At 69.4% G+C, this 55,223-nt stretch carries 57 protein-coding genes, 1 tRNA gene and 3 pseudogenes (1 of these 61 running past the window's edge); 30 read left to right on the forward strand and 31 right to left on the reverse strand.

What is annotated here, in order from left to right; translation table 11 throughout:
• Positions 1-39: 39 nt before the first annotated feature.
• Positions 40-162 (forward strand): WD40 repeat domain-containing protein, encoded by a 123-nt coding sequence (locus LO762_RS32960; protein ID WP_308104782.1) that lies wholly within the window; start codon positions 40-42, stop codon positions 160-162.
• A 186-nt stretch (positions 163-348) separates the two neighbouring features.
• Here the strand turns inward: LO762_RS32960 and LO762_RS29060 are convergent, their stop codons facing one another.
• From LO762_RS29060 to LO762_RS29075, 4 genes are all read right to left on the reverse strand, one after another.
• On the reverse strand, positions 349-2,091 hold the full coding sequence (locus LO762_RS29060) for an ABC transporter ATP-binding protein (RefSeq protein ID WP_230619331.1): 1,743 nt from the start codon (positions 2,089-2,091) through the stop codon (positions 349-351).
• Positions 2,088-5,111, reverse strand: a complete 3,024-nt coding sequence (locus tag LO762_RS29065) for an ABC transporter ATP-binding protein/permease (protein WP_230619332.1) — start codon at positions 5,109-5,111, stop codon at positions 2,088-2,090. Before LO762_RS29065 ends, LO762_RS29060 begins: the two co-directional genes overlap by 4 nt.
• The gene (locus LO762_RS29070; RefSeq protein ID WP_230619333.1) at positions 5,111-5,827 is read right to left on the reverse strand and encodes a TetR/AcrR family transcriptional regulator; all 717 of its coding nucleotides are present in this window, start codon (positions 5,825-5,827) and stop codon (positions 5,111-5,113) included. Before LO762_RS29070 ends, LO762_RS29065 begins: the two co-directional genes overlap by 1 nt.
• Before the next feature lie 71 nt (positions 5,828-5,898).
• Positions 5,899-7,167: an adenosylmethionine--8-amino-7-oxononanoate transaminase gene (locus LO762_RS29075; RefSeq protein WP_230619334.1), complete on the reverse strand. Its 1,269-nt coding sequence runs from the start codon at positions 7,165-7,167 to the stop codon at positions 5,899-5,901.
• A 180-nt stretch (positions 7,168-7,347) separates the two neighbouring features.
• Here LO762_RS29075 and LO762_RS29080 point away from each other — a divergent pair, with 180 nt between their 5' ends.
• Positions 7,348-7,995 carry a hypothetical protein gene (locus LO762_RS29080; protein WP_230619335.1) on the forward strand — a complete coding sequence of 216 codons (648 nt, stop codon included), beginning with the start codon at positions 7,348-7,350 and terminating at the stop codon, positions 7,993-7,995.
• Between the two features lie 154 nt (positions 7,996-8,149).
• Here the strand turns inward: LO762_RS29080 and LO762_RS29085 are convergent, their stop codons facing one another.
• A complete protein-coding gene (locus LO762_RS29085; protein WP_230619336.1) occupies positions 8,150-9,379 on the reverse strand; it encodes an MFS transporter in 1,230 nt (409 codons plus the stop codon).
• A gap of 26 nt (positions 9,380-9,405) precedes the next feature.
• Complete coding sequence (locus LO762_RS29090) at positions 9,406-10,239, reverse strand: helix-turn-helix transcriptional regulator (RefSeq protein WP_230619337.1); 834 nt, start codon at positions 10,237-10,239, stop codon at positions 9,406-9,408.
• Between the two features lie 102 nt (positions 10,240-10,341).
• Here LO762_RS29090 and LO762_RS29095 point away from each other — a divergent pair, with 102 nt between their 5' ends.
• A complete protein-coding gene (locus LO762_RS29095) occupies positions 10,342-11,733 on the forward strand; it encodes an MFS transporter (protein ID WP_230619338.1) in 1,392 nt (463 codons plus the stop codon).
• 72 nt (positions 11,734-11,805) lie between these two features.
• On the opposite strand, the gene LO762_RS29100 is transcribed toward LO762_RS29095, so the two are convergent.
• Entirely contained in the window at positions 11,806-12,885 is a 1,080-nt protein-coding gene (locus LO762_RS29100; protein ID WP_230619339.1) for an inositol-3-phosphate synthase, read from the reverse strand.
• A 52-nt stretch (positions 12,886-12,937) separates the two neighbouring features.
• Complete coding sequence (locus LO762_RS29105; RefSeq protein WP_230619340.1) at positions 12,938-13,573, reverse strand: PadR family transcriptional regulator; 636 nt, start codon at positions 13,571-13,573, stop codon at positions 12,938-12,940.
• A gap of 275 nt (positions 13,574-13,848) precedes the next feature.
• Here LO762_RS29105 and LO762_RS29110 point away from each other — a divergent pair, with 275 nt between their 5' ends.
• From LO762_RS29110 to LO762_RS29135, 6 genes are all read left to right on the forward strand, one after another.
• Positions 13,849-16,779 (forward strand): transglycosylase domain-containing protein, encoded by a 2,931-nt coding sequence (locus tag LO762_RS29110; protein ID WP_230619341.1) that lies wholly within the window; start codon positions 13,849-13,851, stop codon positions 16,777-16,779.
• 123 nt (positions 16,780-16,902) lie between these two features.
• Positions 16,903-18,879: a hypothetical protein gene (locus LO762_RS29115; RefSeq protein ID WP_230619342.1), complete on the forward strand. Its 1,977-nt coding sequence runs from the start codon at positions 16,903-16,905 to the stop codon at positions 18,877-18,879.
• 186 nt (positions 18,880-19,065) lie between these two features.
• Positions 19,066-19,209: a hypothetical protein gene (locus LO762_RS29120; RefSeq protein ID WP_230619343.1), complete on the forward strand. Its 144-nt coding sequence runs from the start codon at positions 19,066-19,068 to the stop codon at positions 19,207-19,209.
• Between the two features lie 696 nt (positions 19,210-19,905).
• Complete coding sequence (locus LO762_RS29125) at positions 19,906-20,739, forward strand: D-alanyl-D-alanine carboxypeptidase family protein (RefSeq protein WP_230619344.1); 834 nt, start codon at positions 19,906-19,908, stop codon at positions 20,737-20,739.
• A gap of 28 nt (positions 20,740-20,767) precedes the next feature.
• Complete coding sequence (locus tag LO762_RS29130) at positions 20,768-21,142, forward strand: ribonuclease domain-containing protein (protein ID WP_230619345.1); 375 nt, start codon at positions 20,768-20,770, stop codon at positions 21,140-21,142.
• 7 nt (positions 21,143-21,149) lie between these two features.
• On the forward strand, positions 21,150-21,716 hold the full coding sequence (locus LO762_RS29135) for a barstar family protein (RefSeq protein ID WP_230619346.1): 567 nt from the start codon (positions 21,150-21,152) through the stop codon (positions 21,714-21,716).
• Positions 21,717-21,729: 13 nt separating this feature from the next.
• Here the strand turns inward: LO762_RS29135 and LO762_RS29140 are convergent, their stop codons facing one another.
• Positions 21,730-22,500, reverse strand: a complete 771-nt coding sequence (locus LO762_RS29140) for a deoxyribonuclease IV (RefSeq protein ID WP_230619347.1) — start codon at positions 22,498-22,500, stop codon at positions 21,730-21,732.
• A 95-nt stretch (positions 22,501-22,595) separates the two neighbouring features.
• On the opposite strand from LO762_RS29140, the gene LO762_RS29145 reads away from it, so the two are divergent.
• The 6 genes from LO762_RS29145 to LO762_RS29170 all read left to right on the forward strand — a co-directional run bounded on the left by LO762_RS29145 (position 22,596) and on the right by LO762_RS29170 (position 24,801).
• On the forward strand, positions 22,596-22,733 hold the full coding sequence (locus LO762_RS29145; protein ID WP_230619348.1) for a hypothetical protein: 138 nt from the start codon (positions 22,596-22,598) through the stop codon (positions 22,731-22,733).
• A 125-nt stretch (positions 22,734-22,858) separates the two neighbouring features.
• A complete protein-coding gene (gene rpsF / locus LO762_RS29150) occupies positions 22,859-23,149 on the forward strand; it encodes a 30S ribosomal protein S6 (protein ID WP_230619349.1) in 291 nt (96 codons plus the stop codon).
• Positions 23,150-23,189: 40 nt separating this feature from the next.
• Entirely contained in the window at positions 23,190-23,699 is a 510-nt protein-coding gene (locus LO762_RS29155; RefSeq protein WP_230619350.1) for a single-stranded DNA-binding protein, read from the forward strand.
• A 66-nt stretch (positions 23,700-23,765) separates the two neighbouring features.
• Positions 23,766-24,002, forward strand: a complete 237-nt coding sequence (rpsR, locus tag LO762_RS29160) for a 30S ribosomal protein S18 (protein ID WP_106396786.1) — start codon at positions 23,766-23,768, stop codon at positions 24,000-24,002.
• 16 nt (positions 24,003-24,018) lie between these two features.
• Positions 24,019-24,459: a 50S ribosomal protein L9 gene (rplI, locus tag LO762_RS29165; RefSeq protein WP_230619351.1), complete on the forward strand. Its 441-nt coding sequence runs from the start codon at positions 24,019-24,021 to the stop codon at positions 24,457-24,459.
• A 105-nt stretch (positions 24,460-24,564) separates the two neighbouring features.
• Entirely contained in the window at positions 24,565-24,801 is a 237-nt protein-coding gene (locus LO762_RS29170; RefSeq protein WP_230619352.1) for a DUF4190 domain-containing protein, read from the forward strand.
• A gap of 14 nt (positions 24,802-24,815) precedes the next feature.
• Here the strand turns inward: LO762_RS29170 and LO762_RS29175 are convergent, their stop codons facing one another.
• Positions 24,816-25,004, reverse strand: coding sequence for a hypothetical protein (locus LO762_RS29175; RefSeq protein ID WP_230619353.1), 189 nt, complete (start codon positions 25,002-25,004; stop codon positions 24,816-24,818).
• 71 nt (positions 25,005-25,075) lie between these two features.
• On the reverse strand, positions 25,076-26,380 hold the full coding sequence (locus LO762_RS29180; protein WP_230619354.1) for an MATE family efflux transporter: 1,305 nt from the start codon (positions 26,378-26,380) through the stop codon (positions 25,076-25,078).
• A 239-nt stretch (positions 26,381-26,619) separates the two neighbouring features.
• On the opposite strand from LO762_RS29180, the gene dnaB reads away from it, so the two are divergent.
• The 3 genes from dnaB to LO762_RS29195 all read left to right on the forward strand — a co-directional run bounded on the left by dnaB (position 26,620) and on the right by LO762_RS29195 (position 32,126).
• Positions 26,620-30,444: a replicative DNA helicase gene (gene dnaB / locus LO762_RS29185; RefSeq protein WP_230619355.1), complete on the forward strand. Its 3,825-nt coding sequence runs from the start codon at positions 26,620-26,622 to the stop codon at positions 30,442-30,444.
• Between the two features lie 386 nt (positions 30,445-30,830).
• Positions 30,831-31,667, forward strand: a complete 837-nt coding sequence (locus LO762_RS29190; RefSeq protein WP_230619356.1) for an aldo/keto reductase — start codon at positions 30,831-30,833, stop codon at positions 31,665-31,667.
• Positions 31,668-31,940: 273 nt separating this feature from the next.
• Positions 31,941-32,126, forward strand: coding sequence for a hypothetical protein (locus LO762_RS29195; protein WP_230619357.1), 186 nt, complete (start codon positions 31,941-31,943; stop codon positions 32,124-32,126).
• 146 nt (positions 32,127-32,272) lie between these two features.
• On the opposite strand, the gene LO762_RS29200 is transcribed toward LO762_RS29195, so the two are convergent.
• From LO762_RS29200 to upp, 5 genes and pseudogenes are all read right to left on the reverse strand, one after another.
• Positions 32,273-33,565 carry a helix-turn-helix domain-containing protein gene (locus tag LO762_RS29200; RefSeq protein WP_255688027.1) on the reverse strand — a complete coding sequence of 431 codons (1,293 nt, stop codon included), beginning with the start codon at positions 33,563-33,565 and terminating at the stop codon, positions 32,273-32,275.
• A 509-nt stretch (positions 33,566-34,074) separates the two neighbouring features.
• A pseudogene (locus LO762_RS29205) lies at positions 34,075-34,581 on the reverse strand (PH domain-containing protein); the annotation flags it as partial.
• Positions 34,578-34,787: a hypothetical protein gene (locus LO762_RS29210; protein ID WP_230619359.1), complete on the reverse strand. Its 210-nt coding sequence runs from the start codon at positions 34,785-34,787 to the stop codon at positions 34,578-34,580. The gene LO762_RS29210 and the pseudogene LO762_RS29205, both read right to left, overlap by 4 nt.
• Before the next feature lie 41 nt (positions 34,788-34,828).
• Positions 34,829-35,056: a hypothetical protein gene (locus tag LO762_RS29215; RefSeq protein ID WP_230619360.1), complete on the reverse strand. Its 228-nt coding sequence runs from the start codon at positions 35,054-35,056 to the stop codon at positions 34,829-34,831.
• 124 nt (positions 35,057-35,180) lie between these two features.
• A complete protein-coding gene (gene upp, locus LO762_RS29220) occupies positions 35,181-35,816 on the reverse strand; it encodes a uracil phosphoribosyltransferase (RefSeq protein WP_230619361.1) in 636 nt (211 codons plus the stop codon).
• A 52-nt stretch (positions 35,817-35,868) separates the two neighbouring features.
• Here upp and LO762_RS29225 point away from each other — a divergent pair, with 52 nt between their 5' ends.
• The 11 genes from LO762_RS29225 to LO762_RS29275 all read left to right on the forward strand — a co-directional run bounded on the left by LO762_RS29225 (position 35,869) and on the right by LO762_RS29275 (position 41,983).
• Positions 35,869-36,042: a hypothetical protein gene (locus LO762_RS29225; RefSeq protein ID WP_230619362.1), complete on the forward strand. Its 174-nt coding sequence runs from the start codon at positions 35,869-35,871 to the stop codon at positions 36,040-36,042.
• Between the two features lie 90 nt (positions 36,043-36,132).
• Positions 36,133-36,621, forward strand: coding sequence for a tRNA adenosine deaminase-associated protein (locus tag LO762_RS29230; protein WP_230619363.1), 489 nt, complete (start codon positions 36,133-36,135; stop codon positions 36,619-36,621).
• Between the two features lie 20 nt (positions 36,622-36,641).
• Positions 36,642-37,112: a hypothetical protein gene (locus LO762_RS29235; RefSeq protein WP_230619364.1), complete on the forward strand. Its 471-nt coding sequence runs from the start codon at positions 36,642-36,644 to the stop codon at positions 37,110-37,112.
• Between the two features lie 52 nt (positions 37,113-37,164).
• Positions 37,165-37,596 (forward strand): nucleoside deaminase, encoded by a 432-nt coding sequence (locus LO762_RS29240; RefSeq protein ID WP_230619489.1) that lies wholly within the window; start codon positions 37,165-37,167, stop codon positions 37,594-37,596.
• Between the two features lie 10 nt (positions 37,597-37,606).
• Positions 37,607-37,696: transfer RNA gene (locus LO762_RS29245), tRNA-Ser, on the forward strand.
• Positions 37,697-37,924: 228 nt separating this feature from the next.
• Positions 37,925-38,203 carry a hypothetical protein gene (locus LO762_RS29250; protein WP_230619365.1) on the forward strand — a complete coding sequence of 93 codons (279 nt, stop codon included), beginning with the start codon at positions 37,925-37,927 and terminating at the stop codon, positions 38,201-38,203.
• Positions 38,166-38,702 carry a DUF6879 family protein gene (locus LO762_RS29255; protein WP_230619366.1) on the forward strand — a complete coding sequence of 179 codons (537 nt, stop codon included), beginning with the start codon at positions 38,166-38,168 and terminating at the stop codon, positions 38,700-38,702. The genes LO762_RS29250 and LO762_RS29255 overlap by 38 nt, the downstream gene beginning before the upstream one ends.
• Positions 38,703-38,724: 22 nt before the next feature.
• Positions 38,725-39,612 carry a helix-turn-helix domain-containing protein gene (locus tag LO762_RS29260; RefSeq protein WP_374201604.1) on the forward strand — a complete coding sequence of 296 codons (888 nt, stop codon included), beginning with the start codon at positions 38,725-38,727 and terminating at the stop codon, positions 39,610-39,612.
• A 142-nt stretch (positions 39,613-39,754) separates the two neighbouring features.
• Positions 39,755-40,870 carry a radical SAM protein gene (locus LO762_RS29265; protein WP_230619368.1) on the forward strand — a complete coding sequence of 372 codons (1,116 nt, stop codon included), beginning with the start codon at positions 39,755-39,757 and terminating at the stop codon, positions 40,868-40,870.
• Positions 40,867-41,022 (forward strand): hypothetical protein, encoded by a 156-nt coding sequence (locus tag LO762_RS29270; RefSeq protein ID WP_230619369.1) that lies wholly within the window; start codon positions 40,867-40,869, stop codon positions 41,020-41,022. Before LO762_RS29265 ends, LO762_RS29270 begins: the two co-directional genes overlap by 4 nt.
• 109 nt (positions 41,023-41,131) lie before the next feature.
• Positions 41,132-41,983: a GNAT family N-acetyltransferase gene (locus LO762_RS29275; RefSeq protein ID WP_230619370.1), complete on the forward strand. Its 852-nt coding sequence runs from the start codon at positions 41,132-41,134 to the stop codon at positions 41,981-41,983.
• 164 nt (positions 41,984-42,147) lie between these two features.
• On the opposite strand, the gene LO762_RS29280 is transcribed toward LO762_RS29275, so the two are convergent.
• The 15 genes and pseudogenes from LO762_RS29280 to LO762_RS29345 all read right to left on the reverse strand — a co-directional run bounded on the left by LO762_RS29280 (position 42,148) and on the right by LO762_RS29345 (position 54,794).
• Positions 42,148-42,576, reverse strand: coding sequence for a winged helix-turn-helix domain-containing protein (locus tag LO762_RS29280; protein ID WP_230619371.1), 429 nt, complete (start codon positions 42,574-42,576; stop codon positions 42,148-42,150).
• A gap of 196 nt (positions 42,577-42,772) precedes the next feature.
• Complete coding sequence (locus LO762_RS29285; RefSeq protein ID WP_230619372.1) at positions 42,773-43,996, reverse strand: ATP phosphoribosyltransferase regulatory subunit; 1,224 nt, start codon at positions 43,994-43,996, stop codon at positions 42,773-42,775.
• A gap of 119 nt (positions 43,997-44,115) precedes the next feature.
• Complete coding sequence (gene hisS, locus LO762_RS29290; protein ID WP_230619373.1) at positions 44,116-45,444, reverse strand: histidine--tRNA ligase; 1,329 nt, start codon at positions 45,442-45,444, stop codon at positions 44,116-44,118.
• A 91-nt stretch (positions 45,445-45,535) separates the two neighbouring features.
• Positions 45,536-46,678 (reverse strand): hypothetical protein, encoded by a 1,143-nt coding sequence (locus LO762_RS29295; protein WP_230619374.1) that lies wholly within the window; start codon positions 46,676-46,678, stop codon positions 45,536-45,538.
• Entirely contained in the window at positions 46,675-47,580 is a 906-nt protein-coding gene (locus tag LO762_RS29300) for a pantoate--beta-alanine ligase (RefSeq protein ID WP_230619375.1), read from the reverse strand. Before LO762_RS29300 ends, LO762_RS29295 begins: the two co-directional genes overlap by 4 nt.
• 36 nt (positions 47,581-47,616) lie before the next feature.
• Positions 47,617-49,479 carry a B12-binding domain-containing radical SAM protein gene (locus LO762_RS29305; RefSeq protein ID WP_230619376.1) on the reverse strand — a complete coding sequence of 621 codons (1,863 nt, stop codon included), beginning with the start codon at positions 49,477-49,479 and terminating at the stop codon, positions 47,617-47,619.
• Positions 49,476-50,678 carry a pentapeptide repeat-containing protein gene (locus LO762_RS29310; RefSeq protein ID WP_230619377.1) on the reverse strand — a complete coding sequence of 401 codons (1,203 nt, stop codon included), beginning with the start codon at positions 50,676-50,678 and terminating at the stop codon, positions 49,476-49,478. The genes LO762_RS29305 and LO762_RS29310 overlap by 4 nt, the downstream gene beginning before the upstream one ends.
• A 12-nt stretch (positions 50,679-50,690) precedes the next feature.
• Positions 50,691-50,777: pseudogene (locus LO762_RS33995) on the reverse strand (pentapeptide repeat-containing protein); the annotation flags it as partial.
• Between the two features lie 396 nt (positions 50,778-51,173).
• The gene (locus tag LO762_RS29315; RefSeq protein ID WP_230619378.1) at positions 51,174-51,833 is read right to left on the reverse strand and encodes a YdcF family protein; all 660 of its coding nucleotides are present in this window, start codon (positions 51,831-51,833) and stop codon (positions 51,174-51,176) included.
• 8 nt (positions 51,834-51,841) lie between these two features.
• Positions 51,842-52,015: pseudogene (locus LO762_RS29320) on the reverse strand (UTRA domain-containing protein); the annotation flags it as partial.
• A 19-nt stretch (positions 52,016-52,034) separates the two neighbouring features.
• A complete protein-coding gene (locus tag LO762_RS29325; protein WP_230619380.1) occupies positions 52,035-52,781 on the reverse strand; it encodes a GntR family transcriptional regulator in 747 nt (248 codons plus the stop codon).
• Positions 52,782-53,268: 487 nt separating this feature from the next.
• Positions 53,269-53,526 (reverse strand): DUF397 domain-containing protein, encoded by a 258-nt coding sequence (locus LO762_RS29330; RefSeq protein WP_230619381.1) that lies wholly within the window; start codon positions 53,524-53,526, stop codon positions 53,269-53,271.
• A 12-nt stretch (positions 53,527-53,538) separates the two neighbouring features.
• On the reverse strand, positions 53,539-53,733 hold the full coding sequence (locus LO762_RS29335; protein ID WP_230619382.1) for a DUF397 domain-containing protein: 195 nt from the start codon (positions 53,731-53,733) through the stop codon (positions 53,539-53,541).
• Positions 53,734-53,745: 12 nt separating this feature from the next.
• On the reverse strand, positions 53,746-53,937 hold the full coding sequence (locus LO762_RS29340) for a DUF397 domain-containing protein (RefSeq protein ID WP_230619383.1): 192 nt from the start codon (positions 53,935-53,937) through the stop codon (positions 53,746-53,748).
• An 11-nt stretch (positions 53,938-53,948) separates the two neighbouring features.
• Entirely contained in the window at positions 53,949-54,794 is an 846-nt protein-coding gene (locus tag LO762_RS29345) for a helix-turn-helix transcriptional regulator (protein ID WP_230619384.1), read from the reverse strand.
• A 142-nt stretch (positions 54,795-54,936) separates the two neighbouring features.
• Here LO762_RS29345 and LO762_RS29350 point away from each other — a divergent pair, with 142 nt between their 5' ends.
• Positions 54,937-55,223: the 5' portion of an ATP-binding protein gene (locus tag LO762_RS29350; protein WP_230619385.1), read on the forward strand. It continues 136 nt past the right edge of the window; only the first 287 of its 423 coding nucleotides appear in the window; its start codon is at positions 54,937-54,939; the stop codon falls past the right edge of the window.

The following is a 55,223-nucleotide window of genomic DNA, read 5'->3' on the forward strand; positions in this document are numbered from 1 at the left end:
GCCGATGGGTTGGTGCGGTTGTGGGATGTGGCTGGTCGTGTGCTGATCGGTGATCCTCTCACCGGCCACACCGACTGGGTCTGGTCGGTGGTGTTCAGTCCGGATGGGAAGGTCCTGGCCTCCGGCAGCCACGACAAGTCGGTGCGGTTGTGGGTGTTTTGATCGGGTGAAGGTGGTGGTCTGGCTTGGTGGCGCCTCGGCGGGGTCGTTACGGGACACGAGCTGTTTGTCGCTGGAGGCTGCGGGGTGGTTGTTTGGTTGATGTGGTGATGTTGGTGGAGGGGTTGTGGGGTGGGGTTGGCTGGGGGAGAGGGGCCGGGCGTTGGGGGGCTCGGCCCCTCGTGGGGGTTAGGTGGGGGTTAGGCGCCAGTGGGGGGTGGTGGACTGGTGGTGCCAGAAGGTGGTGAAGCGGCCGTTTTGGGCTAGGAGGGTGTGGGCGGGGCCGTCTTCGGTGATTTTGCCGTCTTCTAGGAAGATGACGCGGTGGGCGTGGCGGATGCTGGTGAGGCGGTGGGCGACGACGACTCGGGTGCGGGGGTGGGGGTCGGAGGTGAGGGTTTCGGCGATGAGGGACTCGTTTTCGGTGTCCAGGGCGCTGGTGGCCTCGTCGACGAGGAGGATGGGGGCGGGTTTGAGGAGGGCGCGGGCGATGGCGACGCGTTGGCGTTCGCCGCCGGAAAGTGTGGTTCCGGCTTCGCCGACCTTGGTGTTTAGGGCTTCGGGGAAGCGGGAAGTGAGATCGTCGACGCGGGAAAGATGTGTGGCTTGGGCAAGAGCGGGTTCGGTGGCTTCGGGGTGGGCGGTGCGGATGTTGTCGCGGAGGGTTCCGGTGAACAGGTACGGGTGTTGGAAGACGACGCTGGTCAGGGCGCGGCGGGCTTCCGGGGTGAGCGTGGCGGGGTCGGTCCCGTTGATGAGGACGCGGCCGCTGTCCGGCTCGTGTAGGCCCGCGATCAGCGCCAGGATCGTGCTCTTACCCGAGCCCGAGGGGCCGACGATGGCGGTGGTGGTGCCGGGCTCCAGCGTGAAGCTCAGCCCGTCCAGGACGGGCTTCTCGTGGGGCGCGTAGCGGAAGGTGACGTTCTCGAACTCGATCCGGGGCGTGGCACCGGGGATGCCGGAAGGGAGGTCGGTGCCGTGGGGCACAACGGGGGCGGTCAGCACGGCGTTGACGCGGCGCAGCGTCGTCTGCACCGATTCGACGGCGGGGGAGAGCTCGCCGAGCGCCGTGAACGGTTCGAGGTAGCGCGCGACGACGACGATCAGCGCGACGGTCTCGGGCACCCCGAGGTCGCCGCGCACCGCGAGCGCCGTCGCGGTGCCCGCGAGCAGCACCAGCGCGAGCTGGCTGGCGAGGCTGAACAGGAGTTGGCCGGGGATCTGCATGAGCAGCAGCCGCATGGTCGCGCCGTGCTGGGCGGCCAGCGCGGCCCCGGCGTGGCTGCGGGCCGGCTCGACCCGGCGGGCCGCGCGCAGCGCCTGCTGGGTGCGGGCGAACTCCAGGATCCGCTCGGTGAACGCGCTGTTCGTCTCGGCCGCCACGGTGTCGGCGCGGCGGCTGATGCCGGTCGAGGCCCAGAACGCGCCGAGCAGCACCGGCACCCCGGCCAGCGCGGCCAGCCCGAGCGGCGCCGAGACGGGCAGCAGCGCCAGCGCGATCCCGATCGGCAGCAGCGTCGCGCCGATCAGCGGGGTCAGCAGGTTGACGACGAGCCCGACGATCTCGGGCCCGGTCGCCGCGATCGCCTGCCGGGCCGTCGCGGTGTTCTCGGCGGTGAACCAGGTGAGCCGCACCCTTGTGAGCCGCTCAGCGACGTCCCGCTGGGTGCTGTCGAGCAGCCCAAAACCGAGGTCGAAGCCGAGCCGCGCGGTCACCGCGTCCACCGCCCAGCCCGCCGCGGTGACGGCGGTGAGCGCGCCGACCCACGGCCACGCGCCGCCCGGGTCGTCCCCGAACAGCGCCGAGACCAGCGGCACGAGCAGCACCACGCCGACGGCGCGCAGCACCACGCCGACGACGGCGAGCACCGTGTAGCGGACGACGTCGCCGCGCCGGTCGTGGGGGAAGAGACGGAGCAGGGTACGGATCATCGGACGGCCTCCTCGGCCCTTGACACGCCGGAGCTCCCCGCGTCCCACAGCCGGCGGTACCGGCCGTCAGCGGCGAGCAGGTCTTCGTGGGTGCCGGTCTCGGCGATCCGGCCGTGGTCGAGCACGACGATCCGGTCGGCGCCCGCCACGGTGCGGAGCCGGTGCGCGATGACGAGCACGGTCCGGCCCGCCGCGAGCCGGGTCAGCGCCTGCTGGACGAGGTACTCCGACTCGGGGTCGGCGAACGCCGTCGCCTCGTCGAGGACGAGTACCGGGGTGTCGGCGAGGATCGCGCGGGCGATGGTGAGGCGCTGGCGCTCCCCGCCGGAGAGCTGCGCGTTCGGGCCGAGCACGGTGTTGTAACCGTCCGGCAGCCGTGTGACGCGCTCGTGGATCTGCGCCTCCCTGGCCGCCTCCTCGACCCGCTCGATCGGCGCGTCCGGGACGGCGAGCGCGATGTTCTCCCGGATCGTCCCGTGCACGAGCTGGGCGTCCTGGAGCACAAACCCGACACGGGCGTACAGCTCGTCGAAGGTGAGGTCGCGCAGGTCCCGGCCGTCCACCCGGATCGCGCCGGAGTCCACGTCATGGAACCGGGCGAGCAGCGCCGCCAATGTCGACTTGCCCGACCCGGACGGCCCGACCAACGCCGTCACGGTCCCCGGCGCAAGCCGCAACGACACGTCCTGGATGACGGGCACCCCAGGCCGGTACCCGAACCCGACCCCCACGAACTCCACCTCACCGACGGCCCCCGATCCACCGGAAGCCGCCCAGGAGCCCGAGGCCGCGTCGTGGGCGTCGGTCGCGACCGCACGGCTCAGCGTCGGCCCGTCCGGGACGGTGAGGTGGGGTTCGTCGAGGGTTACCTGGATGCGGCGGGCGGCGAGGAGGCCGTCGCGGAGGCCGCTGAGGCCGTAGCCGATGCCGAGGAGGCGGGCGCCGAAGGCGGTGCCCAGGAGGAGGAACGGGAGGAGGTCGACCGGGTCCATCCGGCCGGAGGCGACGAGGGGGGTGCCGAGCACGGCGATCAGCCACAGGAACGTCGCGGGCCGGGTGGCCAGGTCCATGACGGTCTTCTTGCCGATGAACGGGCGCTGCCAGCCGTTGAGGAAGGCCAGGTACTCCGTGAGGCTGCGCCGGAACGCAGACGCGGCCGCCCCGCCGAACACGCGGATGACGGGCTGGCCCTCCAGGTAGGCGGCGGCCTCGCCGTTCATCCGCTCGGCCCAACGCTGGGCCTGTGCCGTCTTTGTCCCAGATTGGATGATCATGATGTACATCGTGATGATGTAGACGAGGACGGGGACGAGCAGCGCCAGCGCCAGCCGCCAGTCCACCCAGAACAGGTAGACCAGCACCGCGATCGGCGCGACGACGGCCGCCGCCGCGTCCGGCACGGCGTGCGTGACGAGGTAGTGCAGCGACAGCGTGTCGTCCTGCACGAGCTGTTTGACCGAGCCGGAGCCGCGCGCGGTGAACCAGCCGAGCGGCAGCCGCGCCAACTTCGCCAGCAGCCGCTCCCGCAGCGCCCGCGCGAACCTCGCGTCCACCGAGTGCAGCCACAACAGCAGCAGCGAGCCGAGCAGCGTCCCCGCCCCGAGCAGCCCGAGCGCCGCGATGCCGACCGGCCACACCTCGTCGCGGCCCGCCCCGTCCAGCAGCCGCCGCGCCAACTCCACAAGCAACAGGAACGGCGCGAGCTGCAACAACGTCACCAGCGCCTGCAACCCCGCAGCCACCATCAACGTTCGCCGCAACGGCCCGAGCAACCGCCCCGCCGCCTGCACCCGCCACGTCCCCACCGTGGCCCCTGCCCCCGAGCCCCCGGCCCGAGCCGCCCGGTCCCGTGACGGCACAGCCGCCCCGCCCAAGGACGCCTCCGCGCCATGGCCCGCTCCGCCCGACGCCGCCTCGGCGGCGTCCGAGCCCCCGGCCCGAGGCGACGCGTCAAGTGCCCCGTCCGCCCCCTCGACGGCCCCGGCTGGCGCCGTCCGGTCCTGTGACGGCACGGCAGCCCCGCCCGACACCGCCCCCGCGCCACGGGCGGTGGCGCCTGACGACGCCTCCGCGTCGTCGGCGGCTCCGGCCTGTCGTGGTTCGGCTGCCGTGTTCGGTGCCGACGCGGTCTCGTCGGGTGCCTCGGGGGTCGTCGTCGATGTGGCGCCTGAGGGTGCCTTTGTGGGTTCGGTATCGGGGTGTGCGGCGTCTGGTGCTGGTGGTGGCGCGGTGGTGGGGGGCGCCTCTGTGGGTTGCTCGGCGTCGGGTGGGGTGGGGGTTCGGGTGGTGCCCATGGATTTGGACTGGTTCCAGTAGGCGCGGCCGTAGATTTCGGACTTGGGGAAGCCGAACTCCTTGCGTAGGCGGGTTCGGAGCAGTTTGAAGGTTTCGGCTTCGGTGGCGGCCCAGGCGAACCAGTCCGACCAGTCGCGGGGCTCGACGGCGTCGGGGAGGGAGGCGGCGGTCCGGCGCGGGACGCGGTGCAGGTGGAGGCGCGGGTGGGTGGCGAGCGGGATCTCCAGCTCGGACGGGTGCTGGTGTTCGAGGTACAGCTCGACCGGGACGTCCGAGGGAAGCGCCCCCAGCAGCCCGTTGAGCGCCGGGATCGAGGCGGCGTCGCCGAACAGGAGGAAACCGGCGGGCAGCTCCTCGGGCACCGCGAACGGCGTCGAGCCGAACGACATCACCCCGACCTTCGCGCCCGGCGCGACGTCCTTCGCCCACCGGGTCGCCGGGCCGGGCGGGTCGTGCAGCGCGAAGTCCACCGCGAACCGGCCGCTCTCCGGGTCGGCCTCGGTGAGGGTGTAGCCGCGTTGGAACTCGGCGTCCGAGCCGTCCGGGTCGGGGAACCACATGCGGATCCACGCGGTCGGGCCTACGTCGGCGTCCTCAAAAAGCGTGGGCGAGGCCATCCTGACGCGCAGGAAGTGCGGCGCGCGCAGCTCCGTCTCCAGCACCGTCGCCTCGTGGTCGCGCGCGCCGAAGCCGCGCATGACCGCGCCCTGGAATCCTCGGGCCATCACCATCTCCCTTCGTAGGCGGAGAGGTCCGCCACGATCTCGTTCACGGGCCGTCCGGGTGGCGCCGCCGACACCAGGCCCCGGATCGAGGCCGCCAGGAGCAGCCGTACGTAGTCCTCCGTCGAGACCTGAGGCAGCCCGAGGTGGGCGGGGCCGAGACGGGTGTCGGCGAGGAGGCTCTCGACGGCGGAGTCGCGTTCCCGCGCGAACCCGTCGCCGCTTCTGGCCTCGGTGTCGTTCTCCTCGGACGCGGCGAGGCTGATGGTCAGTGTCGCGACCGAGCCGGCGAGCACGACGGCTACTTCCGGCGCGTACCCGCGGCGTTCCAGCGCGTCCACCTCGGCCGTCAGAAGCCGCCGACCGTGCTCTCCCCGTGGGAAGAGCACCTGGAAGTAGCGGGCGAGCCCTGGCCGGGCGAGAGCGAACGCGCGTAGCCGCAGCGCGAACGACAGCAGGTGCCGTTCGGTGTCCTCGGTGGGGTCGTCGGGCAGCGCCAGTTCGGCGAGCAGGCTTTCGCCGACGAGCCGTTCCAGCTCCCACCGGCCCTCGACGTGCCGGTACAGCGCCGCCGTGGAGACGCCCAGGCCCGTCGCGACGGCTTTGACGCTGAGCCGCCGCATGCCGAGTTCGCGGCCGACCCGGACGATCTCCTGGACCGTCACGATGCGCGCCCTGCCGCCGCGCCGCGCGGCGGCGTTCTTCTGTTCACGGTCCATCAGACCCCCAAAGTTGCACCCTATAACTTAGGGTCGCCTAACCCCGGGGGTCAAGATCTACGCACGGCGCCTCAGCGAAGGGTGTGCACGGCGGCCGTCATCGCGTCGGTGATCCGGCTTACGTCGTCCTCGGTGCAGATGTAGGGCGGCATCGTGTAGATGAGGTCGCGGAAGGGTCGTAGCCAGACGCCCCTACGCAAGGCAGCCTCCTGGACGCGCTGCTGGTCGATCGGCACCGACGTCTCGATGACGCCGATCGCGCCCTTCACCCGGACGTCGGCCACTCCGGGCAGGCCCCGGACGGGCGCGAGGCCGTCGGAGAGCACCTTCTCGATCGTCCGGACCTCGGTGCGCCAGTCGCGCTCCGCGAGCAGGTCCAGGGACGCGCAGGCGACGGCCGCGGCCAGCGGGTTGGCCATGAAGGTCGGGCCGTGCATGAGCGGCGCCTCGCCGGACGCGCTGATGCCCGCCGCGACCCGGTCCGTGCACAGGGTCGCGGCCATCGTCAGGTAGCCGCCGGTGAGGGCCTTGCCGACGCACATGATGTCGGGGGAGACGTCGGCGTGGTCGGCGCCCCAGAACTCGCCGGAGCGGCCGAAGCCGGTGGCGATCTCGTCCAGGATGAGGAGTAGGCCGTGGGCGTCAGCCAACTCGCGTAGGGCGCGCAGATGGGACGGGTCGTAGAACCGCATCCCCCCGGCGCCCTGGACGACGGGTTCCACGATGATCCCCGCCAACTCGTGCGCGTGCGCCGCGACGAGACGGCCGAGTTCGTCAACGTAAGCAGGGTCGGGCCCTACGGGCGGAGCGGGCGCGAACACGTGCACGGGAAGCACGTCGCTGAACAGATGGTGCATGCCGTTCACCGGGTCGCAGACAGCCATGTCGCCGAAGGTGTCGCCGTGGTAGCCGCCGCGCACGGTGAGCAGCCGAGGCCGGTTGACGCCTTGCGCCCGCCAGAACTGGAGCGCCATCTTGATGGCCACCTCGACGGCGACGGACCCGGAGTCGGCGAAGAACACCTTGGTGATCCCGGCCGGGGACAGCTCGACGAGGCGGCGGGCCAGTTCGACGGCGGGCCGGTGGGTGAGCCCGCCGAACATGACGTGCGCCATCCGGCCGAGCTGGTCGGTGAGCGCCGCGTTCAGCCGGGGGTGCCCGTACCCGTGGATGGCGGCCCACCACGACGACATGCCGTCGATGAGCTCGCGGCCGTCCTCCAGGACCAGCCGGACGCCGTGCGCGGCGGCGACGGGGTGAAGGGGGACGGTCGAAGGCATCGGCGCGTAGGGGTGCCAGACGTGCTCGCGGTCGTAGGCGAGGAGTTCCTCGGGGCTCATGGACGTTCACGGTACTCGGGTGATTTGCGTTACTCGCCGGTAGCTGAGCTGGGTCAGCAAGCGCTTATTTTCTGCACGTGAGCTGTCTCACCAGGGCAGGGGTGCTAAGTAGACACATTGTCAGCACTAACTTGATCGAGAAAGCTCTCCCGATCCTCCTCCGGAGTGACCATGCGCACCGTGTCGACCGCACTCGCCGGGCTGACCTCCGCGGCACTCGTCATCGGGCTCGCCCAGCCCGTCTCGGCGGCCCCCGTCGTCCTCGACACCAACCGCAGCACCGTCGTCGTCGGCGACGGCGGAAGCGGCGTCTGGACCACCTTCACCGCGCGCGGCGGGGCCGTCGCCACCGCCCGCGCCGTCGACCTCTGGCTCACCGCCCCCGACGGCGAACGCGTCCTGGTCGACCTCGTCGTCAAGGGCGCCCCCGGCATCTGGACCGGCGTCGCCGCCTTCAACCGCTTCGACGCCCCCGGCCAGTGGCGCGCGACCCTCAACGTCCGTGACGGCTCGGGCAAGCAGTCCACCGCCGGACGGCTCGTGTTTCACGTGAAACGCAAGACCACGCTCTCGGCCGCGAACCCGAAGGGGCGCGGCGGCTCGGTCGGCGGCGTGCTGCGCAGGCTCGCCCCGGCGGGCGGCTACCAGCCGTACGGCGGCCAGAAGATCCACCTGTACCGCTGGACGGACGGCGCCTGGCGGCACGTCGCCACCACAACGACCGGCAAGCAGGGCAGGTACTCCTTCGCCGCCCGCCCCGGCAAGCTCCAACTCCGCTACGCGGGCACCGCCGTCAACGCCCCGGCCAGCCAGACCACCCAGCGCTGACGCCGTCGCCCCAGCCCGGAGGTCGGCCGCTCCCGACGAAGTCGGGCTCGTGAAGCGGCCGATCTCCGGGCCATTGAGCACAGCCCGGAGGTCGGCCGCTCCCGACGAAGTCGGGCTCGTGAAGCGGCCGGTCTCCGGGCCATTGAGCACCGCTTCAGGGAGTTGGTGCGGGGTGGCGGCGTGCCAGCGCGCGGTACGTGATCGCGGCGGCCGCGTAAGCGACGACGAGGAAGGCGAGGACGGGCTCTGATCTGCCGTCCGGCGGCAGGGTGAACGCGCCGACACAGGCGGCGGCGACAAAGGTCGCGTTGAAGAACATGTCGTACGCGGCGAAGACCCGGCCCCGGAACGCGTCCTCGACGCTCTCCTGCAGGATCGTGTCCACGCACACCTTGATGCCCTGCGCGGCGACGCCCAGCGCGAACCCGCCCGCGACGTACAGCGGCTCGCGCAGCGGCACGGCGAGCCCCAGGAGCGCGACAGAGGCCGCGAGCAGCATCGCCGAGATCCACGCCTCCTTGCCGAACCGCCGGGCCGCCCACGGCGTGATCACGGCCCCCAGCAGGTATCCGGCGCCGGACACGAGGGTGATCACCGCGATCCCGTCAAAACCGGACGGGAAGTGGTGCCGGTACAGCAGCAGCGTCATGAGCAGCCAGATGCCGTAGAGGAACCGGTACGTCGCGATCGCCCCGAGCGCCAGCGCGGCCGGTTTGCGCCGCGCCAGGTGCCGCGCGCCCTCGACCATCCCGGTGACGACGTTCCTGACCGTCTCGCGCTGCCGTCCGTCCGGATCAGGGCCGAGCCCGTCCTTGGGCAGCGCCCGCGCGACAAAGGAGGCGACGACGTAAAGGACGGCCGCCATAAGGAAGGGCCCCGTGGTCCCGGCCTTCTGGACGGCGAACCCCGCGCCCGCTCCGACGAACGCCGCCACCGTCCCGGAGGTCACCGAAACCGTGTTGGCCAGAAGCAGATCCCTCGCCTGGACGACGTGGGGCAGCGACGCCGAGAGCGCCGACAGGAAGAACCGGTTCACGCCCAGCACGACGAGCGCCGCCACCAGGTACACGTCACTGTCGTCCAGCGCGCTGATGAGCCAGGCCATCCCGAGCACGCACACCGCCCGCACCAGCGGCGTGTAGACAAGGATCTGCCTACGCCGCCACCTGTCGATCAGCACCCCGGCGAACGGCCCGAGCACCGAGTACGGCAGCAGCATGACGGCGAACGCCACGGCCACCTTGCCCGCCGTCGCCTCGTTCTCCGGCGCCAGCACGTAGGCGGCCAACCCGACCTGCATCAGCCCGTCCGCGAACTGCGACGTCAGCCGGGTCCCGTACAGCCACCGAAACCCCCGCCCGCCCCACACGTCACCCCAGCTCACCCGCCCACCCTACGCACCCGTCCGGGTCAGCGGTGGGTGAGGAGGGTAAGGGCGGCGGCGGAGGGCGAGTCGGCGGGGGCGGTGTGGGTGAGGAGGCGTTGGGTCGGGGCGGACGGAAGGTGGAGGAGGGTGAAGTCGAGATCGAGCGGGCCGACCTCGGGGTGGTGGAGGTGTTTGGTGCCGTGGGCGCAGAGGCGGACGGCGTGGGCGGCCCACAGGGCGGCGAACTCGGCGGAGCGGACGGACAGGTCGCCCACCAGGGCGGCGAGGCCGGGGTCGTCAGGATGGCCCGCCGCGACGTAGCGCAGGGACGCGACGGCCAACGCCGCCTCGGCGCGCCAGTCGCGGTGCAGGTCCCTGGTGTGCGCGTCGAGGAAGAGGAGGCGGACGAGGTTAGGCCGATCATCCGGACGCCCAGGAGAGTCGAAGTCCAGATGCCCCGCAAGGAGACGGTGTCCAAGCCGGTTCCAGGCGAGCACGTCGTTACGGAGCCCGACAAGCAGCGCGGGAACCTCCGGCATGGACTCCAGCAGCCGCACCGCCGCAGGGTCGGCGACCTCCGCGACGGGCGGCGCGGCCCGTCCCGCCGGACGCGCCCTGGCCAGCGTGAACAGGTGCGCCCGCTCGTCGTCGGCGAGGCGCAGCGCGCGGGCCAGCGCGTCGATCACCGCGTCCGACGCGTTCGCCGACTGGCCCTGCTCCAGCCGCGTGTAGTACGCGGCGGACACCCCGGCGAGCCGCGCCAGCTCCTCGCGGCGCAGCCCCGGCACCCGCCGCACGCCGTAGCTGCGCACGCCCGCGCTCTCCGGGGTGATCGCCGCCCGGCGCGCCTTGAGGAATCGGCCCAGTTCCGTCGTCACACGCCAATGATGTCCGTTTTACCCGAGCGCTGCCTGACCCTGCGGAGGTCAGGCGGCACAGGGGGATGGCTGTTAGGCCAGGGCGCGCCCACGGTTGACGCCATGACCACGCAAGACACCCTCCCCGCACGGATGACAGCCCGGGAGCGCGCTGTCGTCGCCGTCCTCCTGACGGCCGGGTTCACCCTCGCCGTCGACTTCTCGATCCTCAACGTCGCGCTGCCCGTCATCGGCGCCGATGTCGGCTTCTCGACCGGGAGCCTCCAGTGGATCGCCACGTCCTTCGCGCTCGCGGCGGCGGGCTGCACCCTGTTCTTCGGCAGGGTCGCCGACCTCGCCGGACGCCGCCGCCTCTTCCTGCTCGGCATGGCGCTCCTCGGCGCCTCGTCGCTCGCGGGCGGCCTCGCGCAGGGCCCCGGCGTCCTGCTGGCCGCGCGCGTCGCCCAGGGCCTCGCGACGGCCATGGTGACGCCCTCCGCGCTCGCCCTCCTCACCACGGGCTTCCCGGCCGGGCCCGCGCGCGACAGGGTCCTCGGCCTCAACGGGGCGCTGATGGCCGCCGGGTTCACCACGGGCGCGCTGCTGGGCGGCCTGCTCACCGGCACCCTGAACTGGCGTTGGGCGTTCTTCCTCAACGTCGTCGTGGCGGCCGCCGTCCTGGCCGTCGCGCCCCTGGTGTTGGGCGAGAGCCGGGCGGAGCGACGGCCGCGGCTGGACGTCGCGGGGGCCGCCACCGTCACGCTCGCGCTCGTCGCGCTGGTGTTCGGGGCGTCGAGCGCGGGCGAGCACGGGTGGGGCGATCCGCGCGCGTGGGGCGCGCTCGCCGTCGCGGCGGCGCTGCTCGGCGTCTTCGGGCTGGTCGAGGCGCGGGCGGGGGAGCCGCTCGTGGCGCTCGGCGTGCTGCGGCGGCGGCCCGTCGCGTGGGGGAACGCCGCCGGTTTTGTCGCGTTCGCCACGGAGACGTCGCTGGTGTTCGCGTTGACCCTCTACCTCCAGGACGTCCTGGGCTTCTCGCCGCTCGTCGCCGGGCTCGCGTTCGCCGTCCTGGGCGCGGGGACGGTGCTGGGCGGGTTGATCGCGCCGCGCGTCATCGCCGCCGTCGGCGCGGGCCGGGCGATCGCGCTGGGCCTCGCCGTGCAGGCCGCCGCGACGCTGCCGCTGGCGTTCGCGGGGGAGGGGCGCGGCTGGCTCGTTCCGCTGCTCGCCCTGACGTTCACCGGCGGCGTCGCCAACCTCGTCGCGATCGTCGGCTACGTGGTGACGGCGACGTCCGGCCTCCCCGCCGCCGACCAGGGCCTCGCCTCCGGCCTGGTCACCCTGAGCCAGCAGACCGGCATCGCCCTGGGCACCCCGCTCCTGGCCGCCGTCATCACCGCCCGCCTGGACGCGGGCACCCTCCCCGCCCTCCACACCGCCTTCACCGTCAACGCCCTCACCACCGCCACCGCCGCCACCCTCCTGGCCCTCGCCCTACGCCGCGCCCCAAGCCACTAGACCCCTGTACGACGCGGAAGGCCGTCCCGCCGGGTGGGCGGGACGGCCTTTGCCGTGTTCGGTACTGGCTGGTCAGCGCTCGGCGTCGCCGCGGATGAACGCCTCGACGGCCTCGCGGGCCTGGTCGTCGTTGTACTGCTCCGGCGGCGACTTCATGAAGTAGGAGCTGGCCGACAGGATCGGGCCGCCGATACCGCGGTCCTTGGCGATCTTGGCGGCGCGCACCGCGTCGATGATGACGCCCGCGGAGTTCGGGGAGTCCCAGACCTCCAGCTTGTACTCCAGGTTCAGCGGCGTGTCGCCGAAGGACTTGCCCTCCAGCCGCACGTACGCCCACTTGCGGTCGTCCAGCCACGGCACGTGGTCCGACGGGCCGATGTGCACGTCGGCCTTGGCCATCTCGTGCGGGATCTGCGACGTCACCGACTGCGTCTTGGAGATCTTCTTGGACTGCAGGCGCTTGCGCTCCAGCATGTTCATGAAGTCCATGTTGCCGCCGAAGTTCAGCTGGTAGGTGCGCAGCAGCTCAACGCCGCGGTCCTCGAACAGCTTCGCCATGACGCGGTGCGTGATCGTCGCGCCGACCTGCGACTTGATGTCGTCGCCGACGATCGGGACGCCCGCGTCCACGAACTTCTGCGCCCACTCGGGGTCGGAGGCGATGAACACGGGAAGCGCGTTCACGAACGCCACCTTCGCGTCCAGCGCCGCCTGCGCGTAGAAGCGGTCCGCGTCCTCCGAACCGACCGGCAGGTAGGACACGAGCACGTCGACCCCGGCGTCCTTCAGGGCCTGGACGACGTCCACCGGCTCGGCGTCCGACTCCTCGATCGTGTCGAGGTAGTACTCGCCGAGGCCGTCGAAGGTGGGGCCGCGCTGCACGGTCACCCCGGTCGGCGGGACCTCGGCGAACTTGATGGTGTTGTTCTCGCTGGCGTGGATGGCGTGCGCGAGGTCCTGCCCGACCTTCTTGGCGTCAACGTCGAACGCCGCCACGAACTCCACGTCGCCCACGTGGTAGTCCCCGAACTGAACGTGCATCAGCCCAGGGACCCGCTGGTCGGGAGCCGCGTCCTTGTAGAACTCGACACCCTGGACGAGCGAAGAGGCGCAGTTGCCCACTCCAACGATGGCTACGCGCACCGAACCCATCCGGTTGCTCCTTTTCTCTAACTCACCGGGGTCTGGGGTGATCCCCAGGCTCTTATGAGGGCGACGTCCCTTGCGGGGCGTCGTTGTCATTGTCGTCTTGTCTGTCGTCCTGCCGCTGCCGCCCGACCTCGTCGGCCGCTTTGGCATGCTCGCGTCCGATGAGCTCGTTCAGCCACCTGACCTCGCGCTCGACCGATTCCAGGCCGTGGTTCTGGAGCTCAAGGGTGTAGCTGTCCACTCGTTCGCGGGTGCGGGTCAGTGCTGTCCGCACCTGCTCCAGGCGCTCCTCGAGGCGGCTTCGCCGGCCCTCGAGGATGCGCAGCCGCACGTCGGCGCGGGTCTGGGCGAAGAAGGCGAAATGTACGCCGAACCCCTCGTCCTCCCACGCCGCGGGCCCTGCCTCGGTGAGGAGCTTCTGCAGGTGCTCCTTCCCCTCGGCGGTCAGCTTGTAGACGATCTTGGCTCGTTTGCTCTGCAGTGCGCCCGTGGGCTGCTCGTCCTCGTCCTCGGTGATCAGCCCCTGTGCGAGGAGCTGCTTGAGGCACGGGTAGAGCGTCCCGTAGGAGAACGCGCGGAACATGCCGAGCAGGGTGTTGAGCCGCTTGCGCAGCTCGTACCCGTGCATCGGGGACTCATGGAGCAGCCCGAGCACGGCGAGTTCCAACACGCCGCCCCTCTTGCCGACCATCGTTCCCTCCGCGGTAGCTCAGCCAGATGTATCGTGGAAATGTATCGAGCCGATACATCGCAAAGATACGTAGTGTTAACCAACTCCGCAAGCTGCCTCATTCGTCACATCCGAGTAGGAACCGTGTGCCCGATCCGGCACCGTGCAGGCGGAGCCCGTCGGTACGATGACCCGTTAGACACCTGACGCTGCTGGGCTATGCCCCCCGTTAGACCGGCCCCGGCAGTGCCGCCGTGCGGGGTCCCCCGGCCTCGCACCCCAGCTGAAGAGGTCGTGTGAGTACTCCGCCGTACGGATCCGGTGGCCCCTCTGGGGACCTGCCGGAGGACGACTGGTTCCGGCCAGCGCCTCCCCAGGGGCGCGAACAGATCTATCGCGAGTCCCAGTACGGCAACTCTTCGCCACCGCCCCAGTACGGCGCGTACGACGACTACGGCTACGAGCAGACGACCTACTCGGGCCCGCAGGCTGGAAACGGCTACGCGGCCCCCGGCGGCTCCGCTTCCGCGTCCGGCGAGTACTACGACGACCGGACCACCTTCGACGGCTCGGCGGCGGGCGGCTACTACGACCAGCCCTACGCCGACGGCACCGCCTACTCGGACGGCACCGCCTACTCGGACGGCCCGGCCTACTCGGACGGCACCGCCTACCCCGACCAGACCTACGCCGACCAGAACGGCTACTACGCCGACCACAACGGCACCGTCGCGCTCGGCTCGGTCGGCCACCCCGACGCCCCCCCGAACGGCTACGACCCCTACGCCGGCGACCCCGCCGTCACCATGCTCGACAACGGCGCCCCCATCCCCCCCGGCGGCCCCTCCGGCCCGGACGGCGGCGACGGCAGGGGCGACGACGGCCGAGGCGGCGGCAAGAACGGCAAGCCCCCCAAAGCGGCCTGGAAGAAGTACATCCCCAGCTGGAAGATCATCGCCGGTGTCTGCGTGGCCGGTCTCCTCGCCGTCACCACGATCATCGTCGTCGGCTACAACACAACACCCGTCCCCGACCTTGACAAGAACCTCGTTGAGGGCGTTGACGACCAGGGCTCGAACGTCTACTGGGCGGGCAAGAACCCCAAGGCGATGTTCCGGATCGGGACGAACCGCGAATACGTCTCCATCGACCAGATCCCGCTGCACGTCAGGCAGGCGGTCATGGCCGCCGAGCAGCGCTCGTTCGAGACGGACCCCGGCTTCTCCCCGCGCGGCCTGGCCCGCGCCGCCTTCAAGACGGTGACGGGCGGCACCGTCGAGGGCGGTTCGACCATCACCCAGCAGCTCGCCCGCAACCGCCTCAACACGCTCTCGAAGGACCGGACGATCACCCGGAAGATCAAGGAGATCTTCACGGCGATGAAGCTGGAGGGGAAGTACTCCAAGGACAAGATCCTGGAGAGCTACCTCAACACGATCCCGTTCGGCCGGATGTCCGACGGCATCCAGGCGGCGGCCCGCTCCTACTTCCACAAGAACGTGGACAAGCTCACGATCGAGGAGGGCGCCCTCCTCGCCGCGATGATCCAGCAGCCGGGCTACTTCTGCACCCAGTGCGACGAGAACGACCCGGCCCGCAAGGCGCTGGTCTTCCGGTGGAACTACGTGCTCAACGGCATGGTCACCGAGGGCTGGCTCGGCCAGGCCGAGCGGGACAAGATGGAGTTCCCGAAGACCAAGAAGAGCTGGATCTGGACGAAGGGCGACAGCCAGGAGTCCTACATCCGCGACCGCATCCACACCGAGCTGTCGCAGATCCCGAACTTCGACGTGGAATCCGTCACCACCGGCGGCTACAAGATCTACACAAGTCTCAACCCGACGCTGATGAAGTACGCCAAGGAAGCGGTCATCGAGAACGCTCCCAGCGTGACGTCCAAGGAGATGCGCAAGCTCATCCGCTCGGGCCTCGTCGTGGTCAATCCGAGGAACGGCGCGATCGTCGCGTTCTACGGCGGCAACCCGAACCGCGAGGAGTCGAACGCCGCCCTGGTCGACCGCCCGCAGATCGGATCGTCCTTCAAGCCCTATGTGCTGGCGACCGCGCTCTCGGAGGGCGTGAACGTCAAGTCGCTCATCGAGGGCCGCGGCCTCGTCTGCCTGGACCCGCGGACCGGCGACGCCATCAAGGGCGCGGGCAACGAGGCGGCGTGCGCGGCCCGAAACGGCTACTGGATGCGCAGCAAGCACAGCCTCGGCCAGGCGATCACGCTCATCAAGGCGACCGAGCAGTCGATCAACTCCTCGTTCGTCAAGCTCGGTCTGAAGATGGGGCTTGACAAGGTCATCGACGAGGCGGCCGCCTTCGGCCTCCCCAAGGACAGCATGGAGCCGGTGCCGTCGCTGGCGCTGGGCGTCGCCAACGTCTCGGCGATGTACCAGGCGTCCGGCTACGCCGCCTTCGCCAACGGCGGCAAGGCCGTCACCCCGCACCTGGTCAGCAAGATCACCCGTATGGTGGACGGCAAGGAGGTCTCGGTCCCGCTGCCCTGGAACAAGGGGGGCAAGCAGGTGCTGACCGAGGACCAGGCGGCCCAGGCCACCGAGGCGATGCGCGCCGTGATCACCTCGGGCACGGGTACCGGCGCCCGCCTCGCCAACGGCCAGCCCGCCGCGGGCAAGACCGGCACCACCGACGAGGGCGCGGCCCTCTGGTTCGTCGGCTACACCCCGCAGTACTCCGCCGCCGCGACGGTCTTCCACCAGAACAGCAAGTCGATGGATCCCTATCTCGGCCAGGGCGCCTACGGTGGTGTGTTCCCCGCGCGGATCTGGAAGGCGTTCATGGACAAGGCGCTCTCCAACAAGGACATCGCGCAGTTCCCGACGCCCACATACAGCGGTGAGCTGGTGAAGTACGACACGCCCAAGCCCAAGCCGACGAAGACCGATAAGTGCGGCGTGCTTGAGCAGATCACCAACCAGTGTGACAACGACAACCCCGGTGGCCACCAAGGCGACCTGCCCGGCTGCAACGTCGGCCAGCTGCCTCCGGCGTGTGACGCCAACAAGCCGCCGCCCGGCACCGAGAACAACCCGCCGGGCTGGTTCTGCGCCATGCACGGCGACTACCCGGCCTGCCACCAGGGCAACCCGGGCGGGCCGATCGACAACGACGGCGACGGCATTCCCGCCGATCAGGACCCGAACGACAACGACCCGTACTGGCCGCCCCCGGACCAGCAGGGGCACCGGCAGAACGAGTAGCGACGCCCGAGGTGTGCGCGACGGGGGCCTGTGCTTCGGCACGGGCCCTCGCCCGTTTCGCCCACCAGCGGGTTTACCGGTGTTTACCGACGCCACAGGTCGACCGTGGTAGAACGCCTCAGTATGAAGAGCCTGATCCCCCGGGGCGTCGATCGTGCCTCGGTCGGCACGTGGCTGCTCGCCTCCCTCGCGGTGGCCTGGTTCTCGATCGTGGTGATCCGCGTGATCCCCCACGACGGGCCCTGGCCCGACTACCTGACGCGGTGGAACCGCTGGGACGCCGACCGCTTCTGGTGGCTGGCGACCTACGGCTACGAGGGCGGCCCTCCCGGTGTCTACGACCCGGCGAGCTGGCCCGCCTTCTTCCCGGGCTACCCGCTCGCCATCCACCTCGTCGGCTTCGTCGTCGAGGACTACCGCGCCGCCGGGCTCCTCATCTCCTTCCTCGCGGGCCCTTGTGTCGCCCTCGCCCTCTCCCGCCTCGCCAACCACCCGCGTCCCCCCACCGACCCTCACAACGCCGTTCCCACCGAACACAACACCCCTGACAACCCCCGCGACCCCGCCTACGACCCGCCCCAGAGCAACAGCGCCGACCCGTCCGCAGCCGCCCCGCACAGCCCCCCGACCGCCCCACCCCACGGCCCTGGCCCCGGGCCCACCCCAGCCGCCGACCTCACGGCCGGCCCTCACAACCGCCCACACGACTCGCCTCACGACGCCGGGCACGAGCCGACCGAAGACGCCGACCTCACGGGCGCCGACCACGATCGCACCTACGACTCGCCTTACGGAGGCGGTGCTGGGTCGGCCGCGGACGCCGACCTCGCGGGTGGTGCTCGTGACCACGTTTACGGCTCGCCCTACGGCAGCGACGATGAGTCGGCCGCGGACGCCGACATCACAGATGACCCGCACAACTCCGTAGACGCCCCGCCCTACGGCGTCGGTGGTGGGTCTCCTGCGGGCGCCAGCCTCGCGGGTGGTGCTCGGGATCGCGCGGACGGCTCGCCTTTCGGTGGTGGTGCGGAGTCGGGGGGTGCTCGTCGGCAGTCGGGGCTCCGGGGATCCGGGTACGGATCGCTTGGCGGTGGTCGGGCGGAGCCGGGTGGGACCGGGGGGCCTTGGGCGGTGCGGGCGGAGGCCGTCGGGTACCGCAGGCGGGGTGAGGTGTCGGGGCGGGTCGGGCAGGCGGGCTCGAACGGCGTGGGGGACGTGCACGGGGGCTCCGGGGGTGCTCGGGTGCTGGTCGGGGGACGGCCGACGGGGGCCACGGCGGAGGTGCGGGTCGGGCGTGGGCCCGGACGGGCCGAGGCCGCCGTCAAGCGGGTGCGGGGCGACGGCGAGTGGTGGCGTAGTCCCGGGTTCCTCGCGGTGCTGGCGCTCGTCACGAGCCCGTGCGCGGTGTTCCTGTTCGCCGCGTACTCCGAGGCGCTGTTCCTGGCCTTGGCGGTGCCCGCGTGGCTGCTCGCCAAGAAGGGCCGCTGGGACCTCGCGGTCCTGCTGGCGGCGGGCTCGTCGGTCGTCCGCATCACCGGCCTGTTCCTGGCGCTCGGCCTCGTCGTCGAGTACCTCGTCGGCGAGAACGGGCGCCGCGGGTCGGTCGGCTGGCGCAAGGCGCCGCTGCTGGTCGTGCCGTTTGTGCCGATCGCCGCCTACATGGCCTACCAGTGGCGGCGGACCGGCGACATGATGGCCTGGCAGCACGCCCAGGAGAAGGGCTGGAACCGCCACACGGTCATGCCGTGGGAGGCGCTGAAGACGACCTGGTACAACGCGTTCGAGATCCAGTCCGAGTGGACGAACGCGTTCCGCGTCGAGATCTTCGCCGCGGGCGTCGGCGTCCTCCTCGTCGCGTGGCTGCTGTACCAGCGCCAGTGGCCCGAGACCGTCTACGTGGCCACCCAGCTGGCCGCCTTCATGACGTCCAGCTTCTACCTGTCCATCGGCAGGGCCACCCTCCTGTGGTTCCCGCTCTGGATCGCCCTCGGCCACCTGATGGCCCGCCACCGCTGGCTGCTCGGCGTCTACCTCGCCCTCTCCGTCCCCCTCATGGCGGCCTTCGTGGCCTCCTTCACCCAAGGCCAATGGACCGGCTGACCCCGGCGTCAACGGCGGCGGGGCGGGGCGGTGCGGCGCTCCCAGCGGGTGATGCGGGTGGCGATGGCCGCGAGGCGGTACGCGGACGGGTTCCAGCCCGCGGTCTGGAGCATGGTGAGCCAGGCGGAGAGGTAAAGGTGCGGGGCGGGTTCGGAAGTCCGCGGTGACGGGGAGGACGCGCCAGCCGTGGGTGGCCAGGATCTTGCGGCGGGCCTCGTCGCGGGCGCGGTTCGCCGGGCCGGTGTGGTGGGACTCGCCGTCGTACTCCAGGGCGCACCGGTGGACGGGGTCGCCGAGGTCGAGCCGGTAGCGCGTCGGCGCGGCGGGTAGCTGGCAGACGAGCTGGGGAAAACCGGCGTCCACCACGATTCCCCGCACGAGCGACTCACCGGGCGACTCCGACCGCGCGTCGCCCATCGAGATCACCGCCGCCGCCTGGGCTCGCCCCGGCCCCCGGACCCGGCGCGCCCGCACCGCCAGCGCCTCCCGCGCCAGACCGCGCGCGAGCCCCTGGTCCACCAGCGCGAGCGCGTCGTACCGCGCGAGCGCCCGCGCGCAGTCGAACACCGTCCGCTCCATCGAAGTCACCCGAACCCCACCGACCTCCACGACCTCTTCCTCGGCGATCTGAATCTCGGTGGTGCCGCCGCCGGGCGGCGCGCCGCGCGCGATCGGCACGGCGACGTCGAGCGGGATCGCCTCCGGCGGCTGGCGCGGTAGTTCGAGGCCCCAGAGGTGCGCGGCGGTGCGGAGGATGTGGACGGCGGACGGGGCGGCGCGGGCGAGGAGCCGGGCGCGGGCGGCGAGCGGGCCGTGCCCGGCGAGGCGCAGCACGGTGTACCGGGCCGGGGTGAACGGAAAAAGTGTTTGCTGTGTCATGACCTCAGTTTGCGCTCCGCGACAACGTCAAAACGCTCCGCGCACAAATCTGTGGATAACTTTTCTCGGGGCCGTGTCCGGTTTGCACGTCGTCGACGGGGGCTGACAGGGTGGCGACCGTCCTGCACCGAAAGATCCGGGAGCGTCGTGCGCAAGCTGATCGCCTCCGTGGCCGCGGGGACGGCGTTGGTCGCCGTGTCCGCCGCCCCGGCCGCCGCAGCCGAGAAGCCTCCGGCCTCGATCAAGGCCGAGGCCGGGCTGCTCAGCCTCAACGGGAAGACGATCTGGAAGAGCGAAGCCGACGCCAGAAGGCCGATCGCGAGCCTCACCAAGGTGATGACGGCCGTAGTGGTGCTGCGCCGGGAGAACAACCTCGACCGGGCGATCAAGATCAAGCGGAAGTACACCACGTACGCCGACAAATGGGGTGCCACCGAGGCACGCCTGGTCGTGGGGGACAGAGTCAAGGTCCGCGACCTGCTGTACGGCACGCTCCTGGAGTCCGGCGCGGACGCCGCGGCGGCGCTCGCCGACACCTACGGCCCCGGCTACCCCGCGTTCGTCAAGAAGATGAACGCCGAGGCGCGACGGCTCGGGCTGAAGGACACGAAGTACGCGAACTTCGACGGTCTGCCCTACCCGTCCCAGTTCTCCACCTATTCGACGGCTTCCGCTCAGGTGAAGCTCGGCCGCTACGCGCTCCGGTTCCCGACGCTCAAGAAGATCATCGCCACCAAGAAGATCACCGTGCGCAGCGCTGGCGGCCGCACGTACACGTGGAAGAACAGCAACACGCTCATTGGCAAGTACCCGGGCGGCCTCGGTATCAAGACCGGCTACACCTCGGGCGCGGGCTACTGCCTCCTGTTCGCCGCCACCCGTGGCAAGAAGACGCAGATCGGCGTCATCCTGGGCTCACCGGGTCCGAACCGCCGCTTCACCGACGCCACCCGCCTGCTGAACTGGGGATTCGGCATCTGACCCGGTGCCGCGCCTAGGATCGCACAGCGTGATCAAGGCGCTGCGGATGGTCCTGCCCCTGCTCGTCCTGCTGACGTCCTGCGGTTCGCCCGCCACCGTCGCCAGGCCCGCAGCGGAGGCGACCGCCTATCCGACCATCGCCTACGCCGACCTGCCCAAGGCGGCGCGCGCGACGCTCGCTCTGATCGCGGCGGGCGGGCCCTACCCCTACCCGCGCGACGGATCGGTGTTCCTCAACCGGGAGCGGCTGCTCCCGGTGAACCCGCGGGGGTACTATCGCGAGTTCACCGTCGCCGCGCCGGGACAGCGCGGGCGGGGGCCACGGCGCGTCGTCGTGGGGGAGGGTGGCGAGCGCTACTACTCGCCCGACCACTACCGCACGTTCCTGCGGATCATCGGCTGAGGAAGGCATGCACGGGCTTGAGGACCTGATCGCCGGACGCGTCGCGCCCGGCGTCTACCGCTGGCGGATCGACCCCGAGGAGCTGTTCCGCACCGTGCGGAAGGCACAGGCGGCGGCCCCGACCAGGACGGCGGAGGGGCGGCTCGCGCTTCCGCTGGTGATGGGTGGAGGCCACGCCGATCTGGAGATGCCGCCCTGGCTCATCCGGGCTGAGGACGCCGGATGGGAGGTCTTCGGCCTGGGGCCCGCCGACAGCAAGGACGCGTTCCTGGCGCAGGCGGGCGAGGTCCTGGAGTTCCCCGACTACTACAACGCCCACAGCTGGGACGCCTTCTACGATCTGCTCACCGACATGGAGTGGCTGCCCGCCGAGCGGGGCTACCTGGTCGTCTGGCCGGGCTGGCCCGACCTCGCCGAGCGCGACGCCGACGCGTTCACGACCGCCCTCGACGTCTTCGGCGACGCGGTGGACGCGTGGGCCGAGAGCGACACCCCCATGTACGTCCTCCTGCCGGGCGAAGGGAAGCCGCCCGTCCCGGACGCCGTGGCGGAGCTGCCGCCACTGGACGGTTAGGCGCGCGGCGGGCTTAGAGGGACTCGCGGAGCCAGGCGATGTCCTCGGCCTGGCCCTCGCCCGGCGTCTCCACCACGACGGGCGCGCCCGCCTCCCGGCAGACGGCCAGGATCAGCTCCGGGTCGATCTGGCCCTTGCGCAGGTTGGCGTGCCTGTCGGCACCGGAATCGAACGCGTCACGGCTGTCGTTGCAGTGGACGAGGTCGATCCGGCCGGTGATCGCCTTGACCCGGGAGACGGCGTCGATGAGCGCCTCACCCGCCGCGTGCGCGTGGCAGGTGTCCAGGCAGAAACCGACGTTCTCCGCCAGCCCGTCGACACCGTCCAGCGTCTCCCAGAGCCGGGCGATCCTGTCGAACTTCCGCGCCATCGCGTTGCCGCCGCCCGCGGTGTTCTCGATGAGCACGGGGATCGGGCATTCGAGGCGCTCGAAGACCTTGCGCCAGTTGTCGAACCCGACCTGCGGGTCGTCGGACTCGGCGAGGTGCCCGCCGTGCACGATGAGGCCCTTGGCGCCGATCCCCGCCGCCGCGTGCAGGTGCTGTTGCAGCAGCTTGCGGCTGGGGATGCGGATCCGGTTGTTGGCCGTGGCGACGTTGATCCGGTAGGGGGCGTGCACGTAGACGTCGACCTCCGACGCGGCGACGGCCTCGGCAAGGCCCTCGGGCGCCTCCGGGGCCTTGAAGCTCTGCGGGTCGCCGATGAAGATCTGGACGACGTCGGCCCCGACCTCGGCCGCCGCCTCGATCGGGTCGAGTGCTCTGACATGGGCTCCGATGCGCATACCGGCCAGATTATCGGCGAGTCCACAGCTTGGACCCGGTTTTGTCACCCGCAGCGGCTAGAGTCGAACACGACTTCGAGAGACCAGGAGGATGGATGAACGAGTTCTCCCAGCTCGCCGATGCCGAGCTGATCGAGGAGCTGTCCACCCTGACCACGCAGACGGCCCGGCTCCGCGCCCGGATGTTCGAGCTGATGGAAGAGCTGGACAGGCGTCGCGCCGACGCGGCATGACGACCCGTGCCGCGCTGGTAGTGTGGTGCGGTCCCGTACTGTGCGCTGTGCGCAGACGGGCAGGCACTAGCCCTCCTGTCACGGACACGCCGTGACCGCATCAGTCCAGAGGAGGTAGGGACCTCATGCGTCGCTACGAAGTCATGGTGATCCTCGACCCGTCGCTCGACGAGCGCCAGATCACCCCCACCGTCGACCAGTTCCTGAACGTCGTCAAGACCGGCGGCGGCTCGGTCGAGAAGGTCGACGTCTGGGGCCGTCGGCGCCTGTCGTACGACATCCAGAAGAAGTCCGAAGGCATCTACGCGGTCGTCGACCTCACCGCTGAGCCCGCGCTGGTCAAGGAGCTCGACCGCCAGCTCAACCTGAGCGAGTCGGTGCTGCGTACCAAGGTTCTGCGTCCCGAGGTCCACTAGCCCCTAGATCTCGACACCCCAGGCGGGAGCGTTAAACCCCATGGCAGCAGGCGACACCACGATCACCCTCGTCGGCAATCTCGTCGAGGACCCGAACCTGCGGTTCACCGCGTCCGGGCAGGCGGTCGCGTCCTTCCGGGTCGCGTCGACGCCGCGCTTCCTGGACAAGCAGACGAACGAATGGAAGGACGGCGAGAGCCTCTTCCTCACCGTCAACGTCTGGCGGCAGGCCGCGGAGAACTGCGCCGAGAGCCTCCAGCGCGGTATGCGCGTGATCGTCCAGGGCCGTCTGAAGCAGCGCTCCTACGAGACGCGCGAGGGCGAGAAGCGCACCGTCTACGAGATCGAGGCGGACGAGGTCGGCCCGTCCCTGCGCAACGCCTCGGCCAAGGTGACCAAGACCTCCCGCCAGGGTGGCGGGGGCGGCGGTTACGGCGGCGGTGGCGGCTACCAGGGCGGCGGCGGAGGCGGAAGCCAGACCCCGCCCGACGACCCCTGGGCCACCAGCTCCCCGGCCTCCGGCGGCTACTCCGACGAGCCCCCGTTCTAACGAAGTAATCTGTCCATTCTGTCCATTCCTGCACCGCGCAGGGCTCTGCACTCTAGGAGCACCACGATGGCCAAGCCACCGCCCCGCAAGCCGAAGAAGAAGGTCTGCCTGTTCTGCCAGGAGAAGATCTCTTACGTCGACTACAAGGACACGCCGCTGCTGCGGAAGTTCATCTCCGACCGGGGCAAGATCCGCGCCCGCCGGGTGACGGGCAACTGCACCCAGCACCAGCGTGACGTCGCCACCGCGATCAAGAACGCCCGCGAGATGGCGCTGCTGCCCTACACCTCGACCGCGCGCTAGGAAGGGGACGAACATCATGAAGCTCATCCTCACCCAGCAGGTCGCCGGTCTCGGCGCTCCCGGCGACGTCGTCGAGGTCAAGGACGGCTACGGCCGCAACTACCTCGTGCCCCGCCAGTTCGCGATCCAGTGGACCAAGGGCGCCGAGAAGCAGATCGCCGTGATCAAGAAGGCGCGCGCCGCCCGCGAGATCGCGACGCTCGACCAGGCCAAGGAAGTCGCCGACTCCCTCAAGGGCCTCAAGGTCGTCGTCAAGGCCCAGTCGGGCAAGAACGGCCGCCTGTTCGGCGCCGTGACGGCCGGGGACATCGCGGAGGCCGTCAAGGCCGCCGGCGGCCCCGAGCTCGACAAGCGCCGCATCGAGATCGGCAACCCGATCAAGACCGTCGGCGCGCACCAGGTCACCATCCGCCTCCACCCGGAGATCGCGGGCACGGTCAACCTGAACGTCGCCTGACGCACGCGTCACCGAAGGCCCGGATCCCCCGATCCGGGCCTTTTCGTTTGCGCTTCCGGCCGTTGTGGGCTGGTCCGGGTGGGGTTTGTGGGGGAGACTGGGCGGGTGCGTCGTGATCCGTTCGCGGTGGCCGCCCTCGTGTGCGGTGTCCTCTGGCTGTGCTGGATCGGCAGCGTGCTCGCCGTTGTCTTCGGGCATCTGGCGCGGCGCAGGATCCGCCGGGACGGCGGGCGCGGCCGCGTCATGGCGTCCTTCGGCCTGGCGTTCGGCTACGCGGGCCTGGTCTTCCTTCTGTTCACGCTGCTGCAGGGCGGCAGCCTGTGGGTGGCACCCGCCCGCTGACCCCCTCCCCGTGCTCAGTTCTCGATGACGGCGCGCCGGGTGCGCCGGCGCGCCGACTCGGGGTCGATGCCTTCCACCAGTGTGAAGATGTGGGCGACCCGCTCGGCGAGCAGGTCGGGTGGCAGCGCCGCCAGGCCGTGCGCCGACAGTTCGTCGATCGCCTGACTGAGGCGGGCGAGCCTTTCCCCGTGTGGTGAACGCATGTTCGAAGTCTAGCGAACCCCACCGACAATTCGAGCATGTTTTCGAATCGAGGACGCGGGGCAGGACGGGGTCAGCGGACGGCGCCCGTCACCAGCCAGCGGCCCGAGCGGGCGCGCACGCCAAGAGTGACGAGCCGGACGAACATCCACCAGCCGAGGGAGGCCCACAGTGCGACGATCCCCAGCCCCGACACCAGCCAGACGACGGGCGCGAAGGCCACGAGCGTCACCACTCCGGCCCACGCGAGGTACCGCATGTCGCCCGCGCCGATGAGCACCCCGTCGAGCACGAACACCAGCCCGCCGAGCGGCTGGATGAGCGCGACGACGACGAGGGCGCGCGTCAGCAGGTCGGCGACGGCGGGGTCGGCGTCGAACAGGGGCGGGATCCACGCGCGCGTCACCAGCAGCACGCCGCCGAACGCGCACGCGGCGCCGAGGCCCCACCAGAGCATGCGGCGGGTCACCGCGCGTGCCCGTGCGACGTCACCGGCGCCGAGATGACGGCCGAGCAGCGATTGCCCCGCGATGGCCACGGCGTCCAGCAGGAACGCCGACAGCAGCCAGATGCGGGAGCTGATGCCGTACGCGGCGGCGGTGTCCGCGCCCTGCTGGGCGGCGGCGCGGGTGGAGAGCACGAGCGTCGCCTGGAGCGTCACCGTGCGCACCACGAGCGCGAACCCGGAGGTCGCGGCGGCGCGCAGCCCACGCAGGTCGGGCCGCAGCCCGGAGCCGTGCTTACGGGCCAGCCTGACGACGGCGCCGAGGTAGACGAGCGCGCCGCCGGTCTGCGCGGTGACGGTGCCCCAGGCCGAGCCCGCGATGCCCCAGCCGAAGACGAGCACGAACAGCACGTTCAGCACGAGGTTCGCGGCGAACATCGCGAGGGAGACCTGGAGCGGGAACCGTCCGTTCTGCAGGCCGCGCAGCACGCCCGTCCCGGCGAGCACAACGAGCATGCCGGGTGTGCCGAGCAGCGCGACGCGCAGGTACTCGGTCGCGTAGGTGCTCTCGCCGAGCAGGCCGACGATGTCGGGGCTGAGCGGGATGCCGACGAGCGCGATGGCGGTGCCGAGCAGCAGCGCGAGCCAGATGCCGTCGACGCCCTGGCGGGTCGCCTCGCGCAGCCGTCCCGCGCCCGTCTGGCGGGCGACGGCGGCCGTCGTGGCGTAGGCGAGGAAGACGCAGCAGCCGACGAGCGTGGCCATGGCCTGGCCCGCGATCGTCAGCCCGGCCTGGTGTTCCGTCCCCAGCCGTCCCACGATCATGGCGTCGGTCAGCAGGAACAGGGGCTCGGCGACGAGGGCGAAGAACGCGGGCACCGCGAGCCGCAGGATCTCCCCATCGATGTTTTCTTTGTGCTTTTTCTCGTCCACCGGGTGTGGATCGTGTTTCCGCAGCTCAGGGCCCACTTTCACGATGGGCCAACGCGGTTGTCCCCAAGTTGTCCACAGGTTATCCACAGGATCAGAGGCACGATGCACAGCTCGTCCACAGGGTTATCCACAGGTTATCCACAGGGCTGAGTTGGAGCGGTCGCGCTTCGGTCCGAGAATGTCAGACGGTCGGGTTAGAACAGTGGGGCGGGTCTGCCCGGAGAGCGGAGGTGTGCGGGGTGAGCATCGCCGAGATCCCCAGACAGGAGTCGGAGTTCGAGCGGGTGCCCCCGCACGACCTCAACGCCGAGCAGTGCGTGCTGGGCGGCATGATGCTGTCGCAGGACGCCATCTCCGACGTTGTGGAGGAGTTGCGCTCCACCGACTTCTACCGGCCCGCGCACCAGATCATCTACGACGTCGTCCTCGACCTGTACGGGCGCGGCGAGCCCGCCGACGCCGTCACCGTCGGGGCCGAGCTCACCAAGCGCGGCGAGCACACCCGCACCGGCGGCGCGCCCTACCTGTTCACCCTCATCAACTCGGTGCCCACCGCGGCGAACGCCGGGTACTACGCGAAGATCGTGCAGGAACGCTCGGTCCTGCGCCGTCTGGTCGAGGCCGGTACCCGCATCGTCCAGCTGGGCTACGCCTCCGGCGCCGACGCCGACGACCTGCTCGACCAGGCGCAGGCCGAGGTGTACGCGATCGCCGACAAACGCTCCGGCGAGGACTACCTCCAGCTCAGCGACATCATGCCCGGCGCGCTCGACGAGATCGAGGCGATCGGCAGCCGCGACGGCACCATGGTCGGCGTCCCCACCGGCTTCACCGACCTCGACTCGCTCACCAACGGCCTGCACGCCGGGCAGATGGTCGTCATCGCCGCCCGTCCCGCGATGGGCAAGGCGCTCGACCTCGACACCCCGCTGGCCACCCCGTCCGGGTGGACGACCATGGGCGCCACCGCCCCCGGCGACGTCCTGCTCGGCTCCGACGGCCGCCCCACCCGCGTCGTCGCCGTCAGCGAGGTGCTGACGGGCCGGGTCTGCCACGAGGTCGTCTTCCGCGACGGCTCCCGCGTCGTCGCCGACGCCGCCCACCTGTGGACAACGCGCGACGCCGCAGGCCGCACCGCCGTCCTGACCACCGCCGAGCTGGCCGCCACCCTCCACACCCCGACCGGCTCGCCCAACCACACGATCCCGCTCCACGCCCCCCTCGACCTCCCGCCCGCCGCCCTCCCCGTCGCCCCCTACACGCTCGGCGCCCACCTCGCCGCCGCCACGCTCGGCACCCCCGACCTCGATCCCGAAATCGAGATGCGCGCCGAACTCCCCGCACGCCCATCCGTACATCCACAGGCTGTGGACGGATCGCCCGCCGCAGCGCTGGGCGTGGCGATCGGGCAGCGCGGGGAACTCCTCGTCGGGTCCGCCGGTCCGCAGGCCGTCGATGGGGCGGGCGCGTCACTCGCGGGGCGTTCGAGCGGGTCGCGCGGGCACGGTGGGGCGCTTTCCGCCGGGGTGCACGGTGGTCCACAGGCTGTGGATGAGGGAGGCGCACTGGCTGTGGGGGCCTTGGGCGGGGAACCGGTTGGCATGGTGCCGGGCGACGCACAGGGTGTGGACGGCCTTTGGGCGGCGGTTGGGGCGTGTCTGCGGGGGTCGGTGGGGCAGCGGCGGGCGCTGCTCGCCGGGGTGCTCGACGTGGTCGGAGAACCGAGGGCGGACGGGTCGGTTGTTGTCGCGGGGCTGCCGGACGGGTTCGTGCGGGTGCTCGGCGAGCTGCTGGTCGGGCTTGGTCTTTGGTGTGAGACGCGTCAGGGAGCGGGCCGAGCGGAGGTTGTGCTTGTCACCGATGAGGAGGTCTTTCGGCTTACGGCCAAGCGGCTGGCGCACAAGGAGGCGCGGGCGACGGGCGAGGCAGCGCCGGACGGACGCAAGGTGGTCGCGGTAAGGGAGGTGCCTTCGCGGCCGGTCAAGTGCGTGCAGGTGGACGCCGCCGACAGGCTGTACCTGGCCGGGCCCGGTATGGTCGCCACCCACAACTCCACACTGGCGCTGGACTTCGTCCGGGCCGCGTCCATCAAACACGGCCTGACGTCGGCGTTCTTCAGCCTGGAAATGGGCCGCAACGAGATCACCATGCGGCTGCTGTCGGCCGAGGCCCGCGTCGCCCTGCACGCGATGCGCTCCGGCACCATGAACGACGACGACTGGACGCGTCTCGCCCGGCGGATGAGCGAGGTCGCCGAGGCGCCCCTGTTCATCGACGACTCGCCGAACATGTCGATGATGGAGATCCGCGCCAAGTGCCGCCGCCTCAAGCAGCAGCACGACCTGCGCCTCGTCGTCATCGACTACCTCCAGCTGATGTCGTCCGGCAAACGCGTCGAGAGCCGCCAGGTCGAGGTGTCGGAGTTCTCCCGGTCGCTGAAGCTGCTCGCCAAGGAGCTTCAGGTCCCCGTCATCGCGCTGTCCCAGCTGAACCGAGGTCCGGAGCAGCGCACCGACAAGCGGCCCATGGTGTCCGACCTGCGCGAGTCCGGCTGCGTCACCGCCACGACCCGGCTGACGCGCGCCGACACCAACGAGGAGATCACCATCGGTGAGCTCCACACGAGCGGCACCCGCGACATCCCCGTCTGGGCCCTGGACGACCGCCTGAAGTACGTCCCGCGAACGCTCACGCACGCGTTCTCCAGCGGCCGCAAGGAGGTCTTCCGCGTCACCCTCGCCTCCGGCCGCCAGGTCGAGGCCACGGCTAACCACCCGTTCCTCACCCACGACGGCTGGCGTCCCCTCGGCTCCCTGGAGCCCGGCTCCCGAGTGGCCGCCCCCCGGCACGTCCCGCCGCCACTCCACCCCGCCGCCATGGACGAAGACGAACTCGTCGTCCTGGCCGACCGCCTCGGCGAGGCTTCCCGCGTGTCGGGCGGTATGTCGCCTTCCGTCGCCGTATGGCCGGATGAGTACGGGACGCTCGGTCCGAGCGCTTCCGAGCGGTTTGTTCCGCATCCGGTCTTCGCGCTGCCCAAGCACCAGGTCGCCCTGTTCCTCGGGCGCCTGTGGGCCGCCGACGGCGGCATCCGGTGGGACGAAGCGGGCGACTGGTGCGAAGTGTCCTACACGTCCGAGAGCCGCCGCCTCGTTGACGACGTCTCGCGGCTCCTGCTCCGCTTCGGCGTCATCACCGCCACGCGGTCCCTGCCCGAGTCCGGCGGCCACCCGGCTCGGCACCGCCTCCACATTGTCTCGGAACCGGACCGACTCGCCTTTCTCGACGTCGTCGGCCCCCACCTTCCGGACCCCGAAGCCGTCCGCCGCACAGCCGCCCGCCTACGCCAGCGGAAGGCCAAGGCCACCACCCCCTGGCGTGCCCTCACCGACCCCGCCCTCACGCCCAGCGGAGACGGCGCGCGGATGAGCGCGAAGACGGCTGACGGCGAAGCAGGCGGGCGCCCGGACGGGTGGAAGGCCGACGCTCTGCCCGGCGCCGACCGGCTGGTGACGACCCGGGCGGCGGTGGGTTCCCCGTCGCCGGGCGGACACGGGGACGGTTCGCCGGTGGCGCGCTCGGTCGGCGGAGCGGTGTCCGTGGCGGTTCGGGACGACGTGTGGGACGAGGTCGCGGCGATCCTCGCCGACGAGGTGACGGCGTCCGGCACGTCGTCCCGTGACGCCGTGTCCTTGGACGGCGGGAGGCGCCTCGGACGCGTCGCCGAGGTACTCAACGAGACCGAACTCGACCTCGTGGCGACGAACGACGTCTTCTGGGACGAGATCACCTCGGTCGAGAGCCTGGGAGTCCAGGACGTCTACGACGCGACCGTCATGGGCCTCAGCAACTTCATCGCCAACGGCATCGCCCTGCACAACAGCATCGAGCAGGACGCCGACATGGTCATCCTGCTGCACCGCGAGGACGCCTACGAGAAGGAGTCACCCCGCGCGGGCGAGGCCGACCTCATCGTCGCCAAGCACAGGAACGGCCCCACCGCCACCATCACCGTCGCCTTCCAGGGCCACTACAGCCGCTTTGTGGACATGGCCACCGGCTAACCCCACCCAAAGCCACACCGAACTACGGGCAGGTGGGCGACCTGTCATCTGGCGCATGGCGGAGATCAAGGTCGACGGGCTTTCTTCAGGGTCGTCGACCCGGCCTTTGTGACGGCCTGGCGTCGCGAGGCGGGGGTGGTTCCGGTGTCGTGTGACCGCACCACACGACACCGGAACGGTGTCTCCCCGACACCTGCCGGTCGAACCGGCCGCGGAGTCAGTGTGCCGGGGGAGGGGTTGTCGGTTATATGGCGGTGGGGAAGGAAAAGTGGGGTGTGTTATCGGATGAATTGTCAGATAAGGCAGGGCTGGGGCGCTGAGCTGGGCTGACGCGCGGGCTTACTGCGGCGGCGCGGCATGTCGGAGGCCGGGGTAAAGTCGCCGTCATGGCGTTCGGCATGTTCTTCATCGGCAGTGATCTTCCGGTGCATCGGCTCGGCTTCGGTACCGCGCGCTTCGTCGGCGACGGCCACTGGGGCGCGCGCGGCGAGCGGGCCGACGCCGTCGCGCTGCTGCGCCGTGCCGTCGAGGCGGGCGTCGACCTCGTGGACACCGCCGGCGACTTCGGTCCCGGCATCGCGGAGGAGATCGTCGCCGAGGCGCTGCACCCGTACCCGCTCGGCCTGATCGTCGCGACGAAGGGCGGCGTCACCCGCACGTCGGCGACGGAGTGGCACATCGACGGCCGCCCGCAGGCGCTGCGCGCGGCCTGTGAGGAGAGCTTGCGCCGCCTCCGGCAGGACACGATCGATCTGTACCAGTTGCACCGGATCGACCCGCAGGTCCCGCTGACCGAGCAGCTCGGCACCCTCGTCGAACTCCGCGAAGAGGGAAAGATCCGGCATATCGGCCTCGACGGGGTTTCCGCCGCGCAACTGCGGGCCGCGCTGGAGATCACCGAGATCGTCTCCGTCCGGCAGCGCTTCCACCTGTTCGACAGGGCGGCCACCACCCTGCTCGAACTGTGCGAGGAACGCCGCATCGCGTTCCTGCCCTGCGCCGCCCCGTCCCTGGAGACCAAGGACAACCCCGCCCTCACCGAGTTGGCCCGCGCCCACAACGCGACCCCCGCCCAACTCGCCCTGGCCTGGCTCCTCCACCGCTCCCCGACCCTCATCCCCACCCCCGGCACCCTCTCGCCCACCCACCTCACCGAGAACCTCGCCGCCACCGAACTGGACCTCCCCCCAGAAACCCTCACCCACCTCAACTCCCTGGCCTGACCCGCCCCCAGCCCACAGAGACGCACGACAACGTCGCGGCCCGGAGGGCACCCGGGCGTGGTTCGACATCGGCGGCCGCCGGAGGAGGCGGTACACCGGCGGGAGGGGGTGTGCGGCGCGCTCAGCCCGGCATGCTGAGCGCACGCTGGAGAAGATCACGGTCGCCGACGCGGTGCGCGACCCGCGCCCCGACGTCGCGGCCCGGAGGGCACCTGGGTGCGGTGCTACATCGGGCGGCCCGCCGGAGGAGGCGGTACACCGGTGGGAGGGGGTGTGCGGCGAGCTGAGCCCGGCGTACTGAGCACCTGCTGGGAGATGGTCGCGGTCGCCGACGCGGTGCGCGACCTGCGTCCCGACGTCGCGGCCCGGAGGGCGCCCGGGTGTGGTTCGACGTCGGCGGTCCGTGGGAAGCGGTGCTCGCGGGCTGCCGCTCAGGTGTTCCCCGTGCTGGTTCGGTGAGGCCGGGTCGAGTCCGGTAAGCCCGGCAGCGGTGGGGTCAGCGCCTAAGCGGCGTTCCTTCGGGTGCGTCCCGCGCGTTGAGAGGGAGGCCGAGCCCGGTGGGTCCGTCAGCCGGGGAGCCGTTCTGGGCTGTCCGGAGCAGAGGGTTAGTGGTCGACGAAGGCTTGGGTGGTGCGTTGGGTGGGGCGGAGGCCGACGGATTCGAGGGCTCGGCGGTAGGCGGTGGTGGCGCTGGCGCCGTCGCCGGCGGCGTCGAAGAGGTCGCCCAGTTCGCGGGAGAGGGAGGCGGTGTGGCGGGTGGCGGGGAGGCGTTCGAGCTGGGCGGCGGTGGTGCGCAGCACGGTGAGGGCGCCGTCGCGGTCGCCCTGGGCGAGCTGGGCCTGGGCCAGCACAAGCTCGGCCTGGACGGTGATCGGGTCGAGCTGGCGCGGCACCCCCTGGAGCGCGGCCCGCAGGGTGGCGACGGCCTCGTCGAGCCGGCCGAGCTGGATGAGCGCGCGCGCGGACTCGATGACGCAGGACTTCGCCTCGTCTCCGGCGAGGTCGGGCGCCGCCGTCTTGAAGAGGTCGAGCGCGCGCAGGTTGTCCTCGCCGTCGCCGCGGACAAGCGCGCGCGCTCCGGCGACGCGTAGGCGGGCCTTGGAGGTGTCCCGCACCCGGGTGGCCGCAGCGGACAGCGCCTGGTCGGCCAGATAGATGGCGTCGCCCAGCGCGCTCTCCTCCAACGCGCGGGAGGAGGCCGCGAAGTAGGCGTCGGCGACGTCGGAGGAGTCGGGCAGCAGCGCGGTGAGGGTGCGGGCCCGCTCGACGTCGGCCCGGTCGAGGTGCGCGAGCAGCAGCACCCGCGCGACCTCGGCGAGGTCGGGCCCGGTGGAGAGGCCGAGTTCGGTGAGCCGGGCGAGGGCGCGTTCGCCCAGCGAGACGGCCTGTCCGAGGTCGCCGACGGCGTGGTAGCACCGGGTCAGCGCGATGACGGACGGAAGCCAACTGGTGCGTCCCGCGTCGCGTTCGGCGATCTCGCGCAGCTCCTCAAACCCGGCGATGGCCTCGTCGACCCGGCCGAGGCCCTCCAGCGCGCGGGCGCGGCCCCAGCGGGCGCGGAGGGTGAGTTCGGGGTTGTCCTCGGCGTCGATGACCTCGTCGAAGCCGCGTAGCGCCTCGTCGGCGCGGCCCGCGTGCAGCGCCAGCTCACAGTGCCGGGCGAGCACCTCGACGTGCGCGCGCTGTTCCGGCTCGATGCCCTCCGACAGGTACTCGGGCGTGCAGCCGAGCCGTTCGGCGAGCAGCTTCAGCACCGCCGGAGTGGGCGTGCGCTTGCCTGACTCGATGAGTGAGATATAGCTGTCGGAAAGGTCATGACCGGCCAGTTGAGCCTGTGACATGCGGCGCGTCAGCCGCAGGTCACGAACGCGTTCTCCGACACTGCCTGGACCCGGCATGACAACTCTCTCAGCAGAAGATTCGACGCGATTCGACGCGGCGGGGGTGCCGACATTTCCGCATCGGCCCCCACGGGGATTCCGTGAAAGAACCGGACCGGTGCATTCGCCAGAGTAACCGGCGCGGTGCCGCGTGAGCCGCCCCGTATCACACCTGTGACATTGCGGGTCAGGAATGTTGTCGTCACGGCCCTTGATGGCGCGGATACGTCAGTGGCCCGTACCCCGGGGGTACGGGCCACTGCCCTGGACGGTTACAGTTCCGGCGTTTCGCCCGGCGCGACGCGTTCGCCGAGCTGCCGGTGGATCTCGGCGGCCTGCCGGTGCCACTCGCCGGACTCGGCGACGAGCTGGTCGAGCTGCGCCTGGACGCCCTCCAGCTTGAGCCGCCGCTCCTCGAGGTCGTGTTCGGTGCCGGTGGTGACGGCCGCCGCGAGTTCCGTGCGCATCTTCGGAATGGCGTCGATCATGTCCCGCAGCCTGTCCTCCAGCGGGGACGGTTTTCCGCCCGGGAAGATCATCTGACAGACCTCGGTGTACAGCTGGTCCGGATACGGGAGGAAGTTCACGGTGCGGAGCGCCTGATCCTGTCCGGCGGACTCGGCGATGAACATTCCGTACCCGAGAAGCCGTCCGACGGGCGAACGTTCGTACTTCATGTCGGTGACCTTCGACAGCGGCATCATCGCGACGTCACGGGTGATGAGCCCGCCCGAAAGCAGCATCCGCTGGTTGGTGATGACGAAGTACGCGACGGACCACTCGGCGACCTTCCACACGAACCACGCGAGGAGGATGAGCCACAGCCACCAGATTCCGCTCACGACGAGCCCGGACTCGGCACTGCTGACGCTGTTGGAGAGCACCCCGGCGAGGATGAGGCCGCCCAGCACGAACAGCACGGGGGTCATAAGGATGGCGGGGTGCCTACGCACCACGATGACCTGCTGCTCCTGGGGCAGCAGGTAACGGGTGATCGAGGTGGGCGCGGAGTCGCCTGGCGTGACGAGCCTCATGAGGCGATCCCGTTCAGGAAGGTCGCGATCGAACCGGCCGCGCCGGCGATTCCGGAAGCGGTGCTGTTGAGGAGGGCGGCGGCCCCGTCCGGCGACTGCATCGCGTAGATGACGGCGACCCCGCCGCCGAGCCACAAGAGGTGCTTCCCACTGATCACGAACCCGCCTCCCGAGAGGTCAACCGGCCACACCACAGTAGCGGTCATACCCCTCGGAATCCCTTAGCGCACAGGCGATTCTGCCGTTTTCAGGTGCCGATCCGCGGACTCCGCTCGGCCGCGACGACGGCGAGGACGCGCAGGTGTCTGCGCGCTATCTTCTCGACGAGTTCCGGTTCGTCCGAGCCGATGACGTCGCGCGCGCCGTGCAGGGCGACGGTGACGCACCTGGCGACGGTTCGCGCGGGGTGGACGGCCGCGAACTCCTTGCGCAGCCGCTCGCTGACCTCTTCGTACTCCTGCTGGTCGGAAGTCATCACGCGTCCCTTGCTTCGCCCGCCGACCCGGCGGATTCCCTTGGGTGGGCCGGGACGGCGAGAGGAGAACTACTCTCCGTAACGGATAGTTACCCCTGGGTGTGTGATGGTGAACCCTCGGTGATCAAACGACGCCGTACAGCCGGTCGCCCGCGTCGCCCAGGCCGGGGATGATGTACCCGTTCTCGTTGAGCCGCTCGTCCACCGCCGCGGTGACGATCCGGATGGGCGTCTCCGCCGGGAACGCCTGCTCGACCACGGCCAGGCCCTCCGGCGCGGCGAGCAGGGTGATCGCGGTGACGTCGCGGGCGCCTCGGTCGAACAGCAGTTGGATCGCCGCCACAAGGGTGCCGCCGGTGGCGAGCATCGGGTCGAGCACGTAGCACTGGCGTCCGGAGAGGTCGTCGGGGAGGCGGGTCGCGTAGGTCTGGGCCTTCAGGGAGTCCTCGTCCCTGACCATGCCGAGGAAACCCACCTCGGCCGTCGGGATCAACCGGGTCATCCCGTCGAGCATGCCGAGCCCGGCCCGCAGGATCGGCACGACGAGCGGCGCCGGACGCGTCAGCCGGACGCCCCGGGCCGCGCGCAGCGGCGTGTCCACCGTCACCTCCGACACGCGCACGTCACGGGTCGCCTCGTAGGCCAGCAGAGTGACGAGTTCGTCGGCGAGCCGCCTGAACGTGGGCGAATCGGTGTTCACATCGCGCAGCGCGGTCAGTTTGTGTGCCACCAGGGGGTGGTCGACGGCGAGGATCTCCATGAGCGATCAACCTAACAGGGATGACCGTGGCCGCTTCGGGAAGGAACTTCCCATGGAAGACACCGACTTGACTCCCGAGGAGATCAGAGACCGGCTGCGCCGCCGGGCGGCCTTCCTCCGCGACCTCGCCGAGGCCCGTGAACTCCGCCGCCGGGTGGCCCCCCGCCGCTCCAAACGCGCCCGCATCCACGCCACCCTCCGCAGGAGGACGTATCGGGCCGAGTAGTGTTCTCGCTGTAAATAACGCGCTCACGCCGCACCGCGGCCCGGCATCTGGGAACATTCCGGTGGCACAGCATTCCGCGGCGGGTGAGGTATGACGGACAGCGACTCGACAGATTTCGCCGTCGTCGTCTTCCGCGAGGAGTCCAGGTGGGAGACAGAGCTTCTCCCGGTGGCACTCGTGGCGGACCTCGACGGATTCATCCACGCGCTCCGGCAGATCCCGGGCCTGGGCGGGACGATCGGCCTCGCGGCCGTCGGCGACGATTTTTTTGTCGCCGTGCGCGTCCTGGGTGAGGAGGTCCTCGTCTTCCTGTCCGACGTCACCGCCTCGCTCGACTGGCCGCTGGCCCAGCAGGTGCTGGAGTACCTCGACATAGACCTGCCCGAGGAGGACGAGGACCTCGACCAGGTCCTCCCCGTCGGAGACATGTCGATCTTCGCCGATCTCGGCCTCGACGAGATGGAGCTCGGCGCGATCTCCGGCGACCTCGACGCCTACCCCGACGAGATGCTTCTCGCGATCGGCGAGAAACTCGGATTCGCGATTCCGCTGGAGCGGGCCCTCGACAGCCTGGTGTGACGACGGGTCACAATAGGTCTGTGCCCTACTTCGCCGCCGTGTTCGCGCAGACCGACTCCGGGTGGATCGCCGCCGAGGCCGATCTGGGCCAGGCCGAGCAGCCCGAGGACGTGACCGACCTCATGCGGGAGGCCGCCGTTGAGGCGGCCGCCGACACGCCCGGCGAGATCGTCGTGCTCCTCGTTGAGGAGAACGACACGTGGTTCGGCGTCGTCCGGGTGGACGGTGAGGACGATCCACGGATCTTCCTGTCCGACGCCGCGGCCGCGCAGGCCAGCGGGCTCGGCGGGCTGATCGCCGAACTCGTCGCCGACGGCCTCGAACCGAAGGCCGACGGTGATCCCGCGGGCGACCCGGCGGTGCTGACGGACCTCGGTACCGACGCGGACCGCCTTCTCGGTCTTGCCGAACGCGCCGTCCCCACCGACGCCCTCGCCGATCTGGCCGAACACGCGGGCTTCGCCGAAGAACTAGACGCCCTCCGTGCCTGACCCCCACCTCCCCGAATCTTCCGAGGCGGTGCTGGAGCGGTGCGCGGGGTGGATGCGGGAGGCGCTGGCCGAGGCGCGGGCGGCGGGGGAGGACGTGCCGGTCGGGGCCGTCGTCGTCGGGCCCGACGGGCAGATCCTGGCGCGCGCCCACAACGAACGTGAACTGACCGGCGACCCTACGGCCCACGCGGAGGTACTCGCCCTACGCCGGGCCGCCGCCGTGCTCGGCGAGTGGCGCCTGACAGGCTGCACCCTGGTCGTCACCCTGGAACCCTGCACGATGTGCGCGGGCGCCGCCGTCCTGGCCCGCGTGGACCGGATCGTCTACGGCGCCGTCGACCTCAAGGCAGGCGCCGTTGGCTCCCTCTGGGACGTCGTCCGAGACCGCCGCCTCAACCACTCTCCCGAGGTCGTCACCGGCGTCCTGGCCACCGAGTCCGCCGCCCTCATAACCCAGTTCTTCACACACCACAGATTCCGGTAGGCTCTCCCACGGTGGTGTCGCCTAGTGGCCGAGGGCGCGCGCCTCGAAAGCGCGTGATGGGGCAACTCATCCGAGGGTTCAAATCCCTCCACCACCGCCACCAAAAACGGCCCTTGACCTGCAAAAACACACGGTCAAGGGCCGTTTTCGTTCTTCTGGCGACATCCTCTACGAGGTCGCGTGGATCGAGGGTGGGGTGGTAGTCAGCGGCGCAGTAACAGGTCGCCCATGGCCGCTTCGCTGGCCGCACCAGGTCAGCTTGGTTTGGCTGGGAGGTACTCGGCGGAAGGGTCGTGCTGCGCGGTTCTGCGTCGCCGAAGGAGTGAAGATGGACCTGCCTCTCGAGTTCATAGGGACCGACCCCGGCAGTGAAGAGGGCCAGTCGCCGACCGTGTTCATCGACCGCCCCAAGCGCGAGATCGTGATTCAGTCCTGGATCGCCGACGCCGAGACCGTGGAGGCAGTCGAGGCGCTGTTCCGACCTGTGCCGGGCCATGAGACGGTCATCCGCGTTCCGGACCGAATGATCCCCGCCCTCCGTCGGGCGCTGGACGAACTGGAAGGGCTCGATGGAGTTGGAGAAGCTTCCTCCGCTGCTGGAGCGTGACGGCTGGACCGAACTGTTCGGCTCGGCGACCACAAGCCTTGACCATCTGGAACTCCGCGACACCTACCGCGTGGACACCGAGAGTCCTGCTTACCTCCACTGGCTTGAGAACCGGGACAAGCCTCGCCCCCCTCGCCAGAGCTACTGGCAGGGTCTGGTCTCCGAGACCGTGAAGCGCGGGGTGGCCGTCCGGCGGCTCCGGGTCGTGTCGATGCCCCCGACCGACTACATCCGGTTCGAGCACGCCGGCACCTGGCAGACCGTCGAAGCCGGGGAGGACGTGCGTTGGCTGGCACGAGAGTCCGCCGCTCACCTGCTCGTCCCCTCCAATGACTTCTGGCTGATCGACCGTGAGCGGATCATGTTCAACCTCTTCGACGGTGACGGACGTCCGAACGGCAGGTTCTTGACCGAGGACATCGACCTGGCCAAGGCCGTCGGGGGCGCCTTCGACTCGCTGTGGGGGCTGGCCACGCCCCACGAGGACTTCGCGATCTGAGCTGCGCCTGACCCCGTCCGCCATGTCGCCCAAGACGCCTGGTCGGCTCTACCCGCCGCGGCCGCCAGCGGATTCTCCGGTACAACAGGCCCGCAAGGCACTCGCTGACGATCTTCGCGAGATCGTTAAACGATCCGGTATGTCAGGGGCCGAGCTGGCCCGCCGGGCCGGGTGGTGCCTTTCCAAACCATCGAAGATCCTCACGCTCGTGACCTCGCCGAGCGTGGACGACATCCGCGCCTGGTGCGAGATCTGTGGGAGCCCGGACCGGGCCGACGACCTCATCGAGAAGATGCTGAACGTCTCCTCGGCATACGTCGAGTGGCGGCGGCGAGAGAGAGCGGGACTGCGCAGCGTTCAGGAGTCCTACGTCCCTCTCTGGGAGCGCACCAACCGGTTCCGGATCTACGAGACCGGCGTCGTCCCCGGCGTCCTTCAGACCGAGGGCTACATGACGGCCGTACTGCGGACGGTCATCGCCTTCAAGAAGCTTCGGAACGACCTCCCCGAGGCTGTCGCGGCGCGCCGGGAGCGGCAGCGCGTGATGCGTTCGGGTGCCCGCGCCTTCGTCGTGGTTATCGAGGAGGCCGCTCTCCGCGTCAGCTTCGGCGGCCCAGCCGTCATGCGCGAACAGCTCGCCTACCTGGCTGCCGCCACAAAGTGGCCCAACGTCGTGCTCGGCGTCATCCCCTTCACCGCCGACCGCACGAGCCGTCTGTGGGTGCCCAAGTCGTTCTGGATCTACGACAGCGAACGGGTGATCACCGAACTCCTCACCGCCGAGGTGACCATCACCCAGCGGTCCGAGGTCGAGATCTACGAGAGCGCCTTCGACACGCTCGCGGATCTCGCGGTCTATGGTGCCGGGGCTCGCGCACTCATTCAGGCGGCGACCGAGCGGTACCCGTAAGCAGAAAGTGCTGCAAGGTTCTGCACGATTGTGGTCCGGCCGGGTAGCCCGCCGTCACTGTCGAGTCAGGTGACGCACACGGCGGGTCTGGTGCGGCGGTAAGTCGGCGCACCACCTGGGGCTACCAGTGGAGGACACCCCCATGCATGAGTTCATCGTCAGCCCCTACATGGGGCGCTACGTCATGGTGAAGCCGGGCGGCAAGGCCGGTGGAACCATGCCCGCCTACAACTACCGGGAGCTCGCGGCGGCGGCACCCGACGATCCGGCCCCCGAGTGGCTGGCCGCCGCGGCGCGCCGGGCGTGGGGCGTCGAGCTGGAGGGCAAGCCGCTCTCGCCTCACGTCCTGGTGCGCGAGGACCCCGGCCTGGGGTATGGGCGCGCGTCGTGGGAGCTCAACCTGGGTTGCAACTACGACTGCCCGCACTGCTACCTCGGTGTGAAGAAGTTCGAGGGCCTGGAGATGGAGGACCGCGTCAAGCTCCTCCGCACCCTGCGGGACGCCGGGGTGCTCTGGCTCCAGATGACCGGCGGCGAACCCATGGTGGACCGCTGGTTCATCGAGAGCTACCAGACCGCCTACGACCTCGGCATGATGATCACCCTGCTCACCAACGGCTCGCGCCTGTTCCTGCCGGGCGTGCTCGACCTCCTGACGAAGCGCCGCCCCGACCGGATCACCGTGTCCGTCTACGGCGCGACGCAGGAGAGCTACGACAAGACGACCAGCCGCACGGGGGCGTACCGGCTGTTCATGAAGGGCATCACCGCCGCGCACGAGGCCGGACTGCCGCTCGCCCTGTCGATGATCGTGACCCAGGACAACGCCCACGAGGTGGGCCTGATGCGCGAGCTGGCCGAGCGGATCGGCGCGCCGATGGACGAGTACACCAACATGGTGCCCACGATCTACGGCGGGGACGAGACGCTGCCGACCCAGTCAGCCGCCCACCTGCGCAAGCGGCAGGTCTTCACCGGGTGCAACGCCGGACACACGTTCTTCCACGTCAACCCGTTCGGCAAGGCGTCGATCTGCAAGGTGGGGCGCGACCCGAGCATCGACCTGATCGCCGAAGGCGTCGAGGGGCTGTCCGGCCTCGGCGCGATCGCTGACTCCCTGTTGCTGCGGCAGGGCGGCTGTACCGGCTGCCAGCTCCAGGGAACGTGCGGCACCTGTATGCCGCTCGTGCAGCTCTACCGCAAGGCCAAGGCACCGCTGGCGACGTACTGCCAGCACCGAGAGAAGGAGCCAGCATGACCGCTGCCCTCGCCCTCCCGACCGTACCGGAGGCGGCCCCGACCGTCGCGGTCACGATAGAGGCCCCCGGCGTCACCCTGATCGAGAACGTCGACGCCCTGTCCGACGGCAACAGGTGCTCCTGCGCGGCGGGAGACGACAACCCCTTCTAGCCCTCGACCGCTTCCCCAGCAGAGCCTGCTTCCGCAGGAGGGGAAGGACCCCGGACCGCTTCGGCGGTCCGGGGTCCTTCACGTTTGGGGGCTCGGTAGCCTTTGGGGCATGCGGTTTCGCTGGGACTGGCTTCAGCCTGTGATGCGTGCGCCGTACGTGCCGACTCTCGGGCCGGTGTTGCCTGAGGCCGTCGGTGTTGGCCTCTTCGCAGCTGTGCTCGGCGTCGCACGCACCGGCCGGTTTCTCCCGTTTGACAAAGACCGGCGTTGGATGACGACCAAGGACGAACGAGTCCTTGTCGGCGATGTCGTTCACACGGCTGCGGAGACGATCGTTCCCGTGCTGAGCGTGCGCGGTGGTGGTCTGGTGAAGGTCTACTACTACGGTGCCGCCGGGCCGGACCTTTCCGTGCTCGCGCGTCTCGGTGAGCGGCTGGCGAAGTCCCACGGCGCGGGGGGCGGCAACCGGGTGATCTGGTTCTCCGACCGGCCGGAAGGCGCGCGCGGCAGGGTGATGGTCAAGCGCTTCTCCTCCGGCGATAAGCAGCCTGTGCGGAACGTCCAGGCCCTCACCGGGTGCCCGGCCGCCGACACCTTTGGTGCGTTCGCCGACGAGATCGGCCCTGAAGGTTTCCCGTTCCTTTACCAGCGGATGAAGGATGGGCGCCAGGACGGCCCGACGCTCGTCACGGTCGCCGACGACCGGATCGTCGGGGCGGTCGGGCCGCTCTCGACCGTCGTAGGGCCGGGTGGCCGCGTGATCCAGCAGCCCGCCTACTTCGCCGTCCATCCCGGCTACCGGGGTCGGGGGTACGGCCGGGACCTGTGGCGGGCGTCGATGGCCTGGGGGCGCGCTCGCGGCGCCGAGGCCAAGGTGCTCCAGGCGTCATGCGGCAGCGCCGCCGAAGCGCTGTACCTCTCCGAGGGCCTGGAGACACACGGGTACGTCTGCCAGGCGTAGCGCTCAAGCATGGCGAGGACTACCGGTTGGGCGCTACGTGTTGGCGCAATGCCTGGTTGATCACGTCTGTGGTGGTTTGGCTGTTTGGAGGCCCGGTAGGTGTGGGTGGGGCGCGCGGGCCGCTGGCGTTCGGCCGGTGTGGTCGGCGCGCCCGGCCGCGCCCTTCAACCGGGGCTGTCGGTGATGCGGATCACCGTCCGGTCGCCTGGGTACGCCTCGTCCTCCTTCTGGCCCGCCCGGCGGAGGACGAGCATGGAGACGCTGGGGGGGAGGTCGTAGTAGCGGCGTTCGGTGGCGGTGGGGGGCCTGGTTGAGACGGTGTCGCCGGGGGCGGCGGGGATGGCGGCCTGTGGGGGCCGTGGTCTGCGGAAGGCGCCTACGCCTGCTTCGACGACGACGAGGCCGTCGCGTTCGAGTTCGGCGAGCGCGTTGCGGACGACGCCGCGGCCGACGTTGAACTCGGCCATCAGCCGCGAGATCGACGGCAGCAGTTCGCCGTCCATCAGCGCGTCGATCCGTTCTCGTAGGACGTCCGCGAGTTGGAGGTAGGGCGGTACCCGTGACGTGCGGTTGATGCGTTCCGGCGACGACATGCCGAGCACGCTGCCACAGGGCCCCGGCTCCGCGAGGAGGTCCGATCGGGGTCGAGCGTGCTAGGCGTTCGAGTCCAGTTCGAATAAGCTGGCATCGGCGCCATTCTGGCCTGGACGGGCGTATGCGGCGGCCCCTGGCAGTCGTCGCTGCCGGGGGCCGCTGGTGTGGGTTGGAGGTCGTGCCGGGCAGGCTGCTTCAAGCACCGCTGTTTCGCCTTGCGACGAGCCAAGCGGCCAGGTCTGGGCCCGGCACGTTGTGGTGCTGACCATCCCGGCTACGGACCACGAGCGGGGCTCCGATCAGCTCACGCTCGCCGATGATCGTGGAGTAGGGCAGACCGAGGTCAGCGAACTCTCGCAGGTGCTGCCGGATGGCACGCGTTCGAAGGACATCCCAGACAGCGATGCGGTGGCTTTGCAGCTCGACGCGAAGGTTGTCCGCGAGTTTGATCGCCTCCTCTTGCGGCTCCGCGAGGACAGCGATCTCCGCTGGCGGTAGTCCTGGCGCTGGAGGTTGCAGATCGGCGAGTCGTTCGAGGCCCAGGACCGCGCTGTAGAGACTCGTGGGAGCTCCGACGAACTTCTCAGCGAAGATCCCGTAGGAGCCTCCGTCGCCGAGGAGCCGTTGATCGCCATCGGGGCGCAACAGGAACGCGGGGCCGTCGTGGAACTCGCTGGCGTGCAATTCGGTGAGATCAATGGCGACTTTCACGCCTTTGGCCCGAAGCCGGTCGGCCAGCGTGTAGCAGGTGAGGAGCCGTTGCATCTCAGGCCCGCCGTCCTGGAGTAGCTGCGCGCCTGAAGGATCGGCAGCGATGCTCTCGGCCAGCTGCGTTGCGTCGGGGTCCGCACATGCTTCGTGCAGGATGGCCGGCCGGCGTGAAGCCGGTGCTGTCCGAAGACGATTGAGGAGCTGATCAACAACGTGCCCGGTCGCCGTTCGGGAGATGGCCGCTCGCCAGAGCCCTGGATCAGTGAGGACGACGGTGAAAGCGCATCTGTCGGCGAGGAAGTCGGCGACTGTAGTGAGCGAGCGAGCCGTAGCGGCCAGGTGCTCGCGCGGCGTAAGCGTTCTGAAGTGGACTTCCATGAGGCCCAGATGGTGGAAGTGCCGGCGGGGGCGGCGCTCGTATCTGAAGACGGGCGTGCAGTGCGTCAGCCTCTGCGATGGGAGCTTCCGTCCTGCTGCGAGCCGCAGGACGGAAGGCAGGCTGTCAGAGATCAGTGCGAGGTCGCGTCCGGCTCGGTCGGGAAACTGGTAGGTCCGTTCGCCTGCCGCGTTGTGCCCGGCTTGGAAGGTCTCCGCGAATCCGACAGGTGGAACCTCGACGCCTTGGAATCCCGACAAACGGCAGACGTCGAACCAGTCCCTGCGGATCTGGTCGTAGATCACCAGGCGATCTGGGCTGACATCGTGCATACCTCGGGGAAGATCAAGCTGCCGACCATGTCCAGGCATACCGCAATTGTGTGTGGCCCGCCCTGGGCGCGCACGCGCAACAACGGACTGGCCGACAATTCCCATGCCGTCCGTGACGGCTACTGCTGTGCTCGCCGCACCCAGGTTTCCGGGTCCGCTTCGGACTGCTCGCCGCTGGCCATGTCCTTGACCTCGTGCGGTTTGTCATCCTCGAAGGGCGGGAACCAGATGAACGGGATGCCCTTTCGGGAGGCGTAACGGATCTGCTTCCCGAGCTTGTCGGCCTGGTGGTAGACCTCCACCTTGAATCCGCGGGACCGAAGGCGCGCCGCGGTCGCGGTGGCGACTTGGGAGCGTTCGTCGCTGGGGACCACGACCAGCAGGTCGCTGGGGCTCTTGGGGCCGTCGGCGGGCAGGAGTCCTTCGGCCAGGAGTTTGGCGAAGATCCTGGTGAGGCCGATGGAGATGCCGATTCCGGGAAGGCTGCGGCGGATGAATGTGCCTGCGAGGTTCTCGTACCGGCCGCCAGAGCAGATGCTGCCGTAGGTCGGGTAGTTGAGGAGCTTTCCCTCATAGACGGTGCCGGTGTAGTAGTCGAGTCCCCTGGCGATGGACAGGTCGGCGCAGATGCTGCCTTCGGGCAGGTCCGACAGCGAGTCCAGGACGAACGCGAGTTCGTCGAGGCCCTCGCTGAGCAGGTCGCTCTTGGGACCGAGTGCGGCGATCCGCTCGATGACCGAGCTGTCGGTTCCACGGATCCTGGCCAGATCGAGGCACGCCTTGGCCTGCTCGTCCGACAGTCCGACCTGGGTGGTGAGGATCCGGGCGACGCCGTCTTCGCCGATCTTGTCGAGTTTGTCGGCCGCGCGGATGACGGCGATCGGGTCGCTGATGCCCATGCCTTCGTAGAAGCCCTGGAGGACCTTGCGGTTGTTGATGTTGATGCTGAAGGGGCCGACGCGCAGCCCGGTGAGGATCTCGTGCACGATGCGCGGCATCTCCGCGTCGAAGTGCAGCGGGACGCTGTCGACGCCGATGACGTCGATGTCGCATTGGGTGAACTCGCGGTAGCGGCCTTCCTGCGGGCGCTCTCCCCGCCAGACTCGCTGGATCTGGTACCGCTTGAACGGGAAGACCAGGTCGTTGAAGTGCTGGGCGACGTATCGTGCGAGCGGCACGGTCAGGTCGAAGTGAAGGCCGAGACGCGCGTCGCTGTCGTCTTCGCCGCCTTGGAGCCGCTTGAGCGTGTACACCTCCTGCGAGGTTTCGCCCTTGGCCAGGAGCGCGTCCAGGATCTCGACCGACGGCGTCTCGATCGAGCAGAATCCGTAGCGCTCGAACGCGGCCCGGATCTCGTCGAGCCAAGCCAGTTCGACCAGCCGGACCTCGGGAAGCCACTCCGTGAAGCCACTGACTGGAGCTGGCCGTACAATCTGCTCGTCGGTCATTCCGGGTGATCTCTTCTCGTGTTCGAAGATGGACTGGAGCCGGTCGTTGCCTTCGGCGGCACCGACCAAAGTCTAAAGCCCTTCCTGAACCTCAGGATGGCCATAGTGACTCACGGTGATCGAAAAGGTCCCGGGCCTGGCCTTGAACCGTGTCATACCAGGCGGTGCGGCCCTTGATCTCGTGGTGGTGGCCGACGACGCGGCTCAGAAACAGGGTCTCCAGGAGGTCTGTGGCGATCGCCGAAGGTTGGTCGTCTCTCATCCAGGTGGGCAGGATCTCCCGCCACAGCTCCCAGGGCAGACCTTGCGGGAGGGTGCCCGAGGCAGAACGCTCACGCAGCTGGTGGACAAGCGCGTCAGGCAGCCGGTCTGTTGCACCGGTGGTGAGGGCGGAGGCCAGCCGGAGGCTGGTGGCTTCGGCCAGCCGGTCGATGTCGGCGTCGTGGTGCGGGACGGGCTGGCCGTTGCCGGGCGGAGTTTGTGCGGTGCCGATCTCGAATCGGTCGGGAGGCGGATCGGCGAGTCGTCGTAGGCAGCGTTCTCGGAGGGAGGTCGCGACCTCTGCGAACTTCGGTCCCATGCCATACTCGCCGGAGAAGCTGCGCAGTTTGTTGCCTCGCCTCTCCGGGATCGGGACGACGTTCCAAGATGAGGTGAGCGCGACGGAAGCGACCAAGGCGTCGACGCCGAACCTCAGGGCGCTGGGTGTCCAGTTCTGTTCGAGGACGAGCTTGGCGCCGCGTCGGGTGATGGCGATGTCGCCGCACAGCGGTTCGCGAAGATCTGCACCGAAGACTCCGGCGAGCAGTGGATAGGCGAGTTGGTAGGTGAGATCGCCGCCGTTCCAGGTGGGAGGGCGTAGCGGGAACACGAAGTCGCTGTCGGAGGTGGCGGAGATCAGTGCACTGATCCAGGAGGCGGGTACGCCGGCCAGGTCGGTGTCGACCATGACGCCGATGTCGAAGCCGTCGTCGTGGAGCAGTTGGAACAGCGCGCGCCAGTTCGTGCCCTTGCCCGAAGCGTGTGCGGTGGTCAGGACCCGTTTCGGGTGTCGGGTGGCGGTCGTGAGGAAGACGTCGGAGGTTCCGTCGGTTGAGGAGTTATCGGCGTTGACGAGCAGCGCGGACACGGGAAACGGCAGCGTGCTCAGAGCAAGGTCGATGTCGCGTGTCACGGTCGCGATCGTGTCGGCTTCGTTGAGGCTGGGCAGTCCGACCAGCACTCGCAGCGTCATGATGGCGTGTCCTGCGGGTCGATCCAGATCACCTCGGGAGAGTGGGCGAGTTCTGTTGGCGTCCTGATGCAGAGGCCGTCGAAGTGGTGCAGGTCGCCGTCCGTCACCGCGCAGTGGAGGATGAACGGCGGCTCTTTGAGGATGGAGACCGGTGCGAAGGTCTCCACATCGACGGCGGCGATGTAGAGGATCTTGAACGTGGACAGGCTCTCCTGGAGGAGACGGCGGATGAGGGAGATGACCTCGCCGGGATCGCTCTCGCCGTTCAGGACCGCGTTGCGGCCCGTTTCCAGCGCGGTGTAGACGCTTCCGACCTCCGCGAGCCGGCCAGCGGGCAGAAAGCGTAGTCGAGACGAGACGGGGACTCCGCTGCCTCGGAATCTGACGCATGGGACGTGCCGGATCTCGCAGTCGATCATGAGGTCCTGGACAGCGCGTTGAACCAGCAGGGCTTGCTCGATGTCCTTCATTCCGAAGTAGCTGGCCGTCGGGCGGCACAGGGAGATCCACCGGATGGCCCCGGTGACCTGTCCGCGCGAGGCGAAGTCGAAGACCGAGCTGTTGAGCCGGTGGTGGCTCTCCCCTTGGTCGATGAACGTCGCGTAGGTCGGCGGGTACATCTCCTGGTCGTCGGAGGAGATGACGATCGTGGCGCCGCGTGATTCGGCCAGCGCGATGTCGGTGTCGATGTCGTAGCGGTAGACGCTGCCGGGAAAGAGCTGGATGCGGTTGGGATAGACCGTCACGATCGTCTGGTCGTTCTCGTTCGCCGACCGTTGGATGAGTTCGCCGTGGGCGTCGTGGAGCGCGCCGAGCGTGTGGACGGACCCGATCGACTGGCCGGTGCTCCAGAGCTCCCGTAGGAACGGACGAGCCTCGGCGACGGAGGTGATGTGCAGCAATTCGCGCCTTTCAGATCGGTGACCGCAGGGAGGCGGTCAAGGACGAAGTGAGACGTCGATGACCCGGCCGACCCATCGGGCGGACAGATCAATGGCATCGTGCAGGTGATCGGCGAACCCTGCCGGGTGCCGCACACGGACCGTTACGGGACTGCCTCCTCGCGGCGGCTCGTCGGGAGCAGCCCCGCTCGACAGGGACCGCGCGGTGTCGTGGGTGTCGAAGTCGGCTTCGAAGCGGCTGTCGACGTCGGAAACATGCGTGCTGGAGGCGAGATCCGCGCGAGGAAGCAAGGCGGTGTCGTGGAGGGCGAGCTGTCGGCACGTAGCGCGGAGTTCCGCGTCGGCCACCAAGTCGTCCAGGAAGTCGAGGAGCAGGTCACGGCTCTCGCTGGGATCGGTGAAGAGCGCGCTCCGGACTCGGCTTCGCAGGCTTCGGTGAAAGTAGCACTCGGCGTGTATTTCCTCGAACGCTCGGGCGAGTTGACGGCTGAGCCTCCCTGGCCTGCTGGCGACGAAAGCGGGCAGCGCGTCAAGGACCGTGGTCGGCTGTGTTCCTCCCCATCGGGCGAGGGCTCGGACGGTCGTGGAGGCCCAGCCGGAGCCGATCAGAATCTCATCCGCCAGGAGAAGCCGTAGCCCTGCCCGGTTCTCCTCGATGCTGAGGGTGGAGTGCTGGAGGACCCCCTCGTAGTCGACCGCCGGATCGGGTCTGATCGTGATCAGGTTGAACTTCTCGCGGTCGGCGTCGTAGGTGGTGTTCGGCAGGATCCACAGCGGATGGATCAGCAGGCTCGGGAAGGCCAGGAATAGTTCGTCGTAGGCGGCACGGAAATCCGTCAGTGTCTCACCGGGCAACCCGAAGATCAGTTCCGCGCCGACGTGGCCGCCGCCAGCGATCACGCGCTGAGCCATGGCGGTCATCTCCGGTCGGCCGCGCTCTGACCGGCCAGCGAGTTTCAGGGCGGGGCGGCTCATCGTCTGCAAGGCCAGGTAGACGTTGGTGTGGACTCCGGACTCCTGGAAGATCGTGAGGATCTCCTCCACGGTCGCCGCGTGGTTCTTGGCCCAGTTCACGTGGACGGTGTGGGGAGCGCCGTGGCGTTTCAGGGTGCGTACGAGCATGTGGGCGACGTCCACGTCCTGGCGGAGGATGCCGAAGTTGGCGTCGCACAGGAAGACCGTGCCGACCCCGGATCTGCCGATGATGTCGAGTTCGGCTTCGAGCCGATCAGACGCCGCTTTCGTCAACCGTTGTCCCACGGCTCCGCCCCAGTGGCAGAACGAGCAGTGATAGGGGCAGCCCCGGTTCGTCTCCCACAGGGCGACATCGAACCGCGCCAGGTCGAGTCCGGGCTGAAGATACGCCGAGGGTGCTTCGTCGAGAGACGCCATGCGGGGCCGATCAGCCGTCGACACGACCGATCCAGCTTGCCGGAAGGCCAGACCGGAGATGTCCGCGAATCCTCGATCGCCATGGCGGAGTGAGGCGACGAGCTCGCAGATCGTCCGCTCGCCCTCTCCGGTGATCACCAGGTCGAGCTCCGGGAGTTCACGGAGCCACCGATCGCCCTGGTGGGACACGTGGTTGCCGCCGAAGACGATGACGGTGTCGGGTAGGAGTTGGCGGAGCGTCGGAAGCATCTGGCGGTAGGCCATGACGTTCCAGCCCTGGCAGGAGAAGCCCAGCAGGTCTGGTTGGACGGCCTGGATCTCCTCGATGACCGAAGCGAGGCTCGTTGAGGCGAGGAAGGCGTGCACGGAGACGTCCAGGCCCTCTGCGAGATCTTCATCTGCGAGGAGCGCCGCTCGGAGCAGCATGACGCCCAGAGGGGTGTAGGCGACTCGCGCTTCGCCCGAGAGATCCACCAGGCTGACCTTGAAATCCTTGGTCAACGTCACGTGGATTTCCCGGGGTCCCGTGCCAGCAGTGAGGCGAGCGCCTCGACCTCGTCAGCGAGTTCCGCCACGTCGGGGTCCTTACTCGCTCGCAGCGCCTCGACCAGGCCGACGCACCTGTCGGTGAGCAGGGCTCCGCGCTGCCCGCCGAGTCGCGCACCAGAGAAGTTCGTCTTGACCGCGCTCGCCCGGTACAGCGACGTCCCTCTGAGATCGGCTCCGTCGAAGATCGACTGGTTGATCCGAGCGTAGGTCGCCCAGCCCTGCGGGAAGGTGGCCTCGGACAGGTCCGCGGCCAGATATGCCTGGGTCAGGTTCGTACCGTCGAGTCGCGCGCCCACCAACCGGGCCGATGCCGGCGGATCACCGATCACCGATGCGCGGTAGAGGTAGCTCTCCCGAAGGTCGACCCTGCTGAGATCGCAGTTCCGGAACGTGGCGTAACGTCCGGCGAACCGGGGCATCACGGCGTCGGTGAAGGTGCATTCAGCCGCGGTGAGCCCTTCAGCGCGGATCCCTTCGCCTTGGATCCTCCTGCCGGTGACTCCGCACAAGGTCGCCTCTTGCAGGAGCGCGCGGTCCAGGACCGCTCCATCCAAGCTGACCTCGACCAGCCTGGCCCGCCGGAGATCAGCTCCGGAAAGGTCGATCCCCGCGAGATCCCCGCCCTCGACGTCGACGCTCGGTGCGTGCAGCCCTGCCGCGCTGACGTGGTGGGCGCGAACACCGAGCAGCCTCAACGAAGGAAGCTGCGCCGCCTTCAGCACGAGGCGATCAGCCGAGGTCGGTCGCTGGATGACCAGACCGCGCCCCCGTGCCTCGCTCAGATCTCCGCCGGAGAGGTTGCAACGAGTGATCGAGGCATGGTCAAGGTGCGCCCGAAGCAGCCTGACATCAGCCATCCCGCATTCGTTGAAGACCGCGCCGTGCAGATCCGCATCCGACAAATCAGCCCGGCCAAGATCGCACTGGTAAAACGTCGAGCCAGCCAGTTCGGAGCCCGTCAGCCGCGCCCCGGCGAGAGAGCAGCCGTGGAAGAGAGACCCCGTGGCATCGACGAGCTGACGGAGATCGGCTCCCGCCAGGAAACTGGCCTGCACCGCCAATGCATGCACGTACGCCCCACGCAGGCTCGCATCGGTGAGATCCGTCCGCTCCAACCCAGCGCAGACCAGCGAGCTTCCCGACAGATCAGCACCCATGAGCTTGGTGCCGAAAAGACTCGCACGATTCAAATTCGCATAACGAAGGTCGAAGCCAGACAGATCTAGACCGGAAAGGTCGGCCTGGCCCAGATTCAGACCGCGGCCTGTCCGTTCAAGTAGATCTGGTCGACAATTTCACCGCGGTCTATTGAACGACCGCCCGGGACCAGGTTGGTGCTGGAACGCAGCCTCAGCCGACGGCGCTCGGTGGGCGGAACCGTAGGCAGCTCGGGGGTGGAAGGTTGGGTGTTTGGTGGCCGGTGCAGGTCAGGGGTGGTTGAGCCTGCTAGGTGTTCGAGGTTTGTTCGAATAGGCTGGGGATCGCGCTTTCCTGGCCTGGGGAAGCGCGCGCGGCGGTTTCTTGGCCCGGCCTGACCGAGGAACCGCGACGACCCCCGGCAGTCCTTACTACCGGGGGCCGTTGGCGTTGGATCAGGGGGTGAGTGATCCCGTGCGGATGCGGGCGGTCAGGCGGCCCAGGTCGCGGTGGGGTTAGATCAGTCGGGTGGTGTAGCCGAGGGTGACCAGGCGATTGAAGGCGTCGTTGACGTGGGGTGGGATGTTCTGGGGGATGGCGTAGCCGAGTTTGGGGTACTCGGCTATGCGTTGGGTGTCTCCGACGAGCATGTTGATGACGCGGTCGGCGTCTCCGATGCTGTTGATGTACTCGTCCAGGGGGAGGGGGCGGGAGGCGCAGATGATGTCGAGTTCGGGCCAGAGTTTCTTGGCGGTGGCGTAGGCGCGACGCTGCTGGTAGGGCCGTGAGATCAGGGCTGCTGACCTGACGGTGATGTTTTTGGTGGTGAGGAGCTGACGGGTGAGGGTGATGTTCTGGCCTGTGTTGGTGGCCTCGGTCTCGGTGAGGATCGCCTCTGAGGGGACGTCCAGCTCTATGGCGTGTTCCCGGTAGTGGACGGCCTCTCCACGGGGGAATCGGGCGATGGTGGTGGGGGCGTTGGCGCCGGTGAACACGATGAGCGGGAAGATCCGCTGATGGAAGAGCTCCGCGGCGTAGGTGGCCACGCCCAGGTCATGGCTGCCCAGGCCGATTCCGACGTCCACCGGCCGTAGGGAGTGCTCCATGTGGTGGTAGTTCCACAGGGTTTCCACGTCGGCCCGGTAGGCGTCAGGCAGGAGTGAGCTGGCGGGCATGCGGCTCCTCAGTCAGGGATCTTGAAGGCGTAGGACCAAGCGAAACGGGACGCGGCATGGAGGCCACGGGCGAACTCCACGATGCCGCCGTCCCGGGTGAAGGTCTTGCGGTGGAGGACGACAACGGGCTCGCCAGCGGGGAGTTGCAGCAGTTTTATCTCGTCCGGGGTGGGCATGCGGGCCTGGAGACGCTCGGTTGGGTCAGGTTGGTTGGGTGGGGATGACGTAGGCGAGTTCGTAGCGGTCTACGGGGATGATGATGTCGGCGGTTTCTACCGGTTGGTCTCCGGTGTAGGTCCGTTGGATCGTCATCACGATTGAGCCTGTGGGGATGTCGAGTTCGGCGGCTTCCGTGGTGAGTGCGGGGCGTGCTGTGACGATTTCGGTGGCTGTGCTGATGGGGACGCCGATGACGCGCATGCGTTCCACGACGCCGCGTCCGGCGTAGGGTCCGTCCTCGGGCAGTACCACGGGGGTGCCGCTGGTGATCTCCAGTGGTTCCCATGAGGTGGAGAGCATGACCGGTTCGTCGTCGGCGGTGAAGACGTACCGGGTCCTCATGACGGGGGCGCCTGGCTCGATCATGAGTCGGGCGGCGATGGCGGGTGGTGCGCTGGTCGTCTCCGACGAGGATCGCCAGCCGCCGGACCTTTGCTGCGCGGCCATGTCGGCGCGGAACGGGCTGCCGTCGCGTGCCTCGCGGTACCAGCTGCGGGTCAGGCGGCGGAGTTGTGGGCGTTCGCGCACGTAGGTGCCACTGCCTGGCCTGGCTTCCACAAGCCTTTCGGCGACGAGCAGACGCACGGCTTCGACAGCGGTCTTGTCGGCGACTCCGTAGCGTTCGCCGAGTTCGCGGCGGCTCGGTAGGCGGGCACCCGGAGCCAGCTCGCCTCCGATGATCCGCGTTCGCAGGTCGTCGGCGATCCGCTGGTACTCGGGCTGGCTCATCGAGATCTCCCATCGAAGTCGCCGAACAGCCTGACAACCTGAGTACACCACTCGCGAGCTGAGTACTCAGCATAGATATCTGGGTAGTCAGATTGAGTGGTTCGGTGAATACCTGGACGTATCCGGCTTATCCGGAATCCGTGTCGCGTGCACGTCACGACGCGCGTCGAGTCGCAGAGATGAGCGGGGCCGCCGACGCCGTAGAACTCGTGGTGGCGGAGCTGGCGACGAACGGCCCCGGTCTTGTCCTCGTTGGCGTGCGTGGGGTCACCGGCCCGAGTTCGGGGGTGGAAGGTTGGGTGTTTGGTGGCCGGTGCAGGTCAGGGGTGGTCGGGGATGCTAGGTGTTCGAGGTCTGTTCGAATAGGCTGGGGGTCGCGCTTTCCTGGCCTGGGGAAGTGCGCGCGGCGGTTTCTTGGCCCGGCCTGACCGGGAAACCGCGACGACCCCCGGCAGCGAGCACTGTCGGGGGTCGTCATGTGGGTTTGTCAGGCGAGGTTGCCGGTCCGGACGCGCTGGGCGAGACGGCCGGGCTGGCGGCGTGTGACGCTGAGGTGGGCGAGTTCGGCGGTGAGCTTTCGCCAGGCGGGGCGGCTGAACGTCAGGGCCGGGCCGGACGGGTTCTTCGAGTCGCGGACGGCGACGGCGGCGGGCAGGTTCAGCGCGACTTCCACGCAGTTGTCCCCCTCCGGGATGCTGTAGCTGCTCTTGAACCAGGCGGCGTGGGACAGGCTCCGGTCGATCATGGCCTGGACTCCCTAGAGGTCGAGTTTGGCGGTGAGCTTTCGCCAGGCGGAGCGGCTGAACGTCAGGGCCGGGCCGGACGGGTTCTTCGAGTCGCGGACGGCGACGGCGGCGGGCAGGTTCAGCGCGACTTCCACGCAGGCGTCCCCCTCCGGGATGCTGTAGCTGCTCTTGAACCAGGCGGCGTGGGACAGGCTCCGGTCGATCATGGCCTGGACTCCCTAGTGGTCGAGTTCCGTCGTGAGCTTCCGCCACGAGGCGCGGCTGAACCGCAGGGCCGGGCCGGACGGGTTCTTCGAGTCGCGGACGGCGATGGCGGGCAGGTTCAGCGCGACCTCGACGCAGTTGTCGCTGTTGGCACTGCTGTAGCTGCTCTTGAACCAGGCAGCGTTGGACAAGCTCCGGTCGATCATGGCCTGGACTCCTACTTGATGAACTTCTCGATGAACGCAGCCGATTCCTCGGGTGACAGCGCCATCCGGGTGATGCGGCTGAACGCCAGTTTACTGAGGTCTACCTGGTGCTGATTCTCCACGTAAATGTCACCTGCCGCGCTGTCCACGAACACCTTGTCGGGTCTCTGCTCCCCGAACGCCAGGATGCTGAACGAGCCCGTCATGCCCGGGTGCCCGCCTGACCCTGTCGGGAGGACCTGAATCACCACGTTGGCTCTCTTGGCGTCCAAGAGCAGCCGGGTGAACTGCCCACGCATCACCTCCGGGCCGCCGATCCCAGATCGGAGGGCAGCCTCGCCGATCACCGCGTGGAACTGGACGGGCGGAGTGTCCGCGCGGGTGAGGACCAGTTGCCGCGATATCCGCGCCCTCACCCAGGAAGACGGCGGGGACTCCTCGTTGACTTCGGTCCGGAGAGCCTGGGCGTACTCCGGCGTTTGGAGGAGGCCGGGTATCACCTGCGGAGCCCATTCGGAGATGCGCTCAGAGACGTCTTCCAGCGCCACGTACGGGCCGTTGAAAACACCGCTGAACTCGGCCCACCAGTCGATCTGATCGACTTCGCCGGCCAGGCGCAGCACCTTGTCTCGTATCTCAGGGGCGACCCCGTAGAGGTCGAGGAGCCTTGCGGTGTCGGTGACGCTGATTCCGTTCCGGCAGGTCTCGATGTGTCCGACCTTCGCGGTGGACCATCCCATGGCTCTTCCGGCTGCCGCCTGACTCATCCCGGCTGGACGCAGGTCCTTGAGGAGGTGGGCCACCTGCATGGCCCGCGCGGAAGGGATGAAGTTGCTCGGCGGGTTCGAGGACGACATGGACCCAGTCTCTCGCGTGAGAAGCACAGCGGGATACCAAACCCCCCAGACAAAATGTAGGCACCTACTGGACAAGCGTAGAGCCTACACGGCACTATCGGGTCACATCCTGTTACAGCACGCTACGCATCGGCGGTCAGCCATGACGAACGTTTCGCGGAACAGAGCACCAGATTTCAGCCTCGTCGGTTACATCCACATGCGGCTCGATCAGACGATGCCTCGTCGTGCCCGGTCGTGGGTGGTGGGTCTCGCGGTGCAGTACGGCTGCGGGGGCGACGCCCTGGACGCGATCAGGCTGCTGACGTCCGAGCTCGCGACGAACGCGTTGCGGCACGGCGCGCAGGGCGAGGAGCACAAGGTCCGGGTGGCGCTGTTGCGCGACCCGAAGGGGCTCCGGGTCGAGGTCAACGATCGGGGCGCGGGGAT

Origin of the sequence: Actinocorallia sp. API 0066, from assembly GCF_020991275.1 — a bacterium.
Taxonomy (GTDB): Bacteria; Actinomycetota; Actinomycetes; order Streptosporangiales; family Streptosporangiaceae; genus Actinocorallia.

Coding starts and splice junctions, on each gene's coding strand:
- LO762_RS29060 (WP_230619331.1), bottom strand. CDS start 2,091: ATGATCCGTACCCTGCTCCGTCTCTTCCCCCACGACCGGCGCGGCGAC.
- LO762_RS29065 (WP_230619332.1), bottom strand. CDS start 5,111: ATGGCCCGAGGATTCCAGGGCGCGGTCATGCGCGGCTTCGGCGCGCGC.
- LO762_RS29070 (WP_230619333.1), bottom strand. CDS start 5,827: ATGGACCGTGAACAGAAGAACGCCGCCGCGCGGCGCGGCGGCAGGGCG.
- LO762_RS29075 (WP_230619334.1), bottom strand. CDS start 7,167: ATGAGCCCCGAGGAACTCCTCGCCTACGACCGCGAGCACGTCTGGCAC.
- LO762_RS29095 (WP_230619338.1), top strand. CDS start 10,342: ATGACCACGCAAGACACCCTCCCCGCACGGATGACAGCCCGGGAGCGC.
- LO762_RS29100 (WP_230619339.1), bottom strand. CDS start 12,885: ATGGGTTCGGTGCGCGTAGCCATCGTTGGAGTGGGCAACTGCGCCTCT.
- LO762_RS29105 (WP_230619340.1), bottom strand. CDS start 13,573: ATGGTCGGCAAGAGGGGCGGCGTGTTGGAACTCGCCGTGCTCGGGCTG.
- LO762_RS29115 (WP_230619342.1), top strand. CDS start 16,903: ATGAAGAGCCTGATCCCCCGGGGCGTCGATCGTGCCTCGGTCGGCACG.
- LO762_RS29135 (WP_230619346.1), top strand. CDS start 21,150: ATGCACGGGCTTGAGGACCTGATCGCCGGACGCGTCGCGCCCGGCGTC.
- LO762_RS29140 (WP_230619347.1), bottom strand. CDS start 22,500: ATGCGCATCGGAGCCCATGTCAGAGCACTCGACCCGATCGAGGCGGCG.
- LO762_RS29145 (WP_230619348.1), top strand. CDS start 22,596: ATGAACGAGTTCTCCCAGCTCGCCGATGCCGAGCTGATCGAGGAGCTG.
- rpsF (WP_230619349.1), top strand. CDS start 22,859: ATGCGTCGCTACGAAGTCATGGTGATCCTCGACCCGTCGCTCGACGAG.
- LO762_RS29155 (WP_230619350.1), top strand. CDS start 23,190: ATGGCAGCAGGCGACACCACGATCACCCTCGTCGGCAATCTCGTCGAG.
- rpsR (WP_106396786.1), top strand. CDS start 23,766: ATGGCCAAGCCACCGCCCCGCAAGCCGAAGAAGAAGGTCTGCCTGTTC.
- rplI (WP_230619351.1), top strand. CDS start 24,019: ATGAAGCTCATCCTCACCCAGCAGGTCGCCGGTCTCGGCGCTCCCGGC.
- LO762_RS29175 (WP_230619353.1), bottom strand. CDS start 25,004: ATGCGTTCACCACACGGGGAAAGGCTCGCCCGCCTCAGTCAGGCGATC.
- LO762_RS29190 (WP_230619356.1), top strand. CDS start 30,831: ATGGCGTTCGGCATGTTCTTCATCGGCAGTGATCTTCCGGTGCATCGG.
- LO762_RS29200 (WP_255688027.1), bottom strand. CDS start 33,565: ATGCCGGGTCCAGGCAGTGTCGGAGAACGCGTTCGTGACCTGCGGCTG.
- LO762_RS29210 (WP_230619359.1), bottom strand. CDS start 34,787: ATGACCGCTACTGTGGTGTGGCCGGTTGACCTCTCGGGAGGCGGGTTC.
- LO762_RS29215 (WP_230619360.1), bottom strand. CDS start 35,056: ATGACTTCCGACCAGCAGGAGTACGAAGAGGTCAGCGAGCGGCTGCGC.
- upp (WP_230619361.1), bottom strand. CDS start 35,816: ATGGAGATCCTCGCCGTCGACCACCCCCTGGTGGCACACAAACTGACC.
- LO762_RS29225 (WP_230619362.1), top strand. CDS start 35,869: ATGGAAGACACCGACTTGACTCCCGAGGAGATCAGAGACCGGCTGCGC.
- LO762_RS29230 (WP_230619363.1), top strand. CDS start 36,133: ATGACGGACAGCGACTCGACAGATTTCGCCGTCGTCGTCTTCCGCGAG.
- LO762_RS29240 (WP_230619489.1), top strand. CDS start 37,165: ATGCGGGAGGCGCTGGCCGAGGCGCGGGCGGCGGGGGAGGACGTGCCG.
- LO762_RS29250 (WP_230619365.1), top strand. CDS start 37,925: ATGGACCTGCCTCTCGAGTTCATAGGGACCGACCCCGGCAGTGAAGAG.
- LO762_RS29255 (WP_230619366.1), top strand. CDS start 38,166: ATGGAGTTGGAGAAGCTTCCTCCGCTGCTGGAGCGTGACGGCTGGACC.
- LO762_RS29260 (WP_374201604.1), top strand. CDS start 38,725: ATGTCGCCCAAGACGCCTGGTCGGCTCTACCCGCCGCGGCCGCCAGCG.
- LO762_RS29265 (WP_230619368.1), top strand. CDS start 39,755: ATGCATGAGTTCATCGTCAGCCCCTACATGGGGCGCTACGTCATGGTG.
- LO762_RS29270 (WP_230619369.1), top strand. CDS start 40,867: ATGACCGCTGCCCTCGCCCTCCCGACCGTACCGGAGGCGGCCCCGACC.
- LO762_RS29275 (WP_230619370.1), top strand. CDS start 41,132: ATGCGGTTTCGCTGGGACTGGCTTCAGCCTGTGATGCGTGCGCCGTAC.
- LO762_RS29280 (WP_230619371.1), bottom strand. CDS start 42,576: ATGTCGTCGCCGGAACGCATCAACCGCACGTCACGGGTACCGCCCTAC.
- LO762_RS29285 (WP_230619372.1), bottom strand. CDS start 43,996: ATGCACGATGTCAGCCCAGATCGCCTGGTGATCTACGACCAGATCCGC.
- hisS (WP_230619373.1), bottom strand. CDS start 45,444: ATGACCGACGAGCAGATTGTACGGCCAGCTCCAGTCAGTGGCTTCACG.
- LO762_RS29295 (WP_230619374.1), bottom strand. CDS start 46,678: ATGACGCTGCGAGTGCTGGTCGGACTGCCCAGCCTCAACGAAGCCGAC.
- LO762_RS29310 (WP_230619377.1), bottom strand. CDS start 50,678: ATGGGTGCTGATCTGTCGGGAAGCTCGCTGGTCTGCGCTGGGTTGGAG.
- LO762_RS29315 (WP_230619378.1), bottom strand. CDS start 51,833: ATGCCCGCCAGCTCACTCCTGCCTGACGCCTACCGGGCCGACGTGGAA.
- LO762_RS29325 (WP_230619380.1), bottom strand. CDS start 52,781: ATGAGCCAGCCCGAGTACCAGCGGATCGCCGACGACCTGCGAACGCGG.
- LO762_RS29330 (WP_230619381.1), bottom strand. CDS start 53,526: ATGATCGACCGGAGCCTGTCCCACGCCGCCTGGTTCAAGAGCAGCTAC.
- LO762_RS29335 (WP_230619382.1), bottom strand. CDS start 53,733: ATGATCGACCGGAGCCTGTCCCACGCCGCCTGGTTCAAGAGCAGCTAC.
- LO762_RS29340 (WP_230619383.1), bottom strand. CDS start 53,937: ATGATCGACCGGAGCTTGTCCAACGCTGCCTGGTTCAAGAGCAGCTAC.
- LO762_RS29345 (WP_230619384.1), bottom strand. CDS start 54,794: ATGTCGTCCTCGAACCCGCCGAGCAACTTCATCCCTTCCGCGCGGGCC.